The organism is Streptomyces kebangsaanensis (assembly GCF_001906585.1).
Lineage (GTDB): Bacteria > Actinomycetota > Actinomycetes > Streptomycetales > Streptomycetaceae > Streptomyces > Streptomyces kebangsaanensis.
On sequence record NZ_JUJA01000160.1, the window covers coordinates 97,741 to 144,999 of the forward strand.

39 protein-coding genes, 1 pseudogene and 1 riboswitch are annotated in these 47,259 nt (G+C 71.7%); of the genes and pseudogenes, 11 read left to right on the top strand and 29 right to left on the bottom strand.

Annotation, left to right across the window (positions count from 1 at the left end; translation table 11 throughout):
- Positions 1-27: 27 nt before the first annotated feature.
- The 9 genes from RH94_RS30445 to RH94_RS30485 form a co-directional block, all read right to left on the bottom strand.
- Positions 28-1,656 (bottom strand): complex I subunit 4 family protein, encoded by a 1,629-nt coding sequence (locus RH94_RS30445; protein ID WP_073951562.1) that lies wholly within the window; start codon positions 1,654-1,656, stop codon positions 28-30.
- Positions 1,657-1,662: 6 nt separating this feature from the next.
- Positions 1,663-3,657, bottom strand: a complete 1,995-nt coding sequence (locus RH94_RS30450) for an NADH-quinone oxidoreductase subunit 5 family protein (protein ID WP_073951563.1) — start codon at positions 3,655-3,657, stop codon at positions 1,663-1,665.
- Positions 3,654-4,052 (bottom strand): NADH-quinone oxidoreductase subunit NuoK, encoded by a 399-nt coding sequence (nuoK, locus tag RH94_RS30455; protein ID WP_073951564.1) that lies wholly within the window; start codon positions 4,050-4,052, stop codon positions 3,654-3,656. Before nuoK (RH94_RS30455) ends, RH94_RS30450 begins: the two co-directional genes overlap by 4 nt.
- On the bottom strand, positions 4,052-4,657 hold the full coding sequence (locus RH94_RS30460; protein WP_073951565.1) for an NADH-quinone oxidoreductase subunit J family protein: 606 nt from the start codon (positions 4,655-4,657) through the stop codon (positions 4,052-4,054). The genes nuoK (RH94_RS30455) and RH94_RS30460 overlap by 1 nt, the downstream gene beginning before the upstream one ends.
- Positions 4,654-5,151, bottom strand: coding sequence for a 4Fe-4S binding protein (locus tag RH94_RS30465; RefSeq protein WP_073951658.1), 498 nt, complete (start codon positions 5,149-5,151; stop codon positions 4,654-4,656). The genes RH94_RS30460 and RH94_RS30465 overlap by 4 nt, the downstream gene beginning before the upstream one ends.
- 80 nt (positions 5,152-5,231) lie before the next feature.
- The gene (locus RH94_RS30470) at positions 5,232-6,200 is read right to left on the bottom strand and encodes a complex I subunit 1/NuoH family protein (RefSeq protein ID WP_073951566.1); all 969 of its coding nucleotides are present in this window, start codon (positions 6,198-6,200) and stop codon (positions 5,232-5,234) included.
- Positions 6,197-7,591, bottom strand: a complete 1,395-nt coding sequence (locus RH94_RS30475; RefSeq protein WP_073951567.1) for an NADH-quinone oxidoreductase subunit C — start codon at positions 7,589-7,591, stop codon at positions 6,197-6,199. The genes RH94_RS30470 and RH94_RS30475 overlap by 4 nt, the downstream gene beginning before the upstream one ends.
- Positions 7,588-8,196: an NADH-quinone oxidoreductase subunit B gene (locus RH94_RS30480; RefSeq protein ID WP_073951568.1), complete on the bottom strand. Its 609-nt coding sequence runs from the start codon at positions 8,194-8,196 to the stop codon at positions 7,588-7,590. The genes RH94_RS30475 and RH94_RS30480 overlap by 4 nt, the downstream gene beginning before the upstream one ends.
- Positions 8,187-8,594 carry an NADH-quinone oxidoreductase subunit A gene (locus tag RH94_RS30485; RefSeq protein WP_073951569.1) on the bottom strand — a complete coding sequence of 136 codons (408 nt, stop codon included), beginning with the start codon at positions 8,592-8,594 and terminating at the stop codon, positions 8,187-8,189. The genes RH94_RS30480 and RH94_RS30485 overlap by 10 nt, the downstream gene beginning before the upstream one ends.
- Positions 8,595-8,822: 228 nt before the next feature.
- Between RH94_RS30485 and RH94_RS30490 the strand changes: the two genes are divergently transcribed.
- From RH94_RS30490 to RH94_RS30525, 8 genes are all read left to right on the top strand, one after another.
- A complete protein-coding gene (locus RH94_RS30490) occupies positions 8,823-10,061 on the top strand; it encodes a sensor histidine kinase (RefSeq protein WP_073951570.1) in 1,239 nt (412 codons plus the stop codon).
- A gap of 137 nt (positions 10,062-10,198) precedes the next feature.
- A complete protein-coding gene (locus RH94_RS30495; protein ID WP_073951571.1) occupies positions 10,199-11,590 on the top strand; it encodes a sensor histidine kinase in 1,392 nt (463 codons plus the stop codon).
- A 203-nt stretch (positions 11,591-11,793) separates the two neighbouring features.
- Complete coding sequence (locus tag RH94_RS30500) at positions 11,794-12,465, top strand: response regulator transcription factor (RefSeq protein WP_073951572.1); 672 nt, start codon at positions 11,794-11,796, stop codon at positions 12,463-12,465.
- Between the two features lie 157 nt (positions 12,466-12,622).
- A complete protein-coding gene (locus RH94_RS30505) occupies positions 12,623-14,551 on the top strand; it encodes a 2-oxoacid:acceptor oxidoreductase subunit alpha (protein WP_073951573.1) in 1,929 nt (642 codons plus the stop codon).
- Positions 14,544-15,623 carry a 2-oxoacid:ferredoxin oxidoreductase subunit beta gene (locus RH94_RS30510; protein WP_073951574.1) on the top strand — a complete coding sequence of 360 codons (1,080 nt, stop codon included), beginning with the start codon at positions 14,544-14,546 and terminating at the stop codon, positions 15,621-15,623. The genes RH94_RS30505 and RH94_RS30510 overlap by 8 nt, the downstream gene beginning before the upstream one ends.
- 140 nt (positions 15,624-15,763) lie before the next feature.
- Positions 15,764-16,726 (top strand): EamA family transporter RarD, encoded by a 963-nt coding sequence (rarD, locus tag RH94_RS30515; protein WP_079189253.1) that lies wholly within the window; start codon positions 15,764-15,766, stop codon positions 16,724-16,726.
- Positions 16,727-16,821: 95 nt separating this feature from the next.
- Entirely contained in the window at positions 16,822-17,301 is a 480-nt protein-coding gene (locus tag RH94_RS30520) for a VOC family protein (RefSeq protein WP_073951576.1), read from the top strand.
- A 160-nt stretch (positions 17,302-17,461) separates the two neighbouring features.
- Positions 17,462-19,156 (top strand): DUF4153 domain-containing protein, encoded by a 1,695-nt coding sequence (locus RH94_RS30525; RefSeq protein ID WP_079189254.1) that lies wholly within the window; start codon positions 17,462-17,464, stop codon positions 19,154-19,156.
- A 42-nt stretch (positions 19,157-19,198) separates the two neighbouring features.
- On the opposite strand, the pseudogene RH94_RS30530 reads toward RH94_RS30525, so the two are convergent.
- The 5 genes and pseudogenes from RH94_RS30530 to RH94_RS30550 form a co-directional block, all read right to left on the bottom strand.
- Positions 19,199-19,750 (bottom strand): annotated as a pseudogene (locus tag RH94_RS30530) (hypothetical protein); the annotation flags it as partial.
- Between the two features lie 164 nt (positions 19,751-19,914).
- Positions 19,915-20,790 (bottom strand): ABC transporter permease, encoded by an 876-nt coding sequence (locus RH94_RS30535; RefSeq protein WP_073951577.1) that lies wholly within the window; start codon positions 20,788-20,790, stop codon positions 19,915-19,917.
- Positions 20,777-21,721, bottom strand: a complete 945-nt coding sequence (locus RH94_RS30540; RefSeq protein WP_073951578.1) for an ABC transporter ATP-binding protein — start codon at positions 21,719-21,721, stop codon at positions 20,777-20,779. The genes RH94_RS30535 and RH94_RS30540 overlap by 14 nt, the downstream gene beginning before the upstream one ends.
- Before the next feature lie 46 nt (positions 21,722-21,767).
- Complete coding sequence (locus tag RH94_RS30545; protein ID WP_073951579.1) at positions 21,768-23,006, bottom strand: LolA family protein; 1,239 nt, start codon at positions 23,004-23,006, stop codon at positions 21,768-21,770.
- Positions 23,007-23,295: 289 nt separating this feature from the next.
- Positions 23,296-24,306 (bottom strand): polyprenyl synthetase family protein, encoded by a 1,011-nt coding sequence (locus tag RH94_RS30550; protein WP_073951580.1) that lies wholly within the window; start codon positions 24,304-24,306, stop codon positions 23,296-23,298.
- Between the two features lie 485 nt (positions 24,307-24,791).
- Positions 24,792-24,983: riboswitch (cyclic di-AMP (ydaO/yuaA leader) on the top strand.
- A 3-nt stretch (positions 24,984-24,986) separates the two neighbouring features.
- Here RH94_RS30550 and RH94_RS30555 point away from each other — a divergent pair.
- Positions 24,987-25,481: a transglycosylase SLT domain-containing protein gene (locus RH94_RS30555; protein WP_073951581.1), complete on the top strand. Its 495-nt coding sequence runs from the start codon at positions 24,987-24,989 to the stop codon at positions 25,479-25,481.
- Here the strand turns inward: RH94_RS30555 and RH94_RS30560 are convergent.
- Together RH94_RS30560 and RH94_RS30565 are read right to left on the bottom strand one after the other, a co-directional pair.
- Positions 25,478-26,284 carry an HAD family hydrolase gene (locus tag RH94_RS30560; protein ID WP_073951582.1) on the bottom strand — a complete coding sequence of 269 codons (807 nt, stop codon included), beginning with the start codon at positions 26,282-26,284 and terminating at the stop codon, positions 25,478-25,480. The genes RH94_RS30555 and RH94_RS30560 overlap by 4 nt on opposite strands.
- Before the next feature lie 85 nt (positions 26,285-26,369).
- Positions 26,370-27,665, bottom strand: coding sequence for a carboxylate--amine ligase (locus RH94_RS30565; protein ID WP_107428867.1), 1,296 nt, complete (start codon positions 27,663-27,665; stop codon positions 26,370-26,372).
- A gap of 236 nt (positions 27,666-27,901) precedes the next feature.
- On the opposite strand from RH94_RS30565, the gene fahA reads away from it, so the two are divergent.
- The gene (fahA, locus tag RH94_RS30570) at positions 27,902-29,113 is read left to right on the top strand and encodes a fumarylacetoacetase (protein WP_073951583.1); all 1,212 of its coding nucleotides are present in this window, start codon (positions 27,902-27,904) and stop codon (positions 29,111-29,113) included.
- 188 nt (positions 29,114-29,301) lie between these two features.
- Positions 29,302-30,237 (top strand): M56 family metallopeptidase, encoded by a 936-nt coding sequence (locus RH94_RS30575; RefSeq protein WP_073951660.1) that lies wholly within the window; start codon positions 29,302-29,304, stop codon positions 30,235-30,237.
- 9 nt (positions 30,238-30,246) lie between these two features.
- Here RH94_RS30575 and recQ read toward each other — a convergent pair whose 3' ends face one another.
- The 13 genes from recQ to RH94_RS30640 form a co-directional block, all read right to left on the bottom strand.
- The gene (recQ, locus tag RH94_RS30580; protein ID WP_073951661.1) at positions 30,247-32,232 is read right to left on the bottom strand and encodes a DNA helicase RecQ; all 1,986 of its coding nucleotides are present in this window, start codon (positions 32,230-32,232) and stop codon (positions 30,247-30,249) included.
- 166 nt (positions 32,233-32,398) lie between these two features.
- Positions 32,399-34,048 (bottom strand): NADH-quinone oxidoreductase subunit NuoN, encoded by a 1,650-nt coding sequence (gene nuoN, locus RH94_RS30585; RefSeq protein ID WP_073951584.1) that lies wholly within the window; start codon positions 34,046-34,048, stop codon positions 32,399-32,401.
- Positions 34,045-35,616 carry an NADH-quinone oxidoreductase subunit M gene (locus tag RH94_RS30590; RefSeq protein ID WP_073951585.1) on the bottom strand — a complete coding sequence of 524 codons (1,572 nt, stop codon included), beginning with the start codon at positions 35,614-35,616 and terminating at the stop codon, positions 34,045-34,047. Before RH94_RS30590 ends, nuoN begins: the two co-directional genes overlap by 4 nt.
- 5 nt (positions 35,617-35,621) lie before the next feature.
- Positions 35,622-37,517 (bottom strand): NADH-quinone oxidoreductase subunit L, encoded by a 1,896-nt coding sequence (gene nuoL, locus RH94_RS30595; protein WP_073951586.1) that lies wholly within the window; start codon positions 37,515-37,517, stop codon positions 35,622-35,624.
- A 15-nt stretch (positions 37,518-37,532) separates the two neighbouring features.
- Complete coding sequence (gene nuoK / locus RH94_RS30600) at positions 37,533-37,832, bottom strand: NADH-quinone oxidoreductase subunit NuoK (protein ID WP_019756142.1); 300 nt, start codon at positions 37,830-37,832, stop codon at positions 37,533-37,535.
- Positions 37,829-38,671: an NADH-quinone oxidoreductase subunit J gene (locus tag RH94_RS30605; protein WP_073951587.1), complete on the bottom strand. Its 843-nt coding sequence runs from the start codon at positions 38,669-38,671 to the stop codon at positions 37,829-37,831. Before RH94_RS30605 ends, nuoK (RH94_RS30600) begins: the two co-directional genes overlap by 4 nt.
- Complete coding sequence (gene nuoI, locus RH94_RS30610) at positions 38,668-39,270, bottom strand: NADH-quinone oxidoreductase subunit NuoI (RefSeq protein WP_073951588.1); 603 nt, start codon at positions 39,268-39,270, stop codon at positions 38,668-38,670. Before nuoI ends, RH94_RS30605 begins: the two co-directional genes overlap by 4 nt.
- Positions 39,263-40,627, bottom strand: a complete 1,365-nt coding sequence (nuoH, locus tag RH94_RS30615) for an NADH-quinone oxidoreductase subunit NuoH (protein WP_073951589.1) — start codon at positions 40,625-40,627, stop codon at positions 39,263-39,265. The genes nuoI and nuoH overlap by 8 nt, the downstream gene beginning before the upstream one ends.
- On the bottom strand, positions 40,624-43,128 hold the full coding sequence (locus RH94_RS30620; RefSeq protein ID WP_073951590.1) for an NADH-quinone oxidoreductase subunit G: 2,505 nt from the start codon (positions 43,126-43,128) through the stop codon (positions 40,624-40,626). Before RH94_RS30620 ends, nuoH begins: the two co-directional genes overlap by 4 nt.
- On the bottom strand, positions 43,125-44,507 hold the full coding sequence (gene nuoF, locus RH94_RS30625; protein ID WP_234426143.1) for an NADH-quinone oxidoreductase subunit NuoF: 1,383 nt from the start codon (positions 44,505-44,507) through the stop codon (positions 43,125-43,127). Before nuoF ends, RH94_RS30620 begins: the two co-directional genes overlap by 4 nt.
- On the bottom strand, positions 44,504-45,379 hold the full coding sequence (nuoE, locus tag RH94_RS30630) for an NADH-quinone oxidoreductase subunit NuoE (protein ID WP_073951591.1): 876 nt from the start codon (positions 45,377-45,379) through the stop codon (positions 44,504-44,506). Before nuoE ends, nuoF begins: the two co-directional genes overlap by 4 nt.
- Complete coding sequence (locus RH94_RS30635; protein WP_073951592.1) at positions 45,376-46,707, bottom strand: NADH-quinone oxidoreductase subunit D; 1,332 nt, start codon at positions 46,705-46,707, stop codon at positions 45,376-45,378. Before RH94_RS30635 ends, nuoE begins: the two co-directional genes overlap by 4 nt.
- The coding region (locus RH94_RS30640) for an NADH-quinone oxidoreductase subunit C (RefSeq protein ID WP_234426144.1) at positions 46,704-47,259 on the bottom strand (556 nt) is incomplete at its 5' end. The genes RH94_RS30635 and RH94_RS30640, both read right to left, overlap by 4 nt.

The following is a 47,259-nucleotide window of genomic DNA, read 5'->3' on the forward strand; positions in this document are numbered from 1 at the left end:
CCGGCGGCTGGGCCAGGACCAGGGCGCTCATCGGTTGCCTCCTGCGAGGAGCTGCTGCACGGCCGGGTCGGTGAGCCCGAGCAGGGCCTTCGGCCAGAGCCCGGCGAGGACGGTGAGGGCGACGAGCGGGGTCCAGGCCGCGAACTCGTAGCCGTGGACGTCGGCGAGCCGGGGCGTCTGTTGCGGTACGGCGCCCATGCAGACGCGGCGGACCACGACGAGCATGTACGCGGCGGTCAGGAGGGTGCCGAACGCGCCGATCGCCATGAAGGTGAGGAAGGCGGGCCGGCTGAGGCCGGCGGCGGGCTCGAACGAGCCGAACAGGGCGAGCATCTCGCCCCAGAACCCGGCGAGTCCGGGCAGGCCGAGCGAGGCGACCGCGCCGAAGGCGAGCAGGCCGCCCAGGCGCGGGGCCCTTCCGTACAGGGCGGCGCCCGACTTCTCGGCGAGGGCGTCGAGGTCGGTGGTGCCGGTGCGGTCCTTGAGCGCGCCGACGAGGAAGAAGAGCAGGCCGGTGATGAGGCCGTGGGCGATGTTGGCGAACAGGGCGCCGTTCACGCCGGTCGGGGTCATGGTGGCGATGCCGAGCAGGACGAAGCCCATGTGGCCGACGGAGGAGTAGGCGATGAGCCGTTTGAGGTCGCCCTTGGCGCCCCGTCCGGCCAGGGCGAGGCAGGCCAGGGATCCGTAGATGATCCCGACGACGGCGAAGGCGGCGAGGTAGGGCGCGAAGGTGCGGAAGCCGTCGGGCGCGATCGGCAGCAGGATCCGGACGAACCCGTACGTTCCCATCTTGAGCATGACGCCGGCCAGCAGGACCGAGCCGACCGTCGGGGCGGCGGTGTGGGCGTCCGGCAGCCAGCTGTGCAGCGGCCACATCGGCGTCTTGACCGCGAGCCCGATCCCGATCGCCAGAACCGCGATGACCTGCACGGTCGCGGTCAGTGACCGGCCGTTGTCAGTGGCGAGTGCGACCATGTCGAACGTACCGGCCTTGATCCCGATCAGGAGCAGGCCGAGCAGCATGACGACCGAGCCGAGCAGCGTGTAGAGGATGAACCGCCAGGCGGCGGCCTGACGGCCCTCGCCGCCCCAGCGGGCGACGAGGAAGTACATCGGGATGAGCACCGTCTCGAACGCGAGGAAGAACAGCAGCAGGTCGAGGACGGCGAAGGTCGCCAGGGTGCCGGACTCGAGGAGGAGCAGCAGCGCGACGAAGGCCTTCGGGGCCGGGCCCGCGGGTGGCTTGAAGTAGGAGTACAGCGCGCAGAGGAAGGTCAGCAGCGCGGTCAGCACGAGGAGGGGGAGCGAGATGCCGTCGACGCCGAGGTGGATGCGCACATGGAGTGCGGGGATCCAGCTGATGTCGGTCGTGGCCTGCATCTTCGACGCCTGGGCGTGGTCGAAGCCGGCCGCGAGGACGATCGCGGCGACGAGGACGGCGCCGGTGACCGTGACCCCATGCCGGAGCACGGCCTGCTCGGGCGACTTCCCCTTCAGTCCGGTGACTGGAAGGGGCGCCGCGAAGCGGCTCGTTGAGGGGCGGCGGTCGGGTGACGGGCGGGACGGCAGGAGGGCGGCGGCGGCCCCGAGGAGCGGGCCGACGACGAGGAATGCCAGAAGGAACTGCATCACGGACTCGCTGATATCGATCACGCCTGCTCACACTCCCGTGGCGAGAAGGACGGCGGCGACCGCGAGGATGACGGTGCCGGCGAGCAGCGCGCTCACATAGGTCTGCACATTGCCGGTCTGGGCCCGCCGTACGGCGGCCCCGAGCAGCCGGGGTGCGGCGCCGGCGCCGCGTACGTAGGTCTCGACGACCTCGCGGTCGAGGAACCGGACCAGGCTCGCTCCGGCCAGGACCGGGCGGACGAAGAGGGCCGCGTACACGGCGTCGAGGTGGAAGCCGACGGCCGCGTGGCGGTGCAGCGGTCCGAGCAGCAGCCGTCCGGGGTCGGCGGGGTCGGGCGCGTAGGCGATGTCCCCGTACGCGGGTTCGTGGCTGGCGATGGCCTCGGCCTCGACGAGTCCGGCGTCGGCCTCCGGGTGGGCGGCGACGGCGCCGAGGGGGACGCGGGCGGCGAGCGCGGTGGTGTGCTGCCAGGCGCCGTAGGTGACGATGCCGCCGACCAGGGCGATTCCCGTGCCGAGGACGGAGGTGGTGAGCGTGGGGCTCAGGTCGCGGCCGTCGAACCAGGCGGGAAGGAGGCGGAAGGCGAGGCCGCCGAAGGCGAGGGACGGGACGGCGAGCACCCAGAGGACGGCGTTCATGACGAGGGGCTGCTTGCCGTGGTCGGGGGCCTCGGTGCCCCGGCCGCGGAAGGCCCGCAGCCACAGGCGCATGGCGTAGGCGCCGGTGAGCAGGGCTGTGACGAGGCCGGCGACGAGGACGGTCCAGCCCGCCGCGCCGGGGGCGTGGTCGGTGTGGCCCGAGGCGACGTGTTCGGCGGCGCCGAGGACGGACTCCTTGGAGAAGAAGCCGCTGAAGGGAGGGATCGCGGCGAGCGCGAGGAGCGCCACGGTCATCGTCCAGTAGGCGTCCGGGACACGGTCGCGCAGGTTGCTCATGCGGGACATGGCGGCCAGCGAGTTGGTGCCGGCGGCGTGGATGATCACGCCGGCGGCGAGGAACAGCAGCGCCTTGAAGGCGCCGTGGGACAGGAGGTGGAAGACGGCGGCGCCGCGGTCGCCGACGGCGAGGGCGCCGGTCATGTAGCCGAGCTGGCTGATCGTCGAGTAGGCGAGGACGCGTTTGACGTCGTCCTGGGCGAGTGCGGCGAGCGCCGAGCCGGCCATGGTCACGGCGGCCATGGCGGCGAGGACGGTCATCGCGGCCGCGGAGGCCTGGAAGACGGGGAGGAGACGGGCGACGAAGTAGACACCGGCGGCGACCATCGTCGCGGCGTGGATCAGCGCGGAGACGGGGGTGGGGCCCGCCATCGCGTCGGGCAGCCAGGTGTGCAGCGGGAACTGCGCCGACTTGCCCGCCACGCCGGCGAGGAGCAGCAGGGCGATCACGGTCGGGTGGTGCAGTCCGCCGCTCGCGACGGCGCCGAGGACCTTGGTGATCCGGAAGGACCCGGCGGCGGTGCCGAGCGCGAACAGGCCGATCAGGAACGGTACGTCGCCGAGCTTGGTGACCAGGAAGGCCTTGAGTGAGGCGGCGCGGGCCTCCGGGGTCTCCCAGTAGTGGCCGACCAGGAAGTAGGAGCAGATGCCCATCACTTCCCAGCCGACCAGCAGCACGATCAGGTCGCCGGAGTAGACGACGAGCAGCATCGCGGAGGTGAACAGGGAGACGAGAGCGGCGTAGGAGGGGTAGCGCGGGTCGTCGCGCAGGTAGCCCGTGGAGTAGATCTGCACGCAGGTGGCGACGATGCCGACCAGGACGGCGACGAGCGCGGCGAAGCCGTCGATGTGCAGGGCGAGTTCGATGGGGACCGAGCCGGTGGGCGTGAGCTCGGTGGCGGCGTCGACGGCCCGGCCGCCGCCCTGACGCGCGGCGACCAGCACGGTCAGGACGAGGGAGGCGAGGGTCGGCAGGACGGCGAGCGGGCGGACGAACCCGGGGGCGGTGCGGCCGAGCAGCAGGCCGGCCACGGCGCCGAGGAACGGAAGGAGGGGGACGAGGACGGCGAGGGTGGTCGTGGTCACGCGGTGGCCTCAGCCTTCTCAGCGGCCCGCGCTCGTGCGGCTGCGTCGCTGTCGGGGCCGTCGTCGGAGTCGTCGGGACCCTCGGCGGCATCGCGGAGCCGGTCGATGTCCGAGGTGCCGCGGTTGCGGTGGACGGCGAGGACGATCGCCAGGCCTATGCCGATCTCGGCGGCGGCGATGGCGATGGTGAACAGGGTCAGGGCCTGCCCGGAGTGCAGGGTCTCGGTCGCGGCTCTGCTGAGCCAGACGTCGAAGGCGACCAGGTTGAGGTTGACGGCGTTGAGCATGAGCTCGACGGACATCAGGACCAGGATCGCGTTGCGGCGGGCGAGGACGCCGTACAGGCCGGTGCAGAAGAGGAGGGCGGAGAGGACGGCGGGATAGACGAGGTGCATCAGCGGGCACCTTCCTTCGCGCCCCGGTCGTCGTGGGCCCCCGGGGTCCGGGCGGCGGCGGGAGCGGCTGCTTTCGCCTTGCGGGACAGGACGATCGCGCCGACCAGGGCGGCCAGCAGGAGGACGGAGAGGGCCTCGAAGGGCAGCACCCAGTTCCGGAAGAGGCTCTCGCCGGTGACCTTCGTGGAGCCGGCGGCGGCGCCGTCCAGGTCGATCCAGGTGGTGCGGAAGGCATCGACGACCACCCAGACCAGGGCGGTCGCGGCGGCGACGGCCACGGCGAGGGCGGCCCAGCGGTTGCCGGAGTCGGCGTCCGGGGAGCGGCCGATGGGCGCCTTGGTGAGCATCAGGCCGAACAGCAGGAGGACGACGACGGAACCGACGTAGATGAGGACCTGCACCCAGGCGATGAACTCGGCGGTGAGCAGGAGGTACTCGACGGCGAGGCCGCCGAGGGCCACCACCAGCCACAGGGCGGCGTGCACCAGCTGCCGGGTGGTGACGGTGACGAGGGCGGCGCCGAAGGTGACCAGGCCGACGAGGAGGAAGGCGATCTCGACTCCGGTCGGGGAGAGGAAGCCGTGGCTTGCGGCGGCGATGCTCACGCGTCCTCCTCCCTCGGTGCGGCCTGCTGCTGGGCGGCCAGCTTCTCGGCGGTCTTGCGGGCGGCGGCGATCTCCTTGGGCTCCTCCGCGCCGGGGTCCAGCGCGGGCGGGGCCGGCACGGTCCACATCCACTCGCGGAGCTTGTCGCGCTCGTGGGTGAGGTCGCGGATGTCGGTCTCGGCGTACTCGAACTCCGGGGACCAGAACAGGGCGTCGAAAGGACAGACCTCGATGCAGATGCCGCAGTACATGCACAGGGCGAAGTCGATGGCGAAGCGGTCGAGGACGTTGCGGCTGCGCTCGCGGCCGCCGGGGGTCGCCGCCGGGATCGTCTCCTTGTGGGAGTCGATGTAGATGCACCAGTCCGGGCACTCGCGGGCGCACAGCATGCAGACCGTGCAGTTCTCCTCGAACAGGCCGATCACGCCTCGGGTGCGGGGCGGCAGGTCGGGCTGGGTGTCCGGGTACTGCTCGGTGACGGTCTTCCTCGTCATCGTGCGCAGGGTGACGGCCAGCCCCTTGGCGAGGCCGGAGCCGGGGATGCGGGACCGGGTGGGCGGGAGCGGCTCGGCCACTAGGAGATCACCACCTTGACGATGCCGGTGAGGGCGATCTGGGCGAGGGAGAGGGGGACGAGGAGGGTCCAGGAGAGTTTCTGCAGCTGGTCCTCGCGCAGGCGGGGGTAGGTGACGCGCAGCCAGATGACGACGAAGGCGAGGACCGCGGCCTTCAGCAGGGTCCACAGCCAGCCGAGTCCGTCGGCGCCCCAGGGGCCGTGCCAGCCGCCCAGGAAGAGGACGGTGGTCAGACCGCACAGGACGACGATCCCGGCGTACTCGGCGAGGAGGAAGAGGGCGAAGCGCAGACCGGTGTACTCGGTGTACGCGCCGAAGATGATCTCCGAGTCGGCGACGGGCATGTCGAACGGCGGGCGCTGCAGTTCGGCGAGGCCGGCGACGAAGAAGACGATCGCGCCGACGATCTGCCAGGGCAGCCACCACCACTGGAAGGCGTGGACGATGCCGGGCAGGGAGACCGTGCCGGCCGCCATCGCCACGGAGGCGGCGGCGAGCAGCATGGGCAGTTCGTAGGCGAGGAGCTGGGCGGCGGTGCGCAGACCGCCGAGGAGGGAGAACTTGTTGGCGGAGGCCCACCCGGCCATGAGCGAGCCGAGGACGCCGACGCCCATCACGGCGAGCACGAAGAAGATGCCCGCGTCGAGGACCTGGCCGACGGCGCCCTCGCCGGGGCCGATCGGGATGGCGAGCAGCACGAGGAGGTACGGCAGCAGGGCGACGGCGGGGGCGAGCTGGAAGACCCGGCGGTCGGCGCCGGCCGGGACCACGTCCTCCTTCTGCGCGAACTTCACGCCGTCCGCGACGAGCTGGGCCCAGCCGTGGAAGCCGCCGGCGTACATGGGGCCGAGGCGGCCCTGCATGTGGGCCATCACCTTGTGCTCGGTCTGACCGATGATCAGGGGGAGGGTGAGGAAGACCACGAAGACGATCAGGAGTCGCAGGGCGACGTCGACCGCGTCGTTCACCGCGGGCCTCCTTCGGGGTCGTCGGGGGTGTCGGGACTGTCAGGGGTGTCGGGGCTGTCGGGTGTGTCGGAGCTGTCGTTCTCGGGGGTGTCGGGGGTGTCGTCCTCGGGTTTCCGCCCCGGCTTCGGCTCGGGCTCGTCGAACGCCGGGCGGGCGTGGTGCCAGGGGGCGTCCGAGCTGCGCGGGGCCGCGGGAGGCGTGGGCGACTGACCGGCCGCCGCCGCGCGCTGGGAGGCCGAACCCTCGGACGCGCTCCGCGCGCGCCGCGGCCCGGACCGGGCCGCGGGGGGCGTCCCCGCGGCCGGCGCACCCGGCTCATGGGCCACCGAGGCCTCCGCGGCCGGCCCTTCCGCCACCGAGGCCTGCGACGCCGTGCCTTCGGCCGCGGCCTGCTTCTGCCGCGCGGCACTCCCGGCCGCCGCTCCGCCGCCTTCCGCGGGCGCGCCCTCGGCCGCCGTCACAGCCTCCGGGCCCGCGTCCTGCGTACCTGCCACGCGCTGACTGGCCGAACCCTCGGACGCGCTCCGCGCGCGCCGCGGCCTTCCGGAAGCCTGCCCCTGCGGCGCGGCGCTCCCGGCCGCCGCTCCGGTCTCCCCGGTCACGCCCTCGGCCCCCGTCGGAGCCTCCCGGTCCGCACTCCGGCTGACCGAACCCTCGCCCGCGCTCCGCATCCGGCGGGGCCTCGCGGCCCCGGTCGCCTCCGCTGCGGGGCCGGCCTGGCTCGCCGAGCCCTCCGCCGCCGTGCGGGTGCGCCGTACCGGACGGTCGCCCGCCGTGCGGGCCGCGCCCCTCGCCGGGCGGGCCGGGGCCGGTGGGAGCCGGCCCTTCAGGGGGCCCCACTCGTTGGGGTCGGGGACGCCCGGGGGCAGCATCTGACGGCGCTTGGGACCGCCGTGGTCCGAGTCCCCCGGTTCCTTCGCCCCCGGCCAGGCCTTGGCGACGCGGGCGGCCAGGACGAAGTCCTTGCGCAGGGGGTGGCCCTCGAAGGTCTCCGGCAGGAGGAGGTGGTCCAGGGCGGGGTGGCCCTCGAAGCCGACCCCGAACATCTCGTGCGTCTCGCGCTCGTGCCAGGCCGCGCCCGCGTAGACGTCCACCGCGGTGGGCAGCACCGGCGCCTCGTGCGGGACCGTCGTGCGCAGCAGCAGGCGCCGTACCGGGGCGAGGGCGACGACGTGGGCCGAGACGCGGAAGCCCGTGCCCGGTTCGTCGACCGCGCTCAGCCAGTCGAAGTAGGTGCAGCCCAGCTCGTCGCGGGCGGTCAGCAGCGCGGGCAGCCAGGCGGTGGGCGGCACGTCCACCGTGAGGACCTCGTAGGACTCCTCCGCCGCGGCCCCGGCGCCGAACAGTTCCTCGGCGGGCGCGGGCAGCCAGCCGACACCGGTACCGCTCATCGCGCGTCCCCCTCGCCGACGGTTCCGGCGGCCGGCGGCCTCACCAGCCCACTCTGCAGCGCCGCCGTCGAGGGACGCGCCGTCTCGACCCCGTACCGCTCCCCCAGCGACTCCCGCGCGATCTTCTCCTGGAGCTTCAGGATCCCCTGGAGCAGCGCCTCCGGGCGCGGCGGGCAGCCGGGGACGTAGACGTCCACCGGGATGATCTGGTCGACGCCCTTGGTGACGGAGTACGAGTCCCAGTACGGGCCGCCGCAGTTGGAGCAGGCGCCGAAGGAGATGACGTACTTCGGCTCGGGCATCTGCTCGTACAGGCGCTTGACCGCCGGGGCCATCTTGTCCGTGACCGTGCCGGACACCACCATCAGGTCGGCCTGGCGCGGCCCGGGCGCGAACGGGATCACGCCGAGCCGGATGAAGTCGTGCCGGGCCATCGACGCGGCGATGAACTCGATCGCGCAGCAGGCGAGGCCGAAGTTGAAGACCCACAGCGAGTAGCGGCGGCCCCAGTTCAGGACGACCTTCATCGGCTCGGGAGCCAGCCGGGCGAGCGCGCCCAGCCTCTTCGGCTCCGGCAGCGGAACGGGCTCGGGGTTCACGTCCATGCCAGGACGCCCTTCTTGTATGCGTACAGCAGGCCCACGGTCAGGAAGCCGAGGAAGACGAACATCTCCACGAGCGTCGTCGCGCCGTAGCCGGGGGCGGCGAAGACCGTCGCCCAGGGGAACAGGAAGATCGAGTCGACGGCGAAGATGACGTACAGGAACGCGTAGACGTAGTAGCGGACCTGGGTGTGCGCCCAGCCCTCGCCGACGGGGTCGACACCGCACTCGTACGTCAGCAGCTTCTCCGGGGTGGGAACCACCGGACGCAGCAGCCGGCCCGCGCCGAAGGCCACGGCGACGAACAGCACGCCCACGACGGCGAGCAGCCCGACGACCGAATAGGACTGGAAGTAGTCCGCCGCGACGACGGCGGTCGACCCCCGCAACGTCTCCCGCACCGTCCGTCCCCTCGCTCCCTGGCCCTGTCGGCCCTGTTCTCCGGCGTTCTCCGGCCTTGTGTTCGACGTTTTGTGCGCACGTGTACTACGCACGGGAGTCTAGGCCCTGATAAAGGGACGGTAAGCGGCCCTTCGCGCCATGCGATACGGGGGGTGGGGTTTTCCCCCGCCGGGCAGGGCGGCCGACCGCATGGCGCGGACGCCCTGCCGCACGGCACGCTGACCCGTATGACCGCACGCATCTCCGCCGCCGATCCGGCGGCAGCCGGCGCCGAGGACCGGCTGCCCCCGGTTCGTCTCGCCTACGACCTGCCCACCTGGAAGGAGATCACGCACCTCCTGGCGAACCTGCCGGTGTCGCTGATCGGTTTCGTCTACGTGATGTCGGTGCTGTTCACCGGCGCCACGATGACGCTGACCGTGATCGGCTTCCCGCTGCTGGCGGCCGGGCTGATGGGTTCGCGGCAGCTGGGCAGGCTGGAGCGGGCGCGGGCCCGGGCGCTGCTCGGGGTGCGGATCGAGGAGCCGAGCCCGCTGCCGCTGCGCCGCACGAAGGGGTTGTTCGACCGGCTGTGGCTGGTGCTGAAGGACCCCGTGGGCTGGCGCACGGTGCTGTACGACTTCATACGGATGCCCTGGGGCGTGCTCACCTTCTCGGTCACGCTGGTCTCGCTGTTCGTGCTGTGGCCGGTGCTGCCCTTCCTCGCGCGGGGCATGGCGAACGTGGACCGGGCCATGGTGCGCGCCCTGCTCTCGCCCTCCGACGAGCTGGAGCGGCGCATCGCCGAACTGGAGTCCGACCGCGGTGTCGTGGTCGACACGGCCGCCGCGGACCTGCGGCGCATCGAGCGCGACCTGCACGACGGCGCGCAGGCCCGGCTGGTCAATCTGGCCATGGGTCTGGGCCTGGCCAAGGAGAAGCTGCTGGAGGGCCAGTCCGACGAACTGGTCGCCGCGATGGTCGAGGAGGCGCACGGCGAGGTGAAGCTCGCGCTGCAGGAGCTGCGGGACCTGGCCCGCGGCATCCACCCCGCCGTGCTGACCGACCGCGGCCTGGACGCGGCCCTGTCCTCGGTCGCCTCGCGCTGCACCGTGCCGGTGAAGGTGACGGCCGACCTGGACGCCCGCCCGGCCGCGGCCATCGAGGGCATCGCCTACTTCACCGTCTCCGAGCTGCTGCAGAACGTCAGCAAGCACAGCGGGGCCCGGTCCGCCTCCGTCGACGTGTGGCGGACCGAGGACCGGCTGATGATCCAGGTGTGGGACGACGGGCGCGGTGGCGCCCGGCTGGACGGCGGGACGGGGATGCGCGGCCTGTCCGAGCGGCTGGACGCGGTCGACGGCCTGTTCGTCGTCGACTCGCCGCCGGGCGGTCCGACGACGGTCACGGCGGAGCTGCCGTGGCGGGACCGCACGGACGGCCCCGGCGCGGGTGCTGCCGGCGCGGGCGCTCCCGGCCGGGGGTAGGGAAAACCCCCCGCCCAAGACGCCGACGCACTCCATGGTCCCGCCTCCCGCGGCCGAGCAGGCTGGAGGTACGGCGGACAGCCGCAGGAACCGAGCCGCAGGACGCGCAGCACGACGAGGGGAACAGGACGACGCCGATGGCCACCCAGTACGGACCGCAGTACGGACAGGGGTACGGATCGCAGTACGGACAGGGGTACGGGCCCTACAGCGGGGACGGGTTCCACGACGGCGGCACCGGCCGGCGGCGGCACCTGCTGCCCGCCGGGCTGCGGGCGCCGTTCGAGGCGCGCAGCTGGCGCGAGTTCGGATACGTGCTGCTGAGCCTGCCGATCGGCATCATGCTCTTCACGTACGCCGTCACGATGGTGTCGCTGGGCGCGGGCATGCTGGTGACGTTCCTCGGCATCCCCGTCCTGGCGGCGGCGCTGGCCGGCTGCCGCCTGTTCGGCGTGCTGGAGCGGGCGCGGGCGCGCGGTCTGCTCGGCCTGGAGGTGGCCGAGCCGGAGCCGCTGCGGACGAAGAAGCCGGGCGTCCTGGCCTGGACGGGGGCCCTGCTGAAGAGCGGCAGCTCCTGGCGGGCCCTGCTCTACGCCGTGCTGCAGTTCCCGTGGGCGGTGTTCTCCTTCTCGGTCGCGCTGACCTTCTGGGCGCTGGGCTGGGGGCTGCTGACGTATCCGCTGTGGTTCTGGGTCTTCCCGATGTGGGCCGGCCAGGGCGGCATCCAGCTCTACGGCGACGGGCACCACGGCATCTACCTCGACAACCCGTTCGAGATCACGGTGACCGCGCTGGTGGGGCTGCTGTTCACGCTGGCCACACCGTGGATCGTGCGGGCGCTGACGACGGTGGACCGGGTGCTGGTGCACGGACTGCTCGGGCCGTCGCGGCTGTCGGCGCGGGTGGTGGAGCTGGAGTCGGACCGGGGGGTCGTGGTCGACACGGCCGCCGCCGACCTGCGGCGCATCGAGCGCGACCTGCACGACGGCGCGCAGGCCCGGCTGGTGGCGCTGGCGATGGATCTGGGGCTGGCGAAGGAGAAGCTGGCGGAGGACCCGCGGGCGGCGGCGCGGATGGTGGACGAGGCACACGGCGAGGTGAAGACGGCGCTGCAGGAACTGCGGGACCTGGCCCGCGGCATCCACCCCGCCGTGCTGACCGACCGCGGCCTGGACGCGGCCCTGTCCGCGGTCGCCTCGCGCTGCACCGTGCCGGTGCGGGTGGAGGTGGACCTGGTGGAACGGCCGGCGCCGGCGATCGAGGGCATCGCCTACTTCACCGTCTCCGAGCTGCTGCAGAACATCAGCAAGCACAGCGGGGCCCGGTCCGCCTCCGTCGACGTGTGGCGGACGGAGAACCGGCTGATGCTGCAGGTCGTGGACGACGGGGCCGGCGGCGCGGACCTGTCCAGGGGGTCGGGCCTGGCGGGGCTGGCCGAACGGCTGGACGCGGTGGACGGGATCCTGGTCGTCGACTCGCCGGCCGGCGGGCCCACCCGGGTGACGGCGGAGCTGCCCTGGAGGCGCTGAGCACATCGCGGATCCGCGTCTTCGGACGTGCGGCCTGCCGGCCGCGGCCACCCGGCCGTGCCCGGCAGGCCGAAACACGTTGTTGAACGTGCGGTCACCTCCCCCACTTCCCGTGGCCCGGGCGCGGCAGGGTCCGAATGCTGGAATGCTGGACCATGTCGTACGCAACGACCGACGAGCGGGGCTGTGGGGGGCCGAGGAACGTGGAGGACAGGGTGCGGGTGGTCATCGCCGAGGATTCAGTGCTGCTCAGGGAGGGCCTGACCCGGCTGCTGACCGACCGCGGGCACGAGGTCGTCGCGGGCGTCGGCGACGCCGAGGCGCTGATCAAGACCATCACGGAGCTGCACGACCAGTCCGCGCTGCCCGACGTCGTCGTGGCGGACGTACGGATGCCGCCGACCCACACCGACGAGGGGGTGCGGGCCGCGGTGCAGCTGCGCAGGGCGCACCCGGGGCTGGGCGTGCTGGTGCTGTCGCAGTACGTGGAGGAGCGGTACGCCACCGAGCTGCTGGCCGGTTCCAGTCGCGGGGTGGGCTACCTGCTCAAGGACCGGGTGGCCGAGGTCCGGGAGTTCGTGGACGCGGTGGTGCGGGTCGCCGAAGGCGGTACGGCCCTGGACCCGGAGGTGGTCGCCCAGCTGCTCGGGCGCAGCCGCAAGCAGGACGTGCTGGCCGGGCTCACCCCGCGGGAGCGGGAGGTGCTGGGCCTGATGGCCGAGGGGCGGACGAACTCGGCGATCGCCCGGCAGCTGGTGGTGAGCCACGGCGCGGTCGAGAAGCACGTCAGCAACATCTTCCTGAAGCTCGGGCTGTCCCCGAGCGACGGGGACCACCGGCGTGTTCTGGCCGTGCTCACCTATCTGAACTCGTGATCGTCCGACACTGTGCCGAGCGGGCCGGACCGTCTCAGCACTGCGTCCAGTATGCGAACGGTGCAGGGAAGGCGACCCTGACCGACGTAGGGTTGACACCGGGAAGGCCTTCGGGAAGGCCGCTCCCACACAGCCGCCTCGAGGGAGGTCCAGTTCAGTGACCAGCCAGGTCAGCAGTCCAGCGGAACAGGCCGACGGAGCCGTCGTGGGAGAACAGCGCAAAGCGGCCGGGACGAAGGACGTCCGCCGTCTGGACCGGGTGATCATCCGGTTCGCGGGCGACTCGGGCGACGGCATGCAGCTCACCGGCGACCGTTTCACGTCGGAGACGGCGTCCTTCGGCAACGACCTGTCGACCCTGCCGAACTTCCCCGCCGAGATCCGGGCCCCCGCCGGAACCCTGCCGGGCGTGTCCTCCTTCCAGCTGCACTTCGCCGACCACGACATCCTCACCCCCGGCGACGCGCCGAACGTGCTGGTCGCGATGAACCCGGCGGCGCTGAAGGCGAACATCGGCGACCTGCCGCGCGGCGCGGAGATCATCGTCAACACCGACGAGTTCACCAAGCGCGCGATGGCGAAGGTCGGCTACGCCGCCTCCCCGCTGGAGGACGGCTCGCTGGACGGCTACCACCTGCACCCGGTGCCGCTGACCACGCTGACGGTGGAGGCGCTGAAGGACTTCGACCTGTCCCGCAAGGAGGCCGAGCGCAGCAAGAACATGTTCGCGCTGGGCCTGCTGAGCTGGATGTACCACCGGCCCACCGAGGGCACCGAGAAGTTCCTGAGGAAGAAGTTCGCCAAGAAGCCGGACATCGCGGCCGCCAACATCACCGCCTTCCGGGCGGGCTGGAACTTCGGCGAGACGACGGAGGACTTCGCGGTCTCCTACGAGGTCGCCCCGGCCACCAAGGCCTTCCCCGTCGGCACCTACCGGAACATCTCCGGGAACCTGGCCCTGGCCTACGGCCTGGTGGCCGCCTCCCGGCAGGCGGACCTGCCGCTGTACCTGGGCTCGTACCCGATCACCCCGGCCTCGGACATCCTGCACGAGCTCTCCAAGCACAAGAACTTCGGCGTGCGGACCTTCCAGGCCGAGGACGAGATCGCCGGCATCGGCGCCGCGCTGGGCGCGGCCTTCGGCGGCTCCCTGGCGGTGACCACCACCTCCGGTCCGGGTGTGGCGCTGAAGTCGGAGACCATCGGCCTGGCGGTGTCCCTGGAGCTGCCGCTGCTGATCGTCGACATCCAGCGCGGCGGACCGTCCACCGGCCTGCCCACCAAGACCGAGCAGGCCGACCTGCTGCAGGCGATGTACGGCCGCAACGGCGAGGCCCCGGTCCCGGTGGTCGCCCCCCGCACCCCGGCCGACTGCTTCGACGCCGCCCTGGACGCGGCCCGGATCGCGCTGACGTACCGCACGCCGGTGATGCTCCTGTCGGACGGCTACCTGGCCAACGGCTCCGAGCCGTGGCGCATCCCCGAGCCGGACGAACTGCCGGACCTCACCGTGCAGTTCGCGCAGGGCCCCAACCACACCCTGGCCGACGGCACCGAGGTGTTCTGGCCCTACAAGCGGGACGCGCGGACGCTGGCCCGGCCGTGGGCGGTCCCGGGCACGCCGGGTCTGGAGCACCGCATCGGCGGCATCGAGAAGCAGGACGGCACGGGCAACATCTCCTACGACCCCGCCAACCACGACTTCATGGTCCGCACCCGGCAGGCCAAGGTCGACGGCATCGAGGTCCCGGACGTGGAGGTCGACGACCCCCACGGGGCACGCACCCTCGTGCTCGGCTGGGGCTCCACGTACGGCCCGATCACGGCGGCGGTACGGCGGCTGCGCGCGGCCGGGGAGTCCATCGCGCAGGCCCATCTGCGCCACCTCAACCCCTTCCCGAAGAACCTCGGCGCGGTCCTGGAGCGTTACGACAAGGTGGTGATCCCCGAGATGAACCTCGGGCAGCTCGCCACGCTGGTGCGGGCGAAGTACCTGGTGGACGCGGACTCGTACAACCAGGTCAACGGCATGCCGTTCAAGGCCGAACAGCTCGCCACGGCTCTGAAGGAGGCCATCGATGGCTGAGACGTCCACGGAAGGCAGGGGCACGGTCGAGGCGCTCTCCCTGGTGCCGAAGGCCGAGGCCAGGCAGTCCATGAAGGACTTCAAGTCCGACCAGGAAGTGCGCTGGTGCCCCGGCTGCGGCGACTACGCGATCCTCGCGGCCGTCCAGGGCTTCATGCCGGAACTGGGACTGGCCCGGGAGAACATCGTCTTCGTCTCCGGCATCGGCTGCTCCTCCCGCTTCCCGTACTACATGAACACCTACGGGATGCACTCCATCCACGGTCGCGCCCCCGCCATCGCCACCGGCCTGGCGACCTCGCGGCGCGACCTGAGCGTGTGGGTGGTCACCGGTGACGGCGACGCGCTGTCCATCGGCGGCAACCACCTCATCCACGCCCTGCGCCGCAACGTCAACCTCAAGATCCTGCTGTTCAACAACCGGATCTACGGCCTGACCAAGGGCCAGTACAGCCCGACCTCCGAGGTCGGCAAGATCACCAAGTCGACGCCGATGGGCTCGCTGGACGCGCCCTTCAACCCGGTCTCGCTGGCGATCGGCGCCGAGGCGTCCTTCGTGGCGCGGACGATCGACTCCGACCGCAAGCACCTCACCGAGGTGCTGCGCCAGGCCGCCGCCCACCCCGGCACGGCGCTGATCGAGATCTACCAGAACTGCAACATCTTCAACGACGGCGCCTTCGACGCCCTCAAGGACCGCCAGCAGGCCCAGGAGGCCCTGATCCGGCTGGAGCACGGGCAGCCGATCCGCTTCGGCGCGGACGGCGAGCGCGGTGTCGTGCGGGACGCGGCCACCGGCGACCTGAGGATCGTCGACGTCACCCCGGAGAACGAGGCCGACGTCCTCGTCCACGACGCCCACGCGGCCTCGCCGACCACGGCCTTCGCGCTGTCCCGGCTCGCCGACCCGGACACCCTGCACCACACCCCGATCGGCGTGTTCCGCTCCGTCGACCGCCCGGTGTACGACACCGCGATGGCCGACCAGCTCGACGCCGCCGTCGAACAGCGCGGCAAGGGCGACCTCGCCGCCCTCCTCGCCGGCGGCGACACCTGGACCGTCGTCGGCTGAGCACGCCGGCTCCCGCCGAGCACGCCGGACGCCCCCGCCTGTCATGACCGTATTGCGGTACGGGTATGACAGGCGGGGGCGTCCGGCGTTACCTTCGTGCGTGCCGCACGGCACGCGGCCACGGCATGAAGGAGGATCTCTTGAGCGGGAAGCCGAGGGGTGAACGGCACACAGGAATGCTGAACGGCATAGCCGCCTACGGGATGTGGGGGCTCGTCCCCCTCTTCTGGCCGCTGCTCAAGCCCGCCGGGGCGGTCGAGATCCTCGCCCAGCGCATGGTGTGGTCCCTCGTCTTCGTCGCCGCCGCGCTGCTCGTCGTACGCCGCTGGGCCTGGGTCGGCGAACTGCTGCGGCAGCCGCGCAGGCTGGGCCTCGTCGTGGTCGCCGCCGCGGTGATCACCGTCAACTGGGGCGTCTACATCTGGTCCGTGAACAGCGGGCACGTCGTCGAGGCCTCCCTCGGCTACTTCATCAACCCGCTGGTCACCATCGCGATGGGCGTGCTGCTCCTCAAGGAACGGCTGCGACCCGTGCAGTGGACGGCGGTCGGCGTCGGCGCCGCCGCCGTCGTGGTGCTGACCATCGGCTACGGCCGCCCGCCGTGGATCTCCCTGTGCCTGGCCTTCTCCTTCGCCACCTACGGTCTGGTGAAGAAGAAGGTCAACCTCGGCGGCGTCGAGTCGCTGGCCGCCGAGACCGCCGTCCAGTTCCTGCCCGCCCTGACCTATCTGCTGTGGCTGAGCGCGCAGGGCCGCTCCACCTTCGCCGCCGAGGGCGCCGGGCACGCCGCCCTGCTCGCCTCCACGGGCATCGTCACCGCGCTGCCGATGGTCTGCTTCGGCGCGGCCGCGATACGGGTGCCGCTGTCCACACTGGGTCTGCTGCAGTACCTGGCCCCGGTCTTCCAGTTCCTGCTGGGCGTCGTCTACTTCCACGAGTCCATGCCCGCCGAACGCTGGGCCGGATTCGCCCTGGTCTGGCTGGCCCTGACCCTCCTGACCTGGGACGGCCTGCGCACGGCCCGGCGGGCGGCAGTACTCAGGGCCCGGATCGGCGCCCCCCGGACGGCGGCGGTGGCGAGCGCGGACCCGGTGGACGCGTAGGCGTCGCCGCGGGGCCCGGGGCCGGGTGCCGCACACGGTGAGCCGGGAGACGAAAAGCGGCCGGGCCGCCGGTCGTCAGCCGATATAAGTGACACATGCCACAGACGTCCGCGGCCTCCACACCCGCCCCGCTGCACTGGAAGCTCGTCATCGACGCCACCGACCCGCACGCGCAGGCCGACTTCTGGGCCGCCGCGCTGCGCTACGAGGTGGAGGACAACAGCGCGTTCGTCGAGCGGCTGCTGGAGCTCGGGGCGCTGCCGGGCGGGGCCACCGTCGAGTTCCACGGCCGCCCGGCCTTCCGGGACCTGATCGCCGTACGGCACCCGGACGACCCGTACGACCCCGAGCGCGGCACCGGGCTGGGCAGGCGGCTGCTGTTCCAGCGGGTGCCGGAGGCCAAGGCCGGCAAGAACCGGCTCCACCTCGACCTGCATCCCGGCGAGGGCCGGCGCGCGGACGAGGTGGAACGGCTGGAGGCACTCGGCGCGAGCGTGCTGCGCCACGTGCGGGAGCCTGCCGGGGAGTGGGTGGTGATGGCGGACCCGGAGGGCAACGAGTTCTGTGTGGCGTAGCGGGCCGGATCGGATCAGTGGGGCATGGCATGTCCGCGTCCCCGCTACTCTTGCGGGCACGCCGCCCTGACGATCACGGCGGTCGGCTTCGCAAGCGACACCGGTACCCGCTCGACGCACCCGAGTACGTGCGTTCAGGGGCCGGTTGGGAGGGGGTCCCATGACAGAGAAACCACCTGTGCCCGTCGAACCGTCCGAGCGGTCCCGGCCGGCGGAGCGCATACCCGAAGTGACCGGGGGAGAGGCGGAGGGCAGGTCGCGCGCGGCGGCGGGCACGCGGTCCGGCGAAACCGTCGGTGCCGGACACCCGCCGCACCTACCGCTCGCTGCTCCCAGCCCCCTGTACGCGGGCGCCCACACCCCCGACCTCTGGTTCGCCGACCTGCGCCGCGAGCCGCCCTCCACCGTGAGCACCGCCGTCCTCTGGGCGGCGCTCGCCACCGGCGTGCTCAGCATGGTGTTACTCGACGACGGTGTGGGCGTCAATCTGTTCCTCGTCGCCCTGCCGGCCACGCTCACCGCGTACTTCGCCGCGCGCCAGACGGGCCGGGTGCGGGCCCGCCCCTGGACGCTCGCCTGGGGCGTCGGAGGACTCGCCCTCCTGCTAATTCCGGCGCTCCGCGCCGCCCAGTGGCCCTCTCTCCTCGCCATGGCCGCCGCCCTCGGTCTCGCCTCGCTCGCCCTCCACGGCTCGCGGACCTGGACCGGCGTCGTCCTCACCCCCATCGGGCTGGTCGACTCGTTGTTCAAGGGCGCCGCGTGGGGCTGGCGAGGAGTGCGCACCCGGGCCGGCAAGGCCTCCGGCACCATGGGTTCCGCGCTGCGCGCCCTCGCCGTGACGGCCGTGCTCCTCCTCGTCTTCGGCGCGCTGTTCGCCGGGGCCGACGCGGCCTTCGCCGACCTGCTGAGCAGGCTGGTCCCGGACGCCTCCGTCGGCGAGGGTCCCTGGCGGCTGATGATGTTCGCCCTCGGACTCCTCGGCGCCCTCGCGGCGGCACACAGCGCCGCCGCCCCCGGGCGGTGGGACAGCTTCGAGACCGGTCGGGGCCGCGCCCGCGGCCGGGGCGAATGGGCGCTCCCCCTGCTCGTGCTGTGCGCGCTGTTCGCCGTCTTCAACGCCATCCAGCTCGCCGTCCTCTTCGGCGGGTACCAGGCCGTCCTGGACAAGACCGGCCAGACCTACTCCGAGTACGCGCGGCAGGGCTTCTGGCAACTCCTCACCGCCACGCTCCTCACCCTCCTGGTCATCGTCCTCGCGCTGCGCTGGGCACCACGCGGCGGGCCCGGTGACCGGAACCTGGTGCGGGGAGTCCTCGGCACCCTCTGCGCCCTCACCCTGATCGTGGTCGCTTCGGCGGTACGGCGCATGGACATGTACGTCGACGCGTACGGGCTGACCCGGCTGCGGATCTCCGTCGTGGCCGTGGAGCTGTGGCTCGGCCTGGTCATCCTGCTGATCATGGCCGCCGGAGCATGGGGCGCGCGCTGGCTGCCCCGCGCCGTCGCCGCGTCGGCCGCTGCCGGGGTCCTCGCCTTCGGCCTGGCCTCTCCCGACGGACTGATCGCCGAGAAGAACGTGCGGCGCTACGAGAAGACCCACAAGTTCGACCTGGACTACGCGCGTGGCCTCTCGGCGGACGCGGTCCCCGCCCTGGACAGGCTGGAAGAGCCCATGCGGTCCTGTGTCCTCGACGCCCTGGCGCAGGGGCTCGGTCCGGCGACGGCGCCCTGGTACGAGATCAGCTGGGGAGAGATCCGCGCCCGGCGGATCCTCGAGGAACGGCCGCCGGCGGCGGACCCGGGACCCTGCCACAGCAAGTGGGAGGGCATTGAGTACCGCATCGAGTCCCCCTGACCGGGACGGCCCCGAGGTGCCGGGACGGCGGCGCCGGACGGGTCAGCCCGCGGCCGGGGGTGTCGCGCCGCGGGCTCGTTCGGCGAGGCGGCCCATGCGGGCGCGGGCGGAGCGCAGTTGCTCCACGTCGCCGGCGGCGGGGCCGTCCTCGGCGGTGAGCTCGGTCCACAGGCCGATCAGGTCGCGGCCGAGGCGCAGGCCCTGCTCGGGGTCGCGGACCGCGCGCCAGGCGGTGGCCGCGCTCTGGACGCCGCCGTAGGCGGCCTCCGCGTCGCGGTTGCGGCGGTGGATGCGGGCGAGGTCGAGGCAGAGACGGCAGGAACGGAGCGGGTCGCCCGCCAAGTAGGCGATGTAGGCGGTCAGTTCGCGCAGGCGCAGCAGCTCGGGGTGGTCCGGGCCGAGTGTGCTGGAGGCCTGCGCCGCGGTGCGTTCCGCCACCGCCGCCGCCTCGTCGATACGGCCCTCCCTCACGGCCGCGTTGATCCGCGCCAGGGGTTCGGCGAGCAGGACGGCGCCCGTTCCGCCGACCACCGTCCTGGGGTCCTCGCCGAGCACGGCCTCGGCCACGGCGTCGAAACCGCGGGCGGGGGCGGGCTCGCGGCTCAGTCGGGACATCGGCTCCCCCACCAGTCGGGTGAATGCCCTCCAGTCGTACGCATACTGCCGAGTCTCGCCGCCCGCCTGCCTCGCCCGCGTCACCGCGACGTCACAGACTCGCACCAGGAACCGGTGGCCGACGCCGTCACCGGGGCGGGCCCCTACGCGGTGATGTCCTTCGCCGTGAACCGCGCCCAGGCCGCCGAGCCGAACACCGCCGCGTACAGGGCCTGCAGCTGGAGGTTCTTCAGCAGGCCGTCCCAGTAGACCGGCTCGCGCATGAGGTCGGCGAAGGACAGCCAGTGGTGGGAGAAGAGATACGGCTGGACCGCGTGGAGCTGGGGGATCTGGTCCAGGATCTGGACGGTGATCAGCAGGCCCACGGTCGTGGCCATCGCCGCGATGCCGCTGTTGGTCAGCGTCGAGACGAACAGGCCGAGGGCGGCGAGGCCGGTCAGGGAGGCGGCGACGACGAGGGCGATCAGCAGCGCCCGGCCCAGACCCTCGGCGAAGCCGATCCGCGTGCCGGAGATGGTCGTCAGGTCGCCGAGCGGGAAGAGCAGCGCGCCCACGGCGAGCGCCGAGACGGCGACCACGAGGGTGGCGACCAGGCAGAACGCCATCGTCGCGGCGTACTTGGCCAGCAGCAGGCGGGTGCGGCCGGCCGGGGCGACCAGCAGATAGCGCAGGGTGCCCGCGTTCGCCTCCCCGGCGATCGCGTCGCCCGCGATCACGCCGACGGCCATCGGCAGGAAGAACGGCAGGGTGGCGGCCAGCGCGGTGAAGACCAGGAACAGTCCGTTGTTGGTGATCTGCGTGATGAACGCCGGCCCGTCACCGCCTCCCCCGTGGCCCGGTGAGGAGCCGCCCCCCGTCTCGATCCTGACGGCCACCCCGACCAGGACCGGCACCGCGGCCAGCACGCCCAGCAGGGCGAGGGTGCGCCAGCGCCGGAAGGTGATCGCCAGCTCGCTGCGCAGCAGCCCGAGGGTCCACAGCGGACTCGGGGCGCGTACGGCGGCCTCAGCCCGCGACATCGAAGCCCTCCCCCGTGAGTGCGACGAACGCGTCCTCCAGCGAGGCCCGTTCGAGCCCGAAGCCGCGGACCCGGACGCCCGCCGTCACCAGCGCGGCGTTCACCTCGGCGAGGTCGCGCTCCGGCGGGTCGCCGGTCACCCGGTCCTCGTCGGCGACGACGTCGCCGACGCCCTGTTCCTTCAGCACCCGGGCCGCCTCCCCGGCGTCCGGCGTGGTCACCACCAGCCGGCCGCGCGCGCCGGCGGCCAGCTCGGCCACCGCTCCCTGGGTGACCAGCCGGCCCCGGGCCATGACGGCCGCGTGGGTGCACACCTGCTCGATCTCGTCCAGCAGGTGGGAGGAGAGGAAGACGGTCGTGCCGTCGGAGGCCAGCTCCCGCACCAGGGAGCGGATCTCGCGCATGCCCTGCGGGTCGAGGCCGTTGGTCGGCTCGTCCAGGACGAGCAGCTCGCGCGGCTGGAGCAGGGCCGCGGCCAGGCCGAGGCGCTGTTTCATGCCCAGGGAGTACGCCTTGGCCTTCTTGCCCGCGGCCGCCGTCAGGCCCACCCGGTCCAGCGCGGCGGCGACCCGGGCACGCCGGGTGCGGGGGTCGGCGGCCGGGTCGGCGGCGTCGTAGCGCAGCAGGTTGTCCCGGCCGGTCAGGAATCCGTACAGGGCCGGGCCCTCGATGAGCGCGCCGACCCGGGGCAGCACGGCGCGCGAGGACCGGGGCACGGCGTGCCCCAGCACCCGCGCCGTGCCGGAGGTGGGCTCGACGAGCCCCATCAGCATGCGGATGGTGGTGGTCTTGCCCGAGCCGTTCGGGCCGAGGAAGCCGAAGACGCTGCCCGCCGGGACGGTCAGGTCGAGACCGTCGACGGCGAGCTGCCCGCCGCGGTAGCGCTTGGTCAGCCCGCGGGTGTGGATGACGCCGCCTTCCCCTTCGTCCATCGGCTTCCTCGTTCCGTCGTGCCCGTCGCGTGCGCACCGCGCGGCGTCACCGCCCGGTGTTCGCCGCCTTCACCAGTGCGTCCTTGGTGACGGCACCGACGTAGACCTTGCCGTCGTCCGTCATCAGGGCGTTGATCAGGCGGGTGGAGAAGACCGTGCCCTTGCCGAACGTGCCGGAGACGCGGTCGCCGAGCGAGCCGAGGAAGCCGCCCGTGTCGCCGTTGCCGGAGGGCGACGGGACGCCGCCCTCGGCGCCGGAGTCGAACACGGCGATGGAGTTCCAGCCCTTGCCGAGGACCGTCGGGCCGCCGCTCTCGGCGTGGTCCTTCCGCTCCGGGCCGGAGTCCCGGAAGCGCGCACCCGGCCCGGAGCCCTTGCCGGCGTCCTCACCGACGTCCTTGCCGGCGTCCTTCTCCTCGGTGACCTTCGCCCCCTTGGGCGGGGTGAAGTCGAACGTGGTGGCGGCCGGCCTGGCGAAGCTGACCTGGGTGAAGCCCGCGTCCACGACGGCGGCGCCGCCGCTCGCCGGGGTGAGCGTGAACTTCAGCGGCAGCCCGGTCCTGGCGTCCACCGCGATGCTGATCGCGCCGACCGTGGTGCCGGAGGCGTGCTTCGGCCTGACGACCAGCCGGTAGGCGTCGCGGCCGGCGATCCGCGCGGTGCCGTCGACGGTCACCGAGGTGGTGTCGTCGACCGACTTCAGGGCCTGGTCGGCGAAGTCCTTGGGCAGGGCGGGCACTTCGTCCTTGTGCTTCCCGCCGCTGTCGGCCGCCGTGCCGTGGAAGACCTCGTTCGACTTGCTGTCGTAGCCCCAGACGTCCTTGCCGTTGTGGATGAGGCTGTACTCGGCCGCCTTCTCGATCAGCGAGACCTTCTGCCGGTCCTGGCCGTCGGCCGCGACGCGCAGGGTGTGCGTGCCGGAGGCCAGTTCGGTCAGCTTGGACGCCGGGTCGGCCGACGATCCCTCACCGCCCTTGCCGACGCCGGAGATCAGGCCGCTCTCCAGGCCGCCGAGGTCGGGCAGGCCCAGGTCGGTGCTGATCTTGACCGTGCCGGACAGCTGCTGGACGTCCGACTGGGCGATTTTCTCGATGAGTTGCTGCGCGGTGACCTTCGGCAGGTCGGGGTCGCCGGAGTCGGCGAGTGCCGGGACGAGCCCGATGGTCGCCGCCGCCACCCCCACCACCGTGACCGGGACGACGTAGCGCACGGCCCTGCGCCGTCCCGAGTACGGGGTGTCGACCTCCCCGGCGCCCGCGTTGTCGTCGGATTCGTACGGTGCCATGTGTGCCCTACCTCCGTCGTCGGCGGCGGCTGTCCTTCGCACTGGGTCCACCCCGAGCCGCCATTCTCACCCGAATCGGTGAGGAGTGGTGTGGTCCATGGACTCCATATGACCAAATCGGCCGTGCGGAAGCGTCAGACCCGGGAGCCAACTCGTGTACGCCTGCGGTATGACAAGAAAAGGGCGACGCCTCCGTCACCCCGTAGGGGTCGGGGTGGAGAGCGCCACCCGAATGGAGCAGTCGCCGGAGCCCCCTGACCGGCCCTGACCGGCCCCGGTCGCCCCGGTCCTAGCCGGCCCGGTGCACCACCGCGTCGCACAGGTCCGTCAGCGCGGCCTTCGCGGCGCACTCGCGCAGCGGAGCCAGCGCGGCCCGCGCCTCCTCGGCGTAGCGCACGGTGTCCCGGCGGGCCTGCTCCAGCGCCGGGTGCGTACGCAGCGCCGCCAGTGCCTCGGCGTGCCGCGCGTCGTCGCTCAGGTCGGAGGCCAGCAGCTCGCACAGGGCGACGTCCTCGGCCAGCCCCATCCGGGCCGCGCGTTCGCGCAGCCGCAGGACCGGCAGCGTGGCGATGCCCTCCCGCAGGTCCGTGCCGGGCGTCTTGCCGGACTCGTGCGAGTCGGAGGCGATGTCCAGGACGTCGTCCGCGAGCTGGAAGGCCACGCCCAGCCGCTCGCCGTACTGCGTCAGCACGTCCACGACCGTCTCGTCGGCACCGGACATCATCGCGCCGAACCGGCACGACACCGCCACCAGCGACCCGGTCTTGCCGCCCAGCACGTCCAGGTAGTGGTCGACCGGGTCCCGGCCGTCCTGCGGGCCCGCCGTCTCCAGGATCTGCCCGGTGACCAGCCGCTCGAACGCCAGGGCCTGCACCCGGACCGCCTCCGGCCCGAGGTCGGCGAGGATCTGGGAGGCCCGGGCGAACAGGAAGTCGCCGGTCAGGACGGCGACGGAGTTGCCCCAGCGGGTGTTCGCACTGGCCACTCCGCGGCGCACCGCCGCCTCGTCCATCACGTCGTCGTGGTACAACGTCGCCAGGTGGGTCAGCTCCACGACCACGGCCGACGGCACGATCCCCGGCGCGTACGGGTCGCCGAACTGGGCGGCGAGCATCACGAGCAGCGGGCGGAACCGCTTCCCGCCTGCCCTGACGAGGTGCTGAGCGGCCTCCGTGATGAACGGGACCTCACTCTTGGTGGCCTCGAGCAGCCCTTCCTCGACAGCCGTCAGCCCGGTCTGGACATCGGCTTCGAGAGCCTGGTCCCGCACGTTCAGCCCGAACGGCCCGACGACGGTCACGAGGGGTCTCCTGTCTGCTGGTGTCAGCTGGCGGTCACACGGCTTGTCGATAGGTCGCTGCCATCACTCAAGTCAGCGTATCCGGTCAAGTTTCGATCACCGATGGCGCCCAGCGATACGGGCCGGGCGGCATCACCCGACGTGACCACCATCACGCGCCCGCCACACGGCCCATACGGACACCCCTCCACGTGGTCCGATTCACCCTTATTAGGGCTTCAATTCCCGTTGGTCGCAATTGCTCCCCGCATTACCAAACCGTGAATTGGGTCACGTCGACCCCTCTGTTCCATTTCCCCCCGGCCGATTCGGCTTTCCCTTTGCCCGTACGCCAGTTGAGCCTTGACGAACGCAAAGGATCAAGCCCCCCATACTCATCCGATCAAGGTCAAACAGGGTGATCCGTGAATCCGGCCCTTGTTCCGGACATGTGCTCTCGCATACGTTCCCGGCCGACGGGCGGACGCCGAATCCTGCCGCCGCCCATGAATCCATCGACCGAGTCACTCACGGCAGGAGCGGGGGACCCAGGTAGGTCGCCGGGCCGGGCGCCGTACGTCCTGTGTCGTACGCCGCGCCGGAACGGCTCGGGGTGAAGCCGTGCCCGCGAGGGCGCGGCCGGGCACCTCCCCGCCCGAACCCGACAGCTCACCTCGCAGGCGACGGAGAGGAAATTCCCCATGCCTGCCAAGGGTCAGCGCCACCGTTCCCGCACAGCTCGCGCCGTCCGCGCCCTCGTCGTCACCGGCACGGGCGCCGCCGTCCTCGCCGTTCCGCTCCTCGGCGCCACCAGCGCGTCCGCGGCGACCCCGGCCGGCGGGGCCCCCGTCAGGACGGTCGCGGGCGTCGGATACCCGAACAACCTCGACGGCTGGATCCGGGCCTCCCTGGAGGTCATGAAGAAGAACGGCATCCCGGGCACCTACAACGGCATCCACCGCAACATCATGCGCGAGTCCTCCGGCAACCCGCGGGCCATCAACCTCTGGGACTCCAACGCGGCCAAGGGCATCCCGTCCAAGGGTCTGCTGCAGGTCATCGACCCGACCTTCCGCGCCTACCACGTGAACGGCACGTCGTGGGACATCTACGACCCGGTCGCGAACATCACCGCCGCCTGCAACTACGCGGCCAAGCGGTACGGCTCGATCGACAACGTCTTCGGCGCCTACTAAGCGAACAGTCGTTCGAGGACGACGGCGATGCCGTCGTCCTCGTTCGACAGCGTGACCTCGTCGGCCACCGCCTTGAGCTCGGGATGGGCGTTGGCCATGGCGACACCCCGGGCGGCCCACTGGAACATCGGGATGTCGTTGGGCATGTCGCCGAAGGCGAGGGCGCTCTCACGGCCCAGCCCCAGGCGTTCGGCGGCCAGCGCCAGCCCGGTCGCCTTGGTGATGCCGCACGGCTGGAGCTCGACGGTCCCCGGGCCCGACATGGTGACCGTGGCCAGGGAGCCCACCACGCCGCGCGCCGCCGCCGCCAACTCGTCGTCCGACAGCACGGGATGGCGCAGCAGCACCTTGCTGATGGGTGTGCGCCACAGGTCGTCGCGCCGGTCGACCCGTACGGCGGGCAGGGTCGGGTGCGGCATGCGGTACCCCGGCTCGATGAGCGTGAGCCCGTCGACGCCGTCCTGGTCGACGGCGGCGTACACCTCGCCCACCTCGGCCTCGATCTTGCCGAGCGCGGTCTCGGCCAGTTCCCGGTCCAGGGTGACCGACCACAGCAGACGGCCCGTCCCGGCGTCGTAGACCTGCGCGCCCTGACCGCACACCGCGAGCCCCGTGGTGCCCAGGGCGTCGAGCAGCGGCCGTACCCTCGGCGCCGGCCGTCCGGTCACCACGAGGTGCCGGGCACCGGCGTCCGCCACCCGCGCGAGCGCGGCGAGGGACCGTTCGGACAGGGTGTCGTCGCCGCGCAGCAGCGTTCCGTCCAGGTCAGTGGCGATGAGGGCGTATGCGGGGGGAGGGGCCATGATCAGAGAATACGTATCCTCCGCCCCGCCGACTCGACGGGAACCGGACGACGGCCGTGGGCACGGCTGTTCCGGCCGTCTTCCCTCAACCCTCCCTTCCGGGCGGGAGTTTTGGTGTTCCGGGCGGGAAATCCCTGGAATTGTCCACCTGTGCGCTGCCTCGGCGGTTGGTCCGCCACAGTTGGCGGAGGTGCTTCGCGCCGGGCCGCACGAAGCGCGCGAGCATGGTGAGGAACGGCAGCGGGTCGTCGCCCGCCAGCCAGGCCAGCTCCGTCCCGCTCGCCCTCGCCGGCGCGTGCGGCGTCGTGTAGCCGCTGCGGCGGTAGGCGAGGAGGGCGGGCAGGTCGATGTTCTCCACGACGTACCGGTGACCCGCGCGCTGCTCCCCCTCCGGAACGGGGCGCCCGGTCAGGTCGAGGTGCATGGCACGCACGACGTCCACCCCCGAATCGCTCTCGAAGAGCCGGAACTGGGCGCCCATGCGCGGGTTGAAGTCGAGGAGCTTGTACTGCCCGTCGCGCCGGTCGAAGCGCAGGTCGAGGTCGACGATGCCGGTGAAGCCGATCTGCTTGATGAAACGCGCGGCGAGGTCGGCGAGTTCCGGGTTGTCGACGACGTACGCGTTCGCCGTCATCCCCGCGTGCGGCGGCCAGGAGCGGACCTTGACGCCGGTGAACATCGCGAGCGGGGCCGCGTCCCGGCCGAAGTAGGCGTGCACGATCCAGTCCTCGGCCTCCTCCCGCGGCAGGTACTCCTGGAGGATCACCCCCGGCCGCTCGCCCCAGTCGCGGGCGAGGGTCAGCAGGCCCTCGCGGGTGGTGATCCTCGTGGTGCCGTTCACCGCGGGGCTGCTGCGCCGTACGAACGCCTCGCGGTTCTTGGCCACCACCGGGAAGCGGGCCCTGTCGGCGAACGCCACGATGTCGTCGTACGACTGCGGGAAGGCGGCCGCGGGGCTGGGGATGCCGTGCTCCACGCACAGCTCGTGCAGGCCCTGCTTGCTGGCCAGGCGGCGCGGCAGACCGGGGGCGACGCGCGGGAAGAGGAAGCGGCTCCCCAGTTCGTCCTGGTGTTCGGCGATCAGGACGGCGGCCTCCTCGTCCGTGGGCACGAGGACGGCGGGCCGGCCGATGCGGCGGCCGATCCTCAGCAGACCCTCCACCAGGTGGTCCGCCCCCTCCGTGCCCCGCGTCGGCCAGACGAACGCGCGCTTGAGGTAACGGGAGGCGGCGGCGGGCGTGTACGCGTCCTCGGTGATCGCGTACATGGGGACGCCGAGACGGCCCAGGCTGCGGATCGCACCCACCCCGCCGTGGTGCAGCGGGTAGTCCCCGAACTTCACGATCAGGCCCGGTACCTCACGGTCGGCCCGGAAAGGCACACTGACGGCATTCCTGGCCACGGGTCCCCCCACGTGTCCCCCCTATGGAGCGGACCCACCCCGTCCGCGTCCCCCAAAGGACGCTAAGCCGGAATTGACTCCTCCCACAAGGCCAATTCGGACATTGCAAACTCTTTAGGCCCTGCCCAAGAACGGCGGTACCCCCGTAACGTGTGGCGCGACCACATGGAAAGCACGTGGCTCACGTGGATAACGGGAAAGGAAGGCAGTACCCCATGCCCCCCTTCGAGGTCCCCGAGGGCGACCCCTTCGGTCCGCACAACCTTCCCTACGGCGTCTTCTCCCGCGCCGGATCGCCGGAGAGGACCGTCGGCGTCCGGCTCGGCGACCACGTCCTCGACGCCGGGGCGGCGGCGCGGGCGCTCGGTTCGCCGTACGCCGGCCTGCTCGCGCAGCCGAGCCTGAACCCGCTGCTCGCCGCCGGCCGCACCGCGTGGACGGACGTGCGGCGCGCGCTGACCGAGTGGGTGACGGTGCCGTCCCACCGGGAGGCGGTCGCGCCGTTCCTGCACCCGCTGCCCTCGGTGACCCTGCACCTGCCCTTCGAGGTCGCGGACTACGTCGACTTCTACTCCTCGGAGAACCACGCCCGCAACGTCGGGCGGATCTTCCGTCCGGACGCCGCGGACTCCCTGACCCCCAACTGGAAGCATCTGCCGATCGGTTACCACGGCCGCTCCGGGACGGTGGTGGTCTCGGACACGGATGTCGTACGCCCCTCGGGCCAGCGGAAGGCCCCCACGGACCCCGCGCCGGTGTTCGGCCCCTCGGTCCGGCTGGACATCGAGGCGGAGGTCGGCTTCGTGGTGGGCGTTCCGTCACGGATGGGGCAGCCGGTGGCGCTGGGCGACTTCCGCGAGCACGTCTTCGGGCTGTGCCTGCTCAACGACTGGTCGGCGCGCGACATCCAGGCCTGGGAGTACGTCCCCCTCGGCCCGTTCCTCGGCAAGTCCTTCGCCACGTCGGTGTCGGCGTGGATCACCCCGCTGGACGCGCTGGAGCACGCGCGGGTGGCTCCGCCGGAGCGCACGCACCCGCCGCTGCCCTACCTGGACGACTCCGCGGCGGAGCCCGGCGGTTACGACCTGCGGATCTCCGTCGCCATCAACGGTCACGTGGTGTCCGAGCCGCCGTTCTCCACCATGTACTGGACGGCCGCGCAGCAGCTCGCCCACCTGACGGTCAACGGCGCCTCGCTGCGCACGGGCGACCTGTACGGCTCGGGCACGGTGAGCGGACCGGCCGAGCGCGAACGGGGCTCACTGCTGGAACTGACCTGGAACGGCCGGGACCCCCTCGAACTCCCGGACGGCAAGCGGACGTTCCTGGAGGACGGGGACGTGGTGACGCTGTCGGCCTGGGCTCCGGGGGCGGACGGCGCCCGGGTGGGGCTCGGGGAGGTGACGGGACGGATCGTGTCGGGGTGACGGGGACGCCCGTGGCCGGCGCGGCGGGGAAATCGGTCGCCGCCGGCCCCTGACTCCCGGTGCCCGTGACCGTCATACTGGCGGCAGGCCGTGCGCGCCCGGCGCGCCGGCCGGCCGCACCCCACCGCCCCACCACCGCACGACCCCGACCCCCGCCCACCTCCGACGAGGACCCGGAGCCCGTGGCCATGACCGTCTGCCTGCTCCTGCTGGCCGCCGTCGCGTTGACGGCCGCCGTGCCGGTCCCCCGCGCGCTGACCCGGGCGGCGTGGCCCGAGCGGGAGCCCGTCGTCGCGCTGTGGGTGTGGCAGTGCCTGGTCGCCACGGTGCTGCTGTGCTGCCTCGCCGCCCTGGTGCTGGGCACCGCGGCCGTCTTCCGCACCGTCCACGACCGGGTCTTCGCCCCGGCGCCGCCGGCCGTGACCGCCGCGTACGACCTCTCGACGGCACCCGTCTGGACGGCCGGCCTCACCCTGCTGCTGGCCTGCGGCGCCGCCTGGACCACCGCGGCGCTCGCCCGCGAACTCGTCGAGGCGCGCCGGCGCCGCGGCCTGGCCCGCGCGCACCTGCGCGAACGCGCTCCCGACCTGCCCGCGGGCCTTCCCGCGGCCCGCGGACCGCTGCTGGTGCTGGAGGACGAGTACCCCGACGCCCGGTGGATGCCCGGTCACCGCCCGCAGCTCGTCGTCACCACCGGCGCGCTGCGCCGGCTCACCGGCCACCAGCTCGACGCCGTCCTCGCCCACGAGCGCGGCCACGCCCGCGCCCGCCACGACTGGCTGCTGCACCTGTCGACCGGGCTGGCCACCGGCTTCCCGCGCGTCCCGCTGTTCGCGCACTTCTGCGACCAGACCCACCGGCTGGTCGAACTGGCCGCCGACGACACGGCCTCCCGCCGCCACGGCCACCTCACCACGGCGCTGGCCCTGATCGAGCTCAACCAGCACCGCGGTGTCCTCTCCTGCGCCAACAGCCACCGCCTGCTGGGCGAGCGGGTGGACCGCCTCCTGAAGCCCCCGCCCCGGCTGAACCGCAGGCGCAGGGCGCTGACCACGGCGGCGGCGTCCCTGGTGCCCCTGCTCCCGCTGCTGATCACGTTCGCCCCGGGACTGACGGCCATGTGAGGTCCGCCCCTACGTCCAGTCGTCGGGTTCCGGTTCCGGCTCGGTCAGGTCCTCCGCCGGTTCCGGCGCGTCCGGGCCGGCTGTCCCGGTACCGGCCGCTCCCGCGCCGGGCGGCCCGCCCAGCGACCCGAGCACCGCGAGCACCCCCTCCCCGTACGTCGTCAGCTTCTTCTCGCCGACTCCGCCGACCGTGCCGAGCTGCGGCACGGAGGTCGGCCAGACCGTGACGATCTCCCGCAGGGTGGCGTCGTGGAAGATCACGTAGGCCGGGACTCCCTGCTCGCGGGCCTGTTCGGCGCGCCAGGCGCGCAGTGCCTCGAAGGCCGGGAGCAGTTCCTCGGGCAGCTCGGCCGCCGCCGCCCTGGGTTTGCGGTCGGCCCGGGCGGCCGACGCCCGCGCGGCCGCCGGTTTCCTCGGCTCCTTGCGCAGCGACACCTCACGCTCGCCCCGCAGCACCGAGGCACTGGTGTCGGTCAGCACCAGCGTGCCGTACTCGCCCTCGACCGCGAGCAGGCCCTGCGCCAGCAACTGCCGTACGACACCCCGCCATTCGCCCTCGGTGAGCTCCTCACCGATGCCGAAGACGGACAGCTGGTCGTGGTCGAACTGGATCACCTTGCCGGTGCGCTTGCCGAGCAGGATGTCGATGATCTGCCCCGCACCGAACTTCTGGCCCCGCTCCCGCTTCAGCCGCACCACCGTCGACAGCACCTTCTGGGCCGCGGTCGTGCCGTCCCAGGTCTCGGGCGGGGTCAGGCAGGTGTCGCAGTTGCCGCAGCCGGCCGGGTCCGGGTCCTGGCCGAAGTAGGCGAGGAGCCGGCCGCGGCGGCACCCGGCCGTCTCGCACAGGGCGAGCATCGCGTCCAGATGGGCCTGGGCCCGGCGGCGGAAGGCCTCGTCGCCCTCGCCGGACTGGATGAGCTTGCGCTGCTGTATGACGTCGTTCAGGCCGTAGGCCATCCAGGCGGTCGACGGCAGGCCGTCGCGTCCCGCGCGGCCGGTCTCCTGGTAGTAGCCCTCGACCGACTTGGGCAGGTCCAGGTGGGCGACGAACCGTACGTCCGGCTTGTCGATGCCCATGCCGAAGGCGATGGTGGCGACCACCACCAGGCCGTCCTCGCGCAGGAAGCGGGACTGGTGCGCGGCGCGGGTGCCCGCGTCCAGACCGGCGTGGTAGGGCACCGCCTCGACGCCGTTGCGGGTGAGGAACTCCGCTGTCTTCTCCACCGAGTTGCGCGAGAGGCAGTACACGATGCCCGCGTCGCCCGGGTGCTCCTGGTCGAGGAAGGTCAGCAGCTGCTTCTTGGGGTCGACCTTGGGCACGATCCGGTACCGGATGTTGGGCCGGTCGAAGCTGGCCACGAAGTGCCGGGCGTGCGGCATGTCCAGCCGCTGGGTGATCTCCTGGTGCGTGGCGCGGGTGGCCGTGGCCGTGAGCGCGATCCGCGGCACGTCCGGCCAGCGCTCGCCCAGCAGCGACAGCGCCAGGTAGTCGGGGCGGAAGTCGTGGCCCCACTGGGACACGCAGTGCGCCTCGTCGATGGCGAAGACGGAGATCTTGCCGCGGGAGAGCAGGTCGAGCGTGGCCTCCAGGCGCAGCCGCTCCGGTGCCAGGTAGAGCAGGTCCAGCTCGCCGGCCAGGAACTCCGCCTCCACCACGCGGCGCTCGTCGAAGTCCTGCGTGGAGTTGACGAACCCGGCGCGCACGCCCAGTGCCCGCAGCGCGTCCACCTGGTCCTGCATCAGCGCGATGAGGGGCGAGACCACGACGCCCGTACCGGGTCTGACCAGGGCTGGAAGCTGGTAGCACAGCGACTTGCCGCCACCGGTGGGCATGAGGACGACGGCGTCGCCGCCCGCCACCACATGCTCGACGACCGCTTCCTGCTCGCCCCGGAAGGCCTCGTATCCGAAGACCCGGTGCAGCGTGGCCAGCGCCTCGCTCGTCTCGCTGTCCGTCACTGGCATCTCGGTGACACCGCCCGTCCCGCTCATCGTCTCGTCCCCCGTGCGTCGTCCCTCGACCACTGCCTCCACGATAGGGGGCGGCACCGACAGCTCCGGAGTTGTCCACAGGCCGCCGGCCCGGAGATCCGTACATACGGCTGCCCGGTCCTCCGCTGACGGAAGTACCGGGCAGCCGTATGTCTCGGAGACGGCCTCAGCGCACGAACACCCCCGCCTGGTTCGCCAGGTCCAGGAAGTACTGCGGCGCCACGCCGAGCACCACCGTGACCGCCACGCCCACGCCGATCGCGGTCGTCGTCAGCGGTGACGGAACCGCCACCGTCGGGCCCTCGGAACGCGGCTCGCTGAAGAACATCAGGACGATCACGCGGATGTAGAAGAAGGCGGCGATCGCGGAGGAGATCACACCGATCACGACCAGCGGGACCGCGCCGCCCTGGGCCGCCGCCTTGAACACGGCGAACTTCCCCGCGAAGCCGGAGGTCAGCGGAATGCCGGCGAAGGCCAGCAGGAACACCGCGAAGACGGCCGCCACCAGCGGCGAACGGCGGCCGAGACCCGCCCACTTGGACAGGTGCGTGGCCTCGCCGCCCGCGTCGCGCACCAGCGTGACCACGGCGAAGGCGCCGATCGTCACGAAGGAGTACGCGGCCAGGTAGAACAGGACGGAGGAGACACCCTCCCTCGAGGTCGCGATGACACCCGCGAGGATGAAACCGGCGTGGGCGATCGACGAGTACGCCAGCAGCCGCTTGATGTCGGTCTGCGTGATCGCGACGATCGCGCCGACCAGCATGGTGACGATCGCCACCGCCCACATGACCGGCCGCCAGTCCCAGCGCAGGCCCGGCAGGACGACGTACAGCAGCCGCAGCAGCGCGCCGAAGGCCGCCACCTTGGTCGCCGCCGCCATGAACCCGGTGACCGGGGTCGGCGCGCCCTGGTAGACGTCCGGCGTCCACATGTGGAACGGCACGGCGCCCACCTTGAACAGCAGGCCCATCACGACCATCGCGGCGCCGATGAGCAGCAGCGCGTCGTTGCCCATGGTGTTGGCCAGCGCCGGGTCGAGCCTCGGCACGTTCCCGTCGACGACCTGGGCGATCGTCGCGTACGACACCGAGCCCGCGTACCCGTACAGCAGCGCGATGCCGAACAGGGTGAACGCGGAGGCGAACGCGCCCAGCAGGAAGTACTTGACCGCGGCCTCCTGCGACATGAGCCGCTTGCGGCGGGCCAGCGCGCACAGCAGGTACAGCGGGAGGGACAGGACCTCCAGGGCCACGAACAGGGTCAGCAGGTCGTTGGCCGACGGGAACACCAGCATGCCGGCGACCGCGAAGAGGAGCAGCGGGAAGACCTCGGTGGTGGTGAAACCGGCCTTGACCGCGGCCTTCTCGCTGTCGCTGCCCGGTACGGACGCCGCCTGCGCGGCGAAGGAGTCGACCCGGTTGCCGTGCGCGGCCGGGTCCAGTCGCCGTTCGGCGAAGGTGAACAGGCCGACCAGGGCCGCCAGCAGGATCGTGCCCTGCAGGAACAGGGAGGGTCCGTCGACGGCGATGGCACCCATGGCCGCGATCCGCGCCCTGGTGGTGCCGTACCCGTCCGCCGCGAGCGCGACGACCGCGGCGAACGCGGCGCAGAGCGCGACGACGGACACGAACACCTGCGCGTAGTAGCGCGACTTGCGCGGGACGAACGCCTCGATGAGCACCCCGACGAGCGCCGCGCCCACGACGATCAGGGTGGGCGACAACTGCCCGTATTCGATCTTCGGCGCGTCGATCTTCGAGATCGGATCGGCCGCGGTTGTCCACAGGCTGTGGACGGCCACTGCGCTCACTTGGCCGCCTCCATCTCGGGCTTGGGGTCGGTCTTGTGTACGTCGGACATGGTCTGCTTGACCGCCGGGTTGACGATGTCCGTGACGGGCTTGGGATAGACGCCCAGGAAGACCAGCAGCACGATCAGCGGGGCCACGACCACCAGCTCCCGCACCCGCAGGTCCGGCATCGCCGAGACTTCCTTCCTGACCGGACCGGTCATCGTCCTCTGGTAGAGGACGAGGGTGTACAGCGCGGCGAGCACGATGCCGAAGGTGGCGACGACGCCGACCGCCGGGTAGCGCGTGAACGTGCCGACCAGGACCAGGAACTCACTGACGAAGGGCGCCAGTCCCGGCAGCGACAGGGTGGCGAGGCCGCCGATCAGGAACGTGCCGGCGAGCACCGGGGCGACCTTCTGCACACCGCCGTAGTCGGCGATGAGCCGGGAGCCGCGGCGGGAGATCAGGAAGCCGGCGATCAGCATGAGCACGGCCGTCGACAGGCCGTGGTTGACCATGTAGAGCGTCGCCCCGGACTGGCCCTGGCTGGTCATCGCGAAGATGCCCATGATGATGAAGCCGAAGTGCGAGATCGACGCGTACGCGATCAGGCGCTTGATGTCCCGCTGGCCGACCGCCAGCAGCGCACCGTAGATGATGCTGATCAGGGCCAGGACCAGGATGACCGGCGTGGCCCACTTGCTCGCCTCCGGGAACAGCTGGAGGCAGAAGCGGAGCATCGCGAAGGTGCCCACCTTGTCGACCACGGCCGTGATGAGGACGGCGACCGGCGCGGTGGACTCCTGCATGGCGTTGGGCAGCCAGGTGTGCAGTGGCCACAGCGGCGCCTTCACCGCGAAGGCGAAGAAGAAGCCGAGGAACAGCCAGCGTTCGACGCCGGTCGCCATGTGCAGCGAGCCGTTCGCACGGGCCTGCGCGATCTCGGTGAGCGAGAAGCTCCCGGCGACCACGTACAGGCCGATCACCGCGGCCAGCATGATCAGGCCGCCGACCAGGTTGTAGAGCAGGAACTTCACCGCCGCGTACGACCGCTGCGTCGACGCCGCCTTCTCCCCGTGCTCGTGGGCACGGTCCCCGAAGCCGCCGATCAGGAAGTACAGCGGGATCAGCATGGCTTCGAAGAAGATGTAGAAGAGGAAGACGTCGGTGGCCTCGAAGGAGATGATCACCATCGCCTCGAGGGCCAGGATCAGGGCGAAGAAGCCCTGCGTCGGCCGCCAGCGGCGGCTTCCGGTTTCCAGCGGGTCGGCGTCGTGCCAGCCCGCCAGCATCACGAACGGGACGAGCAGGGCGGTCAGCCCGATCAGTGCCACCGCGATGCCGTCCACGCCCAGCTCGTACCGGACCCCGAAGGCCGCGATCCAGGAGTGGGACTCGGTGAGCTGGTAGCGGGCGCCGCCCGGGTCGAAGCGGACCAGGATGGCGACCGCCAGCGCGAACGTGCCGAGCGAGACGGCCAGCGCGAGCCACTTGGCGGCGGTGCGCCGGGCGGCCGGCACGGCGGCCGTGGCGACGGCCCCGACGGCCGGGAGTACCGCCGTCGCTGTCAGCAGAGGAAAGGACATCGGTATCAGACCGCCCTCATCAGCAGGGTCGCGGCCACCAGGAGTGCCGCACCGCCGAACATCGAGACCGCGTAGGAGCGCGCGAAGCCGTTCTGCAGCCGGCGCATCCGCCCGGACAGGCCGCCGACCGAGGCCGCCGTGCCGTTGACGACTCCGTCGACCAGGGTGTGGTCGAGGTACACCAGGGACCGCGTGAGGTGCTCGCCGCCGCGGACCAGGACGACGTGGTTGAAGTCGTCCTGGAGCAGGTCGCGCCGGGCGGCCCGGGTGAGCAGCGACCCGCGCGGGGCGACGACCGGGACCGGCTTGCGGCCGTACTGGGCCCAGGCGGCGGCCACGCCGATCACCAGACAGACCATGGTCGCCGCGGTGACCGTCCACGCGCTGAGCGGCGAGTTGCCCTCGCTGTGGCCGGTGACCGGCTCCAGCCAGTGCAGGAAGCGGTCGCCGATGCTGAAGAACGCGCCGCCGAAGACCGACCCGACGGCCAGCACGATCATGGGGATCGTCATGACCCCGGGCGACTCGTGCGGGTGCGGCTCGGTGCCGTTCTCGTCGGGCTGCCAGCGCTTCTCGCCGAAGAAGGTCATCAGCATCACGCGCGTCATGTAGAACGCCGTGATGGCAGCGCCCAGCAGGGCCGCGCCGCCGAGGATCCAGCCCTCGGTGCCGCCCTTGGCGAAGGCCGCCTCGATGATCCTGTCCTTGGAGAAGAAGCCGGACAGGCCCGGGAAGCCGATGATGGCGAGGTAGCCGAGACCGAAGGTGATGAACGTGACCGGCATGTACTTCCGCAGGCCGCCGTACTTGCGCATGTCGACCTCGTCGTTCATGCCGTGCATGACCGAACCGGCGCCGAGGAACAGCCCGGCCTTGAAGAAGCCGTGCGTGACCAGGTGCATGATCGCGAAGACGTAGCCGATGGGGCCGAGGCCCGCGGCCAGCACCATGTAGCCGATCTGCGACATGGTCGAGCCGGCCAGCGCCTTCTTGATGTCGTCCTTCGCGCAACCGACGATCGCACCGAACAGCAGCGTGACCGCGCCGACGACGGTGACCACGAGCTGTGCGCCGGGCGCGCCGTTGAAGACCGCCGCGGAGCGGACGATCAGGTAGACGCCCGCGGTGACCATCGTGGCGGCGTGGATGAGGGCGGAGACCGGGGTCGGGCCCTCCATCGCGTCACCGAGCCAGGACTGCAGCGGCACCTGGGCGGACTTGCCGCAGGCGGCGAGCAGCAGCATCAGGGCGATGGCGGTGAGCCTGCCCTCGGAGGCGTCACCGACGTGGCTGAACACCGGCCCGAAGGCGAAGGTCCCGAACGTCGCGAACATCAGCATGACCGCGATGGCCAGGCCCATGTCGCCGACCCGGTTGACCAGGAAGGCCTTCTTCGCCGCGGTGGCCGCGGCGGGCTTGTGCTGCCAGAAGCCGATCAGCAGGTAGGAGGCGAGACCGACGCCCTCCCAGCCGAAGTACAGCAGCAGGTAGTTGTCGGCGAGGACGAGCAGCAGCATCGCCGCGAGGAACAGGTTCAGATAGCCGAAGAAGCGGCGGCGCCGCTCGTCGTGCTCCATGTACCCGACCGAGTACAGGTGGATCAGCGAGCCGACGCCGGTGATCAGCAGCACGAACGTCATCGACAGCTGGTCGAGGCGGAACGTGGCGTCCGCCTGGAAGCCGGCCACCGGGATCCAGCTGAACAGGTGCTGGGTCAGGGTCCGCTGGTCGGCGCTCCTGCCGAGCAGGTCGGCGAAGAGGACCAGGCCGATCACGAAGGAGGCGGCCGCGAGCGCCGTGCCGATCCAGTGGCCGACGGCGTCGAGGCGCCGGCCGCCGACCAGGAGGACGGCCGCTCCGAGCAGGGGCGCCGCGATCAGCAGCGCAATCAGGTTCTCCACGATTCTTCCGACCCCTTACAGCTTCATCAGGCTGGCGTCGTCGACCGAGGCCGAGTGGCGGGAACGGAACAGCGACACGATGATCGCGAGCCCGACCACGACCTCCGCTGCGGCGACGACCATCGTGAAGAACGCGATGATCTGGCCGTCGAGGTTGCCGTGCATCCGGGAGAAGGCGACGAGCGCGAGGTTGCAGGCGTTCAGCATCAGCTCGATGCACATGAAGACCACGATGGCGTTGCGCCGGATCAGCACGCCGGTGGCGCCGATCGTGAACAACAGGGCGGCGAGATAGAGGTAGTTGACGGGATTCACTTCGACGCCTCCTCGGGCCGCTTGAAGGCCGTCGGCTCGATCTCGGTGCGCTCCAGGCGCTCCTCGGCGCGCTGCTCCAGGGCTTTCAGGTCGTTGAGCGCCTCCGCGGAGACGTCCCGGACCTGGCCGCGCTCGCGCAGCGTCTTGCTGACGGTGAGCTCGGACGGGGTGCCGTCGGGCAGCAGACCGGCGACGTCCACGGCGTTGTGGCGGGCGTAGACGCCGGGTGCCGGCAGCGGCGGTACGTGCGTTCCCTCGCGCACGCGCTGCTCGGACAGCTCGCGCTGGGTCCGGGCCCGCTCGGTGCGCTGGCGGTGGGTGAGCACCATGGCGCCGACGGCGGCCGTGATGAGCAGGGCACCGGTGAGCTCGAAGGCGAACACGTACCGGGTGAAGATGAGGGAGGCCAGGCCCTCCACGTTGCCGTTCGCGTTCGCCCTGCCGATGCCGTTGAAGTCCTTGAGGGAGGCGTGGGCGATGCCCGCGAAGAGCAGGACGCCGAAGCCGAGCCCGCACAACAGGGCCAGCCAGCGCTGGCCCTTGATGGTCTCCTTCAGGGAGTCCGCGGCGGTCACACCGACGAGCATCACCACGAACAGGAACAGCATCATGATCGCGCCGGTGTAGACGACGATCTGCACGATGCCCAGGAAGTAGGCGCCGTTGGCGAGGTAGAACACCGCCAGGACGATCATGGTGGCGGCCAGGCACAGCGCGCTGTGCACGGCCCTCTTCATGAAGACGGTGCACAGGGCGCCGATCACCGCGACGGTGCCGAGGACCCAGAACTGGAAGGCCTCTCCGGTGGAGGTGGAGTAGGCGGCGAGCTGAGCGCTCATGCGTCCACCTCCTGGTCTTCGGGACTCTCCCCCTCGGAGACGGCGACCTGGCGCACCGTGCCGGGCGCGGCCTCCGTCACCAGGCCCCGGTAGTAGTCCTGCTCGTCCGTCCCCGGGTAGATGGCGTGGGGCGTGTCGACCATGCCCTCCTCGAGGCCGGCGAGCAGTTGTTCCTTGGTGTAGATGAGGTTGGCGCGGCTGGAGTCGGCCAGTTCGAACTCGTTGGTCATCGTCAGCGCGCGCGTGGGGCACGCCTCGATGCACAGGCCGCACAGGATGCAGCGGGCGTAGTTGATCTGGTAGACGCGGCCGTACCGCTCGCCCGGCGAGTAGCGCTCCTCGTCGGTGTTGTCGGCGCCCTCCACGTAGATGGCGTCGGCGGGGCAGGCCCAGGCGCACAGCTCGCAGCCGACGCACTTCTCCAGGCCGTCCGGATGGCGGTTGAGCTGGTGCCGTCCGTGGAAGCGCGGGGCGGTGGTCTTCTTCTGCTCCGGGTACTGCTCGGTCAGCCGCTTCTTGAACATGGCCTTGAAGGTCACGCCGAAGCCGGCCACGGGGTTCAGGAAACCGGGGTTGGTCTCCTTGGGCTCCTCAGCCATCGGACGCCTCCTTTCCATCCAGAGATCCGTCACTGTCAGTGTCCGTCCCGCCACTGACAACCAACTCCCGCTCACGGCGCGGGCGGCGCCTCGGCACCGGCGGCAGCTCCTGCCCCGGCAGCGGCGGCACGGGGAATCCACCGGCCATCGGGTCGAAGCCGGCGGGCCGGGCGGCGGGCTCCTCGGCGGCCTTCGCCCGCTCGCGGAACAGGTCGGCGACGAAGGACAGGATCAGTACGGTCAGCACGGCGGCGCCGACGTACAGGGCGATGTCGGTGAAGTCGAAGTTCTCGTTGCGCAGCACCCGCACGGTCGCGACGAGCATCAGCCAGGCCATGGAGACCGGGATGAGCACCTTCCAGCCGAGCTTCATCAGCTGGTCGTAGCGGACCCGCGGGAGCGTGCCGCGCAGCCAGATGAAGAAGAACAGCAGCAGCTGGACCTTGATCACGAACCAGAGCAGCGGCCACCAGCCGTGGTTGGCGCCCTCCCAGAAGGTGCTGATCGGCCAGGGGGCCCGCCAGCCGCCCAGGAACAGCGTGGTCGCCACCGCCGAGACCGTCACCATATTCACGTACTCGGCGAGCATGAACATCGCGAACTTGATCGACGAGTACTCGGTGTTGAAGCCGCCGACCAGGTCGCCCTCGGACTCCGGCATGTCGAACGGGGCGCGGTTGGTCTCGCCGACCATCGTGACGATGTAGAGGACGAAGGAGAACGGCAGCAGCAGGATGTACCAGCGGTCGTGCTGCTGCTCGACGATCGCCGACGTCGACATCGACCCCGAGTACAGGAACACGGAGGCGAACGCGACGCCCATGGCGATCTCGTAGGAGATCATCTGCGCGCAGGACCGCAGGCCGCCCAGGAGCGGGTAGGTGGACCCGGAGCTCCAGCCCGCCAGCACGATGCCGTAGATGCCGACGGAGGCGACCGCGAGGATATAGAGCATCGCGATCGGCAGGTCGGTCAGCTGCATCGCGGTGCGGTGGCCGAAGATCGAGATCTCGTTGCCGGCCGGCCCGAAGGGGATCACCGCGATCGCCATGAAGGCCGGGATGGCCGCGACGATCGGCGCGAGGACGTAGACCACCTTGTCCGCGCGCTTGACGACGACGTCCTCCTTGAGCATCAGCTTCACGCCGTCGGCGAGCGACTGGAGCATGCCCCAGGGGCCGTGCCGGTTGGGGCCGATGCGCAGCTGCATCCAGGCGACGACCTTGCGCTCCCAGACGATGGAGAACAGCACGGTCACCATCAGGAAGGCGAAGCAGAACACCGCCTTGAGGAGGACCAGCCACCACGGGTCGGTGCCGAACATCGAAAGGTTCTCAGCGGCGAGGTACGGGCTCATGCCTCCACCTCCTCGGGGGCCTCGGTCGCGCGCGGCGCCGGGCCGATGCGGACGAGGGAGCCGGGCAGCGCCCCGGTGCCGGAGGCGACGCCCCCGCCGACGGAGTTCAGCGGGAGCCACACCACCCGGTCGGGCATCTCGGTGATCTCCAGCGGGAGTTCGACCGATCCGGCGGGGCCGGTCACGGCGAGCGGACCGCCGTCCTCGACGCCCGCCTCGGCGGCCGTGGCGGACGACACGCGTGCGCGTGCGGCGTGCCGGGTGCCGGCGAGCGCCTCGTCGCCCTCCTGCAGGACGCCGTGGTCGAGCAGCAGCCGGTGCCCGGCGAGCACGGCCTCCCCGGCGGCGGGCCGGGGCAGTACGCCCGCGCTCCCCTGCGGGTCGTCGGCGCGCGGACCGGTCCAGGCGCCCAGCCGGTCCAGCTCCGCGCGCACGGTCCGCAGGTCCGGCAGGCCCAGGTGGACGTCCATGGCGTCGGCCAGCATCTGCAGGACGCGCGCGTCCGTGGGCGACAGGGTGCGGGTCATCTGCTCGGGCTTGAGCGCGGCCTCGAAGAGGCGGACCCTGCCCTCCCAGTTGAGGAAGGTGCCGGCCTTCTCGGCGACGGCGGCGACGGGAAGCACCACGTCCGCGCGTTCGGTGACCTCGCTGGGCCGCAGTTCCAGCGACACCACGAAGCCCACCTCGGACAGTGCCTCACGCGCGCGTGCCGGGTCGGGCAGGTCGGCGACCTCCACGCCGGCCACGAGCAGCGCCTGCAGTTCGCCGCCGGCCGCGGCCTCGATGATCTGGCCGGTGTCGCGGCCGTAGCGGTGCGGGAGTTCGGCGACGCGCCAGAGCGCGGCCACCTCCTCCCGCGCGCGCGGGTCGGTCGCCGGACGCCCGCCCGGCAGCAGCGACGGCAGTGCGCCGGCCTCGACGGCACCGCGCTCGCCCGCCCGGCGCGGGATCCACACCAGCTGGGCACCGGTGGCGGTCGCGGCCCGTACGGCGGCGGTCGGGCCGCCGGCGACTCCCGCGAGCCGTTCGCCGACGACGATGACCGCGCCCTCCGCGCGCAGCGCCTCGGCGGCCTCGGTGCCCCCGGCGTCCAGTCCGACGCCGCCCGCGAGCGCGTCCAGCCACTCGTTCTCGGTGCCGGGCGCGGCCGGCAGCAGCGTGCCGCCCGCCTTCTCCAGGCCCCGCGTGGCGTGCGTGGCCAGCGCGAACACCCTCTGCCCGTGCTTGCGCCAGGCCTTGCGGAGCCTGAGGAAGACGCCGGGTGCCTCCTCCTCGGACTCGAACCCGACGAGCAGGACGGCGGGCGCCTTCTCCAGGGAGGTGTAGGTGACTCCGCCGCCGTCCAGGTCCCGGCCGCGCCCGGCGATCCGGGCGGCCAGGAAGTCGGCCTCCTCGCCGCTGTGCACGCGCGCGCGGAAGTCGATGTCGTTGGTGTCGAGCGCCACGCGCGCGAACTTGCTGTAGGCGTAGGCGTCCTCGACGGTGAGCCGGCCGCCGGTGAGGACACCGGTCCGCCCGCGCGAGGCGAGCAGGCCCTGGGCGGCGATCTCCAGCGCCTCCGGCCAGGACGCCGGCACCAGTTCGCCCTCGGGGTTGCGCACCAGGGGCGTGGTGAGCCGGTCCTTCATCTGCGCGTACCGGAACGCGAAGCGCCCCTTGTCGCAGATCCACTCCTCGTTGACCTCGGGGTCGTCGGCGGCGAGCCGCCGCATGACCTTGCCGCGCCGGTGATCGGTGCGGGTGGCGCAGCCGCCCGCGCAGTGCTCGCACACCGACGGCGAGGAGACCAGGTCGAAGGGGCGGGAGCGGAACCGGTAGGCGGCCGAGGTGAGCGCGCCGACCGGGCAGATCTGGATGGTGTTGCCGGAGAAGTACGACTCGAAGGGGTCGCCCTCACCGGTGCCGACCTGCTGCAGGGCGCCCCGCTCGACCAGCTCGATCATCGGGTCGCCGGCGATCTGCTGGGAGAACCGGGTGCAGCGGGCGCACAGCACGCACCGCTCGCGGTCGAGCAGCACCTGCGTGGAGATCGGGACGGGCTTCTCGTACGTCCGCTTCCTCCCGTCGAAGCGGGACTCGGCGTTGCCGTGCGACATGGCCTGGTTCTGCAGCGGGCACTCGCCGCCCTTGTCGCAGACCGGGCAGTCCAGCGGGTGGTTGATGAGCAGCAGCTCCATCACACCCTTCTGGGCCTTCTCGGCGACCGGCGAGGTGAGCTGGGTCCTGACAACCATTCCGTCCGTGCAGGTGATCGTGCAGGACGCCATCGGCTTGCGCTGGCCCTCGACCTCGACGATGCACTGGCGGCAGGCGCCGGCCGGGTCGAGCAGGGGGTGGTCGCAGAACCGGGGGATCTCGATGCCGAGCTGTTCGGCGGCCCGGATGACCAGGGTGCCCTTGGGCACGCTGATCTCGATCCCGTCGATCGTCAGTGTCACGAGATCTTCCGGCGGGACCGCTGCCTCGCCCCCGCCCGCGGGAGCGTTGGTGGTCACGGTCATGCGGTCACCTCCGTGCGGTCGGCCCAAACCGTGGACTTGGCCGGGTCGAAGGGGCAGCCCCGGCCCGTGATGTGCTGCTCGTACTCCTCGCGGAAGTACTTCAGGGAGGAGAAGATCGGGGAGGCGGAGCCGTCGCCGAGGGCGCAGAAGGACTTGCCGTTGACGTTGTCGGCAATGTCGTTCAGCTTGTCGAGGTCGGACATGACGCCCTTGCCGGCCTCGATGTCCCGCAGCAACTGCACCATCCAGTACGTCCCTTCGCGGCACGGCGTGCACTTGCCGCAGGACTCGTGGGCGTAGAACTCGGTCCACCGGGTCACGGCCCGCACCACGCACGTCGTCTCGTCGAAGCACTGCAGGGCCTTGGTGCCGAGCATGGATCCCGCTGCGCCCACTCCCTCGTAGTCGAGCGGGACGTCGAGGTGCTCGTCGGTGAACATCGGCGTCGAGGAGCCGCCCGGCGTCCAGAACTTCAGCCGGTGCCCGGGGCGCATGCCGCCGCTCATGTCGAGCAGCTGGCGCAGCGTGATGCCGAGCGGGGCCTCGTACTGACCGGGGCTCGCGACGTGGCCGCTGAGCGAGTAGAGCGTGAAGCCCGGGGACTTCTCGCTGCCCATCGACCTGAACCATTCCTTGCCGTTTTTCAGGATCGCGGGAACCGACGCGATCGACTCGACGTTGTTCACCACAGTCGGGCACGCGTAGAGGCCCGCGACAGCGGGGAAGGGGGGACGGAGCCGCGGTTGGCCACGGCGGCCCTCGAGCGAGTCCAGCAGCGCGGTCTCCTCGCCGCAGATGTACGCGCCCGCGCCCGCGTGCACGGTGAGGTCGAGGTCGAGGCCGCTGCCCAGGACGTTCTCACCGAGGTAGCCGGCCGCGTGGGCCTCGCGCACGGCCGAGTGCAACCGCCGCAGCACGGGGACGACTTCACCCCGCAGATAGATGAAGGCATGCGACGACCTGATGGCGTAGCACGCGATCACGATGCCCTCGATGAGGCTGTGCGGGTTCGCGAAGAGGAGCGGGATGTCCTTGCAGGTCCCGGGCTCCGATTCGTCGGCGTTGACCACCAGGTAGTGCGGTTTTCCGTCTCCCTGGGGAATGAACTGCCACTTCATTCCCGTCGGGAATCCCGCGCCGCCGCGCCCGCGCAGGCCGGAGTCCTTGACGTACGCGATCACGTCGTCCGGCGACATGGCGAGCGCCTTGCGGAGCCCCTCGTACCCTCCGTGCCTCCGGTACACGTCCAGCGTCCAGGACCTGTCCTCGTCCCAGAAGGCCGACAGCACGGGTACGAGCAGCTTCTCGGGGCTGCTCTCTCCCCCACCCTCGAATCCGCTCGGGCGGGCGGTGCCCCCATCCTCGGGTGCCAAGGTCATCCCTCCCCCTCCTCTCCGACAGGTCCCGCCGGGTGGGACGGATCGGAGGCCGATGTGGCCTGCGGCGCGTCGTGCGAGCTCAGGTGCTCGGTCGGCGACGGCCGGTGCACGGCGTCCCGCGGCCCGGCGTCCTGCGGTCCGCCGTCGCGCGGGTGGACCACGCGCGCGGGTGCGGTCTCTCCCTTGGCCAGGCGGAGGCCCACCAGCGAGGCGGGTCCCGCGCTGCCGCCGGCCTCCGTCGCCCCCTCGCGCTCGTCGGGGAAGCCCGCCAGGATCCGGGCGGTCTCCTTGAAGGTGCACAGCGGCGCGCCGCGCGTGGGCGTCACCGGCCGTCCCGCGCGCAGGTCGTCGACCAGGCGCTTGACGCTCGCCGGGGTCTGGTTGTCGAAGAACTCCCAGTTGACCATCACGACCGGCGCGTAGTCGCAGGCCGCGTTGCACTCGATGTGCTCCAGGGTGACCCTGCCGTCGTCGGTGGTCCCGCCGTTGCCGACGCCGAGGTGCTCCTGGAGCGCCTCGAAGATGGCGTCACCGCCCATCACGGCGCACAGGGTGTTGGTGCAGACGCCCACCTGGTAGTCGCCGGACGGCTTGCGCCGGTACATGGTGTAGAAGGTGGCGACCGCGGTGACCTCGGCCGTGGTCAGGCCGAGCACGTCCGCGCAGAACCGCATCCCGGTGCGCGTGACGTACCCCTCCTCCGACTGCACCAGGTGCAGCAGCGGCAGCAGGGCCGACCGGGAGTCCGGGTAACGGGCGATGATCTCGCGCGCGTCCCCTTCGAGCCGGGTGCGGACGTCGTCCGGGTAGTCGGGCGCGGGCAGTTCGGGCATGCCCAGGCTGACGCCCCGCTCCGAAGGACTGGTGGTCACCGGTCGACGCCTCCCATCACGGGGTCGATGGACGCGACGGCGACGATGACGTCGGCGACCTGGCCGCCCTCGCACATCGCCGCCATCGCCTGCAGGTTGGTGAAGGACGGGTCGCGGAAGTGGACCCGGTAGGGGCGGGTGCCGCCGTCGGAGACGACGTGCACCCCGAGTTCGCCCTTGGGCGACTCGACGGCCGCGTACGCCTGACCCGGCGGGACGCGGAAGCCCTCGGTGACCAGCTTGAAGTGGTGGATCAGGGCCTCCATGGAGGTGCCCATGATCTTCTTGATGTGGTCGAGGGAGTTGCCCAGGCCGTCCGGTCCCAGGGCGAGCTGGGCGGGCCAGGCGATCTTCTTGTCGGCGACCATGACCGGGCCCGGCTCCAGCCGGTCCAGGCACTGCTCGACGATCCTGAGCGACTGGCGCATCTCCTCCAGGCGGATCAGGAAGCGGCCGTAGGAGTCGCAGGTGTCGGCGGTCGGGATGTCGAAGTCGTACGTCTCGTAGCCGCAGTAGGGCTGCGCCTTGCGCAGGTCGTGCGGCAGACCGGTGGAACGCAGGATCGGGCCGGTGGCGCCGAGGGCCATGCAGCCGGCCAGGTCGAGGTAGCCGATGTTCTGCATGCGGGCCTTGAAGATGGGGTTCCCGGTGGCGAGCTTGTCGTACTCCGGGAGGTTCTTCTTCATCTTCTTCACGAACTCGCGGACCTGGTCCACCGCGCCGGGCGGCAGGTCCTGGGCGAGTCCGCCGGGCCGGATGTACGCGTGGTTCATCCTGAGGCCCGTGATGAGCTCGTAGAGGTCGAGAATCATTTCACGATCACGGAATCCGTAGATCATGATCGTGGTGGCGCCGAGCTCCATGCCGCCGGTGGCGATGCACACCAGGTGGGAGGAGAGCCGGTTCAGCTCCATCAGGAGCACCCGGATGATCTTGGCGCGCTCGGTGATCTGGTCCTCGATGCCCAGGAGCTTCTCGACGGCGAGGCAGTAGGCGGTCTCGTTGAAGAAGGACGTCAGGTAATCCATGCGCGTGACGAAGGTGGTGCCCTGCGTCCACGTGCGGAACTCGAGGTTCTTCTCGATACCGGTGTGCAGGTAGCCGATGCCGCAGCGGGCCTCGGTGACCGTCTCGCCGTCGATCTCCAGGATCAGGCGCAGCACCCCGTGGGTGGAGGGGTGCTGGGGCCCCATGTTGACGACGATGCGCTCGTCGTCGGCGCGGGCCGCGGACTGGGCGACCTCGTCCCAGTCGCCACCGGTGACCGTGTAGACGGTGCCCTCGGTGGTCTCGCGTGCCGACGCGGCGGATGCTGACTGCGTGCTCACGAGTACGACCTCCGCTGGTCCGGAGCCGGGATCTGGGCGCCCTTGTACTCGACGGGGATGCCGCCGAGGGGGTAGTCCTTGCGCTGCGGATGGCCCTGCCAGTCGTCCGGCATCATGATCCGCGTCAGGGCCGGGTGACCGTCGAAGACGAGCCCGAAGAAGTCGTAGGTCTCGCGCTCGTGCCAGTCGTTCGTCGGATAGACGGAGACCAGCGACGGGACGCGCGGGTCACTGTCGGGGGCGCTGACCTCGATGCGGATCAGCCGGTTGTGGGTGATCGAGCGCAGGTGGTAGACGGCGTGCAGCTCGCGGCCCTTGTCATGCGGGTAGTGGACGCCGCTGACGCCGGTGCACAGCTCGAAGCGCAGGGCAGGGTCGTCGCGCAGGGTGCGGGCGACGCGGACCAGGTGCTCGCGCTCGATGTGGAAGGTGAGCTCGCCGCGGTCGACGACCGTCCTCTCGATCGCGTTCTCCGGGAGGAGGCCCTGCTCCTCCAGCGCGCCCTCGAGTTCGTCGGCGACCTCGTCGAACCACCCGCCGTAGGGCCGGCTC

What these genes read in the sequence shown, in the direction of transcription:
- nuoK (WP_073951564.1), bottom strand. Translation starts at nt 4,052, where the DNA reads ATGCACCTCGTCTATCCCGCCGTCCTCTCCGCCCTCCTCTTCTGCACC.
- RH94_RS30465 (WP_073951658.1), bottom strand. Translation starts at nt 5,151, where the DNA reads ATGACGAGGAAGACCGTCACCGAGCAGTACCCGGACACCCAGCCCGAC.
- RH94_RS30475 (WP_073951567.1), bottom strand. Translation starts at nt 7,591, where the DNA reads ATGAGCGGTACCGGTGTCGGCTGGCTGCCCGCGCCCGCCGAGGAACTG.
- RH94_RS30480 (WP_073951568.1), bottom strand. Translation starts at nt 8,196, where the DNA reads ATGGACGTGAACCCCGAGCCCGTTCCGCTGCCGGAGCCGAAGAGGCTG.
- RH94_RS30490 (WP_073951570.1), top strand. Translation starts at nt 8,823, where the DNA reads ATGACCGCACGCATCTCCGCCGCCGATCCGGCGGCAGCCGGCGCCGAG.
- RH94_RS30495 (WP_073951571.1), top strand. Translation starts at nt 10,199, where the DNA reads ATGGCCACCCAGTACGGACCGCAGTACGGACAGGGGTACGGATCGCAG.
- RH94_RS30510 (WP_073951574.1), top strand. Translation starts at nt 14,544, where the DNA reads ATGGCTGAGACGTCCACGGAAGGCAGGGGCACGGTCGAGGCGCTCTCC.
- RH94_RS30520 (WP_073951576.1), top strand. Translation starts at nt 16,822, where the DNA reads ATGCCACAGACGTCCGCGGCCTCCACACCCGCCCCGCTGCACTGGAAG.
- RH94_RS30525 (WP_079189254.1), top strand. Translation starts at nt 17,462, where the DNA reads ATGACAGAGAAACCACCTGTGCCCGTCGAACCGTCCGAGCGGTCCCGG.
- RH94_RS30535 (WP_073951577.1), bottom strand. Translation starts at nt 20,790, where the DNA reads ATGTCGCGGGCTGAGGCCGCCGTACGCGCCCCGAGTCCGCTGTGGACC.
- RH94_RS30540 (WP_073951578.1), bottom strand. Translation starts at nt 21,721, where the DNA reads ATGGACGAAGGGGAAGGCGGCGTCATCCACACCCGCGGGCTGACCAAG.
- RH94_RS30545 (WP_073951579.1), bottom strand. Translation starts at nt 23,006, where the DNA reads ATGGCACCGTACGAATCCGACGACAACGCGGGCGCCGGGGAGGTCGAC.
- RH94_RS30555 (WP_073951581.1), top strand. Translation starts at nt 24,987, where the DNA reads ATGCCTGCCAAGGGTCAGCGCCACCGTTCCCGCACAGCTCGCGCCGTC.
- RH94_RS30560 (WP_073951582.1), bottom strand. Translation starts at nt 26,284, where the DNA reads ATGGCCCCTCCCCCCGCATACGCCCTCATCGCCACTGACCTGGACGGA.
- fahA (WP_073951583.1), top strand. Translation starts at nt 27,902, where the DNA reads ATGCCCCCCTTCGAGGTCCCCGAGGGCGACCCCTTCGGTCCGCACAAC.
- RH94_RS30575 (WP_073951660.1), top strand. Translation starts at nt 29,302, where the DNA reads ATGACCGTCTGCCTGCTCCTGCTGGCCGCCGTCGCGTTGACGGCCGCC.
- recQ (WP_073951661.1), bottom strand. Translation starts at nt 32,232, where the DNA reads ATGAGCGGGACGGGCGGTGTCACCGAGATGCCAGTGACGGACAGCGAG.
- RH94_RS30590 (WP_073951585.1), bottom strand. Translation starts at nt 35,616, where the DNA reads ATGTCCTTTCCTCTGCTGACAGCGACGGCGGTACTCCCGGCCGTCGGG.
- RH94_RS30605 (WP_073951587.1), bottom strand. Translation starts at nt 38,671, where the DNA reads ATGAGCGCTCAGCTCGCCGCCTACTCCACCTCCACCGGAGAGGCCTTC.
- nuoI (WP_073951588.1), bottom strand. Translation starts at nt 39,270, where the DNA reads ATGGCTGAGGAGCCCAAGGAGACCAACCCCGGTTTCCTGAACCCCGTG.
- nuoH (WP_073951589.1), bottom strand. Translation starts at nt 40,627, where the DNA reads ATGAGCCCGTACCTCGCCGCTGAGAACCTTTCGATGTTCGGCACCGAC.
- RH94_RS30620 (WP_073951590.1), bottom strand. Translation starts at nt 43,128, where the DNA reads ATGACCGTGACCACCAACGCTCCCGCGGGCGGGGGCGAGGCAGCGGTC.
- nuoF (WP_234426143.1), bottom strand. Translation starts at nt 44,507, where the DNA reads ATGACCTTGGCACCCGAGGATGGGGGCACCGCCCGCCCGAGCGGATTC.